The organism is Sulfurimonas sp., assembly GCF_050296975.1.
Taxonomy (GTDB): Bacteria; Campylobacterota; Campylobacteria; order Campylobacterales; family Sulfurimonadaceae; genus Sulfurimonas.
The window spans coordinates 1-57,671 of record NZ_JBNKRX010000003.1 but is presented as its reverse complement, the minus strand read 5'-3'; the positions used below and the strand labels follow the sequence as shown (position 1 = coordinate 57,671).

Here is a 57,671-nt window from a genome sequence, read left to right as displayed (position 1 = left end):
TTGAGAGTTCCAATTTAACCCTTGAGCAGTAGTACCATATTTTTTGATAGCATTTTTGTAAAAGATTTCATTATTAATCTTGGGCATTGTCTCTCACTTTTATTGAAAAATACTTAATTTTTTAAGATAAAAATCGCACAATTTAATTTTAAAAGAAATATCTGCAATAATAGCACAAAAAAGAGGTCTAATTATGAGTAAAGAGAGAATAGTTTTAGGCGGTGGTTGTTTTTGGTGTATAGAGGCTGTGTATAAAAATGTCAAAGGTGTACTCTCAGCAGTGAACGGTTACACGGGAGGGGTAAGGGCAAATCCAAGTTATGAGAACGTTTGTTCAGGTGCTACAGGTCATGCTGAGATCGTAGATATAGCTTATGATAATGATATGATTAAATTAGAGGATATCTTAGATATCTTTTTTGCGATTCACAATCCAACTACACTCAACCAACAAGGTGCTGATAAAGGGACACAGTATCGCTCAGTGATCTACTATGCTCATGATGAGGAAAAAGGGATTATAGAGAGTTCTATTGAAAAACATCAAAAAGAGTGGAATGAAAAGATAGTCACAGAAGTGAGTGAATTAGGTGAGGTTTATCCTGCAGAAGCGTATCACCAAAACTATTATAATCTTAATCCTATGCAAGGGTATTGTCAAGTAGTGATTGCTCCAAAACTACAAAAATTTATGACGAAGTTTCCTCAAATGCTGAGTTAAAATTTGAGTATAGGCTCATCCGTTTGTGAGATGACCCCTTCTGGAGTATCAAGGATGAGTTGCAGATGGCAATGAAGATATTGTGAAGTGGTAATTGGTTTTGAATTTTTATCTTCAAAAGCAGCTTTTTTCGCCGCAATAATGACGTTATCTAACAGGGAATTAGTTCCATCTAATATGCAAGTTCCACAGAGTTCATCCTCTATAAAGATTTTTAGAGTTGTCGGGATATTTTGAGCGAGAAGTGGGTGTTTTTGTAAAAGGGCTTGTTTATCGATAGTGTTGTTTGCTTCTATAACTTCTTGGATAGAATCACGTGCAAGTTGAAGCAAAACAGAACGTTCCATCAAATCTCCTTATTAACTTTATACTCTTTGTAGATATTGATTAGTTTGATAATTATCATAACAGATATAACCTGAAATAAAGCAGCCAAGATAAATGCAAAATAGTGAAGTTTATCGATAGAGTGGGCATTAAAAGCAAGTGTTGCCATCGCGATTAAAAGAGTTAATGGCATAGAGTGTGACAGCCCCATTAAGAGTGAATCTACAAATCCAAGATTTTTAATAAATACCAAAGAAGCAGCAACACGCATAGAGATCATAACTACTGTTATAAGCAGAGCTTTAAGCACTAAACCTTCCATAAAAAGAGCATCAAGATTAAAGATAGTTCCAATATGTATAAAAAAGATAGGAATTAAAAATCCAAATCCATATGAGGAGAGTTTTTCTGGAAGTTCGTGTTTATGTTCAAAAAAACTAGGTATAAAAATTCCAGCTAAAAAAGCACCAAAGGCTAGTTCAAGATTAAGGTAAAGCATTGCTCCAATTAAGATAAAAAAGATTCCCATAGACAGACGTATATCTTGTTCTTTATTATCTTGGTGTGGCATAAGAGCAGTTGAGATTGTTGGAAACCACCAAAATATAAGATGCATCGAGCGAAAAATAAGATACATGATAAATATAAATACCATTAACGCAAAAATAGTTTGAAAAAGTCCAAAACCTATACCAGACTGTAATGTTGCAGAGGTGATAGTTAAAATCACGATAGAAGCAACTTCACCAATCCCTCCCACTGTCATAGAAAGCTCTAACCATGGAGTTTTTCCATACTCTTTAGACAGAGATGCTACAAGTCCAACAGAGATAAGAGGCAGAAGTACCATAAATACTTTTCCAAGTTCAAATTGTAAAGAAAAAGCAATAGAGAAAATATATAAAAAGACAAGGTATAAAGCCGTTTTTTTCAAGATATTTATAGGAGTTTTTAACACATTTTTTAATTTAATTTCAGTCCCTGCTATAAACATAAGATATAAAAATCCAAACTCTGCTACAAGTTCAAAAAGATGTTCATCATGGATAAAACCGATATAGCCAAAGATAGAACCTAAAATAATCTCTATAGGAGTAGTTGGAAGTTTTGCAGCGCGTGCTATAAAAGGGGAAAAGATAATAATTAACGATAAGGTAATGATGAGTACAACATTATCGTTAACTGTATAAGACATCTTATTTTCCTACTTGTGTAGCTATTTCAAGACCTAAAGTTTGTAACATCTCTAAATCTGTATTCATCTCACGACCTGCTGTTGTGAGATAGTTTCCAATAACAATAGAGTTCGCACCATACTTAAAAATTTCATTTTGACGTTCACCAAACATAAGTTCTCGTCCACCTGCAACCATGATACGCTGAGCATTTGGTAATGTATTGCGTGTTAGTTTGATGAGTTCAAGAGCTTCTTCAACTTTAAGAGGATTTGGTTGGAGTTGCAAGGCTGGGTTATGGTGGTAAAAATTTATTGGCACACTTGTTGGATGAAGTTCTTTGAGTGAGTTTAACATACTTACTCTATCATCCTGTGTCTCACCAAGTCCAAAAATACCACCACTTATAAGTACAAGTCCAACTTCATTAACATTTTGACATGTCTCATAACGTTCATTCCAAGAATGAGTTGTACAAATTTGTGGGTAAAAAGCTTCACTTGTTTCTAAGTTATGATTATATGCTTTAATACCTGCTTTTTTAATCTCTTTTAATTGTTCAACTGAGGCTGTTCCATTACAGGCAATAAGTCGAAGTTCAGGAGCTACTTTTTGTAGCTCTTTTGCTGTATGACAAACAAATTCTAAAGTTTTATCATTTAGACCTTTATCGGCAGTAACTAAACAAAAGCCAAGAGCTCCACTATCACGTGCTGCAATCGCTTCACGTTTAATATCTTCAATAGGTTTTTGTTTATAACGCTCGATATCTGCTTTATAGCGAACGCTTTGGGAACAAAATTTACAGTCCTCTTTACATGTACCACTGTTGATATTGCAGATGGAGCATAAAAAGATTTTTTTACTCATTGTTTAGTCTCTTTTAAAAGCGAACTCTTTTTGTAGTTCAAACTCTTCTTTTTTCTTTCGCGTAAAATATTTGACATCAAATTTTTTTGGTGTAATTTTTAAAAGTACACATTCAGAGAGAGGTTTACTTCTAGCACATACTTCTCCAGAATTGAGATATAAAGTTTCCCCTTTATATTCTACACTAAAGTCGTGAGTATGACCAAAAATAACTATATCTGTATCATTAGACATATAAAATGGTAGATGCATTAGTTTAAATGAAGTGTTTGCTAATTTAAAATAGTAAGGCTCTTGTACCAAATTGTATTGGTTATGTACATTTACTAAATGGGCATCATTATTACCATAAACAGCTACATATCTTTTACCAGTTTTTTCTAAGTATTCTAGTGTTTGTTCTTCAACAATATCCCCAGCATGGATAAAAAACTCTGCACCTTGGTCTAAAAGCATATCTATAGCTTTTATTGCATAGTTTGTTTTGGTATGGGAATCAGAAATAATACCTATTTTTACAGAAGATTTTGAAATCTTTGAAGTTTTATTTCTGATTAATCTCTTCACGAGGCGTTTTTGTTTTACATTTAACACACTCATATACCTCTTTGTTTCTAAAAGTACGCTCTGCTAGTACTCCATCACAACCATCTTGCGTACACTTTATAGTTGTTGGCTCAAATTTTGAGATAAACTTACATTTTGGATAGTTTTCACATCCCCAAAATGGTCCGCGTCTTGAATTTTTCAGGCTTAGTTTTCCACCACAATCAGGACAAGGAGTTTCACTCACCTTCTCTTCAACTTGAATAGATTTTGTATTTTTACACTCTGGATAGTTGGCACATGCTAAAAATTGACCGTTACGACCGTTTTTAATAACCATATCACCGCCACATTTGTCACATTTATCTTCTGCAATCTCTTCTTGTTTTTCTACTTTTTCACCATTTTCATCGATCTGTTCAGTGTATTTACATTTAGGAAAACCACTACATGCAACAAACTCTCCAAAACGACCTGAACGAAGTAGAAGTTCACTTCCACATTTAGGACAGTTTCTCCCGAGTGGTTTTGCTGTTTTTAAAGAGGCGATTTTTGTTTTTCCCTCTTCAATTTGTTGCATAAATCTATCGTAAAAATCTATTAAAAGTTTTTCCCAATCAACATCACCATCAGCGATTTCATCAAGTTTTTCTTCCATAGTCGCAGTGAAGTTTATGTCAACAATATTTGCAAAGTGTTTCTCTAAAATCTCTGTAACTGTAAATGCTACCTCTGTTGGAATGATTTGTTTTTTCTCAATACTTACATACGTTCTATTTGTAAGTGTTGCAATCGTTGGTGCGTAAGTTGATGGACGCCCAACACCTTCAGCTTCAAGTTTTTTGATTAAACTTGCTTCAGAGTAACGAGCAGGTGGTTCAGTAAAATGTTGTTCTGGTTTGACTTTTTCAATCTCTGCTTTTTCACCCTCTTTAAGTGATGGTAAAAGTTTGTCTTTATCATCAGTTCCAGAGACTTTGTAAAAACCATCAAAGATAAGTTTTCTACCACTTGCACGGTACTCATTTTCATTGCCACTAAAGATGATAGATTGTTGTTCAAATATTGCGTCTTCCATTTGACAAGCCATAAATCTATCATAAATAAGACGATACAATTTTAACTCATCAGCTTTAAGATATTTACTTGCAACCTCTGGAGTAAACTGCAACATTGTTGGACGGATAGCCTCGTGAGCCTCTTGTGCACCTTTTGCTTTTTTTGTATACACTTTAGGAGATTTTGGAAGATACTGCGCACCATAACGACTTTCAATAATTCCACGAACTGCCCCAACAGCTTCACTTGCTAAGTTAAGTGAGTCTGTTCTCATATATGTGATAACCCCACTTGTACCGTCTGGAGTTTTTACACCCTCATAAAGTGTTTGTGCTAACATCATTGTTTTCTTTGGAGAAAACCCAAGTTTTGAAGATGCTGTTTGTTGCAAAGTTGAAGTCATAAATGGTGGTGGTGTTGCACTTTTTCTTTGTTTTGTCTCGATCTTAGTAATGGTAAAACTATCTAGTTTTACACTCTCTACTATTGCAGTTGCTTGATCTTTATTTGCGATAGAGAGTTTTTCAATTTTCTCATTTTTATGTTTGATAAGATTTGCTTCAATATTTGTTTTAAAAGTTGTATCAATGCTCCAATACTCTTGTGGAATAAATGCTTTGATCTCTTTTTCACGATCAACTACTAGTTTTAAAGTTGAGCTTTGAACACGACCACCACTTAAACCTTTTTGGATTTTCGAGCTTAGAAGTGGAGAGAGTTTATATCCAACAATACGATCGAGTAAACGACGTGCTTGTTGAGCATTTACCATTTTCATATCAATTTTACGTGCAGACTCTAATGCGTGAGTAATTGCACCTTTAGTGATCTCATGAAAAACAATACGTGGCAATTCTTGCGGGTCTTTTTTAATAGCATGAGCTATATGCCATCCTATAGCTTCCCCTTCACGATCCTCATCGGTCGCGATATATATGATATCTGCTTTTTTTGCTTTATCTTTTATCTCTTTTACGGTTGCAGTGTTTTCTTTTGCTACAGAGTATTTTGGAACAATGGTATGTGTATCTTCATCTATCTCAATCCCAAAACGAGATTTTGGAAGATCGCGTATGTGACCTTTTGATGCGATAACATCATAATCTTTTCCTAGAAAGTTTTTAATAGTTCTTGCTTTTGCTGGTGACTCGACGATAATTAAGTTCAATCTCAATCCTATATAATATAGTATAGTGTTTTAAGTGCGAAAGTTTAACACAAAAACTTTAAAAGAAAAAAAAAGTAAAAAAAATGTTAATTTTTCTAAAGTTATTTTTTTGGGTGTCGATTTGGTTTACATCTAAGGCAAGGATGTCTGAAGATACAAACTAAAACGTAAGAGCGAAAGGCTCTTCCCAAAAAGGATTTATTATGGGTTTCAGAATTAACACTAACATTGGTGCGATGTATGCGCACAGAAATTCAACGCTTAACAATGTTGCATTAGACAAAAGTTTAAATGCTCTTTCATCTGGTTTAAGAATCAACAAAGCTGCTGATGATGCTGCTGGTCTTGCTATTGCTGATAAACTATCAGCTCAATCTCAAGGTCTTGGTCAAGCAATCAATAACTCTAACGATATGATTGGTCTTGTTCAAACAGCTGATGGTGCTATCGAAGAGTTAACTACAATAGCGCAACGTGTACGTGTGCTTTCTGTTCAAGGTGCCAATGATACTCAAGATGCTACATCTCGTTCTCATATTACAAAAGAGCTTACTCAGTTATCAGCACAATTTGCTAACATTGTAGCTTCTACAAGTTTTAATGGACAAGTATTATTATCTGGTGGTACTTCTTTTGAAGCACAAATTGGTTTTGGCGCTACTGCGAATGATCACTTTACTGTTTCAATTGATGACCTTTCTGCTGGACTTGGAGCATCAGCAATTACTGATGATACTACTGCTAGAACTAACATTACTACAATGGATACTTTACTTGATACTTTAGATGGAGCGAGAGCTACTCTTGGTTCACAACAAAATAGACTTGAATCTAATATTAGAAACATCTCTACTACTCAAGTAAATGTTGCAGCAGCTGAATCTCAATTACGTGATGTTGACTTCGCTCAAGAATCTGCTAACTTTGCAAAAAGAAATATCTTAGCGCAATCAGGTTCTTATGCATTAAGCCAAGCTAATGCTATTCAACAAAACGTTTTAAGACTATTACAATAGTCTTCGTTTTTTTAGAAAGCTTTTTAAAATACGCAAGTAATTAAAAAACTTTCTTCCTGGGCTAAGGGAGTTCTCTCCTTTAGCTTTTCTTTTTTTCGATATAATCAATCTTACTCAATACAAACCATAGGTGCTAAATGTAAATGGATAATACTACAATAATAAATAGATTTAATGAAAATATCTCTTATTTACAGACCTACCAAAAAAATCTCTTTGATAAATTAGTTGCTTTTGATAATGCAGTTGTAAATGGTCATTATCAGGAAAAATATGAACTTATTTATGAAAATGGATTTGATGTTGTTGAAAAAGCGACAGGAAAAAAGTTGTATGAAAATAAAAGTGAGCAGTATGCACAAGAAGCTTCACAGAGCATTGAGTATAGCCTAGATGATAATGTGTTTATCACAGGATTTAAAAATGATTTCACAAAAGAAGATCTTGAAAGTTGTACTAACTTTAAGCCATTTGAATATAACCTTCAAGGTATGGCACCATTACGCTATTACATGCAAGAACAAGCAAAGGGTAAAACGGGTTTAAACAAGTTATATAAGTTTATTTTTTTTGGTAGTGGACTTGGATTACATATGGAGTCTATTGACAAGAAAATATCTTCAAAAGTTTATCTGATAGTAGAAGATGATCTTGAACTTTTTAGATTATCTTTGTTTGTTGTGGATTATTCTAAATTAGCAAAACATGCAAAACTTTTTTTCTCTGTTTTTGAAGATGAACAAGAGTTTAGTATAACTGCAAATCTTTTTTTACAAACAGAGTATTATTACAATCTTTATATTAAATACTTTCACACTTTAAATCATAGTGTAGATAAATTAAAACAATTTCATTTAGCAATTACGAGCCAATTGCATCTAAACTTTTTTTATAATGATTTGCTTATGCAAAAATTAGCGCCTTTGGAAAACTTGTTTAGTGATGAACAGTTTTTACTTCAGAATATCACTTTTAAAAATACTTCATTGGAAAATAAACCTTTTTTATTACTCGGTGCTGGACCATCACTACAAAAAAATATTGAATGGGTAAAAGAGAAACAAAATAGTTTTGTTATAGTAGCACTTTCTGCTACTCTTTCACTCCTTGAACGTGAGAAGATTAAACCGGATATTATAATTCACTTAGATGTTTTTAAAGCTGCGTATAGACATTTTAATAAAGTGAAAAACTTTGAGTGGTTTAAAGATACAATCTACATATTACCAGCTAAAATAGACCCAGTTATTACTAGTAAATTTAATAGAAAAAATATATTTTTTTACGAGAATGGAACAGAGTATAGAGTCTCTTCATTTAAAACATATGCACCATGTGTAGGTTCTACTGCTTATCAGATACTACTCTCTTTAGAAGTGAAAAATATTTATTTACTGGGACTAGATTTAGCGATTGATGCCAAAACAGGTAAAACTCATTCTGATTCTCATGAGTATGTAAAAACTTTGGATACGAATGCAGCTGATGATGAGAAAATGAGTTTTAAAGAACATCTTATAGAAGTGGCTGGAAATACAGAAGAGATAGTATTTACTACACCTAATTTTAATACCTCTATCCAATCTATCAATACTTCAACCAAACAATTAAAAACTACTGAGCAAAAAATTTATAATCTAAGCAATGGTGCGAAGTTTTTTGATGTAAAAAGTTTTGATAAAGAAGAGTTTCGACATACAGAAACTTTTGAGTGTCAACAAGAGCTTTATGAGATTTTTTTAAAAAATAGTTCTAATAGTTTGAGTGAACAAGAGTATCAAGCATTAGAAAGTCAGGTATCTTACGCTCAAAATATGCAAGAAGATATTAATGGTTTTAGTAAGAAGAAGAAATTTTCTGTTGATGAGCTTAAAGAAAGGTTGATATTGCTAAGTCAGCAGTTGTCCCATAATGATAAAAGTGATTTAAAAGAGGTATATGAAATCTATTGCAGGTATTTACTTCCGTATGTTTTTGACTTCTTAAATAAAAAAGAGATGAAGTATGATAAACAGACTTTATTAGATATCAGGGATATATTTACAAAAGAGTTATTTCATATAGTTGATTATTATACTAATGCACTTGAAAATACTTTGAGTATAGGTTTTCAAAAAGCAAATCAATATAAATTTATTGCATCTTTAGAAAATACAATAAACTTTGAAAAAATAAAACAAGATGAAAATTCGATAGGTTTTCTCTATATGAAAGAAAATCAAGAGGATACTACTTTTATTTCGTATATCAAAGAGCTGTCTCAAACTATTCCAGAGATCACTTTTAAAGTATTTTGTTTTTTCGATATTGATAAAAAAAGAGCAGAATTAGAGTTTGAAAGTGAAATTAAAAAACTCGAAGTGGTACTCATTGATAATATACAAACTATAGAAAAAGAGGTAGAAATTTTTATAGGAAACCAGAAGTCTAGATTGGATTTACAGGTGGCTATGATACTGCGAAAGCTTAAACAGATAATCGCTATACTTTTTAATATAAATGAAAAAGGTTATACAGTTGCAAGTGTTATGGAGCGACATCGCAAGAACAAACATGCAATTTATGAAGACCCAGAGTTTTTTGGATTTTCTAAAGATGAATTAGAAAAATGGGATTATAGTATTTATAAATTATTATATAAAAAATATATAGTAAACTTGAGTGACCAAACAGATGTATATCGAGTAACATATTTTGATGCGCCTAAACTAGCTTTAGAAAATGAGGAGTTTAGAAACTATTTGATCAGTATATTACATAAACAAGCGTTATATGTAAAGAAAAAAGCGGCAACATGAGTTATGGTAAAATTTTGTAAAGAGCGTGTTAGAAAATAATTTAGGGGAATAGATGGAGAATTTTGTACAAGAATATACTAAAAAATTGATAGAACTTTTAGAAAGTTTAGAAGTAAAAGTGCTTAAAGAGATACAGCAGTCTTTAGAAAATACACTGAAAAATAATTCAAAGATTTATATCATTGGTAATGGGGGTAGTGCTGCAACAGCTTCTCATATGGCTAATGATTTGAGTGTAGGTTTAAAATTAAGAGATATAAGAAATTTTAATGTTGAAAGTTTAAGCGATAATAGTGCCGTATGTACAGCAATAGCAAATGATATAGGATACGATAATATATTTTATGCACAACTCAAAAATAAAATTTCTAAAAATGATCTTCTTATAGCAATTTCATGTAGTGGAAATAGTACAAATATTCTCAAAGCTGTTGAGTACGCAAAACAACAAGGAACTACTATAGTTGGAATGACAGGCTTTGATGGCGGTAAGTTAAAAGAACTTGCAGATATAAAATTTCATATAGCGACACAAAAAGGAGAATATGGTTTAGTTGAAGATATGCATATGATTCTTGATCATATTCTTTACAGTTACTATATCTCTTTAAAACCAGAAACAAAATCTACATATACTATGGAATAAAAATGATTAAAGTAGCAATAGCAGGTTTTGGAAAAATTGGACAAGTTCGGGCAAAAGAGATTGCTAAAAATGATTACACAGAACTTGTAGCAGTTTATGACATAAATAAACCTGTTGAACTCGATTCTAAAGTCATCTTTTGTGAAACATATGAAGAACTTTTAGCACAGGATGTTGATGCAGTATTTATATGTGCATTTAATGATGTTTTAGCAAACTACACATCAGATGCACTTGAAGCTGGGAAACATGTTTTTTGTGAAAAACCACCTGCACGAACTACCGTTGAATTAGAACGAGTGATAGCTGCAGAAAAAAAAGCGGGGAAAATTTTAAAGTATGGTTTTAACCATAGATATCATTACTCGGTGATGGAAGCAAAAAAGATCATTGAATCTAAAGAGATGGGCAAATTACTTTGGCTTAGAGGAGTTTATGGTAAGGCAGGAAGTATTGATTATCATAAAAACTGGAGAAACTATCGACATATTTCAGGTGGGGGTATACTCATAGATCAAGGGATACACATGCTTGATCTTATGAGGTATTTTTCAGGTCAAGATTTTGTACATATTAATAGTTTTGTAACAACCTCTTATTGGGATGTTGAAGCAGAAGATAATGCTTTTGCTATTATGCAGTCAGAGGATAAAGTTACGGCTATGTTACACTCTTCTGCAACACAATGGAAACATAAGTTTTTGCTTGAGATGTGTTTTGAAGAGGGGTATATCAATCTTGATGGTATTTTATCTGGAACAAGAAGTTATGCACCTGAAAAACTAGTCATTGGTAGAAGAGAGTTTGAAGATATCACTTTTGCTATGGGAAAACCAAAAGAGACAACTACATGGTTTGAAAATGATGATTCATGGAAATTAGAGGTTGATGAATTTGTAGATGCTGTACGCAATGGTGGTACAATAAAAAATGGAACGAGTAAAGATGCATTTGAGACCTTGCAACTCGTTGAAAGAATATATGAAAACTCAGGATTTTACAGTGATAAGTAGTTTAACTGTTGGTGTTACTACTGTAGCATTTTCAAAAGATGCAGAGCTGATAAATGAACTGAAAAATATAGGTTTTCAAAAAATTTTTATAAATGAACCGCAACGTCGATTTACCAACGAGGAACTTATTGAGTTTTTATCGCAATGTGACGCAGCTATTGTTGGTCTTGATAAGATTACAGATGAAGTACTATCGCAAGTTCCAAAACTAAAAGCTATATCAAAATATGGCGTTGGATTAGACAATATAGATTTTGCAGCATGTAAAAAATATAATGTAGAAGTATTACATACACAAGGGGTCAATAAAAGGTCTGTATCAGAACTTGCACTGGGTTGTATGTTAAGTCTTAGTCGAAATATTTATGTAACATCCAATGAGCTTAAAAGAGGTCAATGGAATAAAAATGGTGGTACACAAATAAGTGGTAAAACTATCGGCATTATTGGTGTTGGGCATATAGGAAAAGATATGGTAGAGCTTTTAAAACCATTTAGATGTAAGATATTGGTAAATGATATTATAGAGCAAGATGAATATTATCAACAACATGATTTACAACTTGTTACAAAAGAAGAGATTTACAAAAATGCAGACATTATAACGATACATACTCCACTAACAGATGAGCTACAACATTTTATAAACAAACAAGCGTTATCTATGATGAAACCTAGTGCTATAGTGATAAATACGGCACGTGGAGGGCTTATAGATCAAGATGATTTGAAGTGGGCGTTACAAAACAATATCATCGCAGCAGCGGCAATAGATGCGTATGAAGTGGAACCTCCACAAGATAATGAACTGATTGCTTTACCAAATTTGATCACTACACCGCATATAGGTGGTAATGCTAATGAGGCTGTCAAAGCTATGGGTAGAAGTGCTATAGAAAATATAGTAAATTTTTTTAATGTAGGTTCGTATGACAATTAATTTCAAAGATCAACGTGTGCTTGTAACGGGTGGAACACGAGGGATTGGTTATGAGATAGCCAAGCAGTTTTTAGATGCAGATGCCCAAGTAGTAGTTACTGGTACTTCAATGCATAAAACAGAAAATATAGATACACGCTTATACTATGAACAACTTGTGATAGACAAAGAGCAAGATTGGCAAGAGAGTGTCAAAAAGATTGTAGATAGCTATGATGGGTTTGACATTTTGATCAATAATGCAGGGATAAATAAGGTCAATAAAATCTTTGAAACAAATGTTCAAGATATAGAGGAGATATTATTGACAAATTTAACTGCCCCAATTTTTATTGTTGCAGAAGTTTCAAAAAAAATGAAAGAACGAAAAAAAGGGTATATTGTAAATATAGGATCGATCTTTGGAGTAGTGAGTAAAACAGGAAGAAATCCTTACACCGCGAGTAAAGCAGGTTTAATAGGCGTTACTAAAACAATGGCAATAGACTTAGGTGAAGATAATGTTTTGGTAAATTGTATATCTCCTGGATTTGTAGATACACAACTAACCAGAGCAGTGCTTGGAGAAAAAGCTATGTCTGAAATCTCTTCGAGTATCCCTATGAAAAGATTGGCAGGTGTATCTGATATCGCTCCAACAGTACTGTTTATGTGCTCTAAGTACAATAGTTATATAACAGGTCAAAACATTATAGTTGATGGAGGATTTACACTTGAATAGATTGGATATATTCTCAGACAAAGATACTTATGAATTGGTTTTAGATGTTGAGACTAATGTAGTAAATGATTTACTAAAAGATACCAAAGCTATAGTGATAGATAAAAATGTTTTAGAGTTATACAAAAATCAATACTGTTTTGAAGATGAAAAGCTCATTCTCATAGATGCTCTTGAGTGGAAAAAAACTCCAGAGGAGGCATTGAGAATATGTGAAGAGATTATGCTCAAAGGTGTAAAAAGAAAAGATAAAATCGTTGCAATTGGTGGTGGAATTACACAAGACTTAGTCACATTTGCAACAAGTGTACTGTACAGAGGTATAAAGTGGGTTTGGCTACCAACTACTTTGTTGGCTCAAGCAGATAGTTGTATAGGTGGAAAAAGCTCACTTAACTATAAGTCATGGAAAAATATTATAGGGAATTTCTATCCACCAGAAAAGATTATAGTGCAGTCTGACTTTTTAAATACATTAAGTGATAAAGATATCCGATCAGGCATAGGTGAAATTTTGAAAGTGCATCTTTTATCTGGTGTAGCAGCGACAGAGTCTATTGTAGAACAGCTAAAAACTTATAAAGACGATCAAAGCATTATGTCAGAAATGATTCTAAACTCTTTGAAATTAAAAAACAAAATATTAGAAATTGATCCACTCGATCAAGGATTAAGACTGAAAATGAATTATGGGCATTCTTTTGGTCATGCACTCGAAGCTGCCACAAATTTTGCAATACCACATGGTATAGCTGTAACAATTGGTTTAGATATAGCAAACTATATAGCTTTTAAATACAATCACCTTACAGAAGCAGAGTTTTTAAAACTACACTCCTTAATAAGTGACAATTTAGAACAAGATGATTTTGTTGTTTTTGAATTTAAGGATTTTCTAGAAGCATTACAAAAAGATAAAAAGAATGATGCTCAAAATTATAATCTGATTATCCCTGTAGCATATGGTGAAGTTGCGTTAACACCATTTAAAATGGATCAAAATACTGAGAGTTTATTTCATGAGTATTTTGAACATTTTTATCAGTAAAAGTAGGTAGAATGAAAAAAGTAATCGCTATGGTACCTGCAAGAATAGGCAGTAAGAGAGTGCCTAAAAAAAATTTGAGACTTATTGATGGGAAACCTTTGATAGCTTACATTTTAGAGACATTAAAGCAAGTAGATATATTTGATAAGATATATCTCAATGCTGATGATCTTGTTTTTGAAAAGATTGCCCAAGAGTACGGCGTGGAGTTTTATTATAGAAAAAAAGAGTTTGCTACAGATAAGTCTACTAATGATGAATTTGCTTTAGATTTTATGAATAATGTAGAAGGGGATGTTTTATTACAAATTCTCCCAACATCTCCCTTGATAACAGCTACAGAGATAGAAGATTTCACTCATTATATGCTTGATAATAATTTAGAGACATTGATAAGTGTTGAGCATAAACAGATCGCTTGTACGTATAATGATAAGCCATTAAATTTCGATAAACTTAAAAAAAATCCGCCATCTCAAGAGATGACACCTATTAAAGCGTATGCAACTGTATTGATGGGTTGGGATTACAACGCTTTTAAAAACAATATGCATCGTTTTGGCAGTGCATATCATGGTGGTGATAGTAAGACTGCGTACTATCAAGTCAAAGGGTTATCAACGATCGATATTGATAATGAAGAAGATTTTGTATTGGCACAAACAATTATCAGTGCTAAGAAAAGTACATTGAATCATAAAGTCGAATATTATTCGTAAAAACAAGGAGTAAAGTTTGATAGTAATTATTGGTGGAACTTCTGGTATAGGGTTACAAACAGCGCAGTATCTAAAAGCACAGAATAAAGATGTACTTGTTGGCGGTCGTCATACTATCAAAGATGATATAGATTATAAATTTCTAGATGTCACAGATGAAGCATCAATAAAAGCATTTTTTGAAGCTATAGCATCTTCACCGATTGAAGCCTTAATTTACTCTGTTGGAATTACAATAGGACAAAAATCTATCAAAGAGTTTGATAAAAATATTTTTGAAAATATTATTGATGTAAATGTAACTGGTGCTTTGTTGTGTTTGAAGTATGCATATGATTCACTTGCAAAAAATAAGGCAAAAGTTGTTATTGTAAACTCTTTAGCAAGTAGAACTTTTAGTGCATTTTCAGGAGTAGAATATACGATGTCAAAAAGTGCGTTAAGTGGTATGGTGAAACAATTAAGTGTAGAGTTTGCCGAAGATAATATTATGATAAACTCCATTTTTCCAAGTATGACTGCTACGCCAATGTTGGTCGAAAATGTCTCAAAAGAGAAGTTAGCACAGATAGAAAAAACTATACCTATGAAAAGGGTTGCTAAGCCATTAGAGGTTGCAAAAGCTATAGAGTTTTTAATAAGTAAAGATAACACCTATATGACAGGATGTGGAATAGATTTAAATGGTGGACAGTTTTTAAATGGATGACTATAGTAAGTATATAATTGGTGCTTACGCTACCTCTCCAACACTCAATGAATGGAAAGAGGAAAAAGAGATAGAGTACTATGAAGAGATTAAAAAGAACCTAAATATCAAAGGTTTAGAACTCCCTTTTTGGGGAACTCTTCATGAGTATAATGAAGAGTTATTTTTAACTCTTTTAGATAAGCGTTGGCAATATGTTGTGACAACTTTGCCAGGGACTATGAAATCTTTAAGTCAAAATCCAAATTTCGGGGTAGCTTCTGATGATGAGGATGGACGAAAAGAGGCTATAAAATTTTTAAAGTCTGCAAATGCAGCTATTAAAAAAATTAACGATTTTTTTGGAGAACAAAAGGTTTTTAATGTTGCTTTAGCAACAGCACCAAGTTTAGCAGCCACAGGGGTTAGCAGTTCCTCAAAGGCACTTATAAAGTCATTGGAAGAGTTGGTTACTTTTGATTGGCAAGGTGCGCAGATAGTGATAGAACATTGTGATAGTGGGAGAGCAGATCATATCGTTAAAGGTTTTTTATCTTTAGAAGAAGAGATTGAAGCTGTGCAATATATCAATAAACATTGTAACCAATCTATCGGATTTACAGTGAACTGGGCAAGATCAGTTTTAGAAAGACGGGATGTGAGTACACCAAAAGAGCATATAAAACTATTAAGTGAGTTAAATTTATTGAAAGGTTTGATGTTTTCAGGTACTAGTGCAAACAGTATAGATTATGGGAGCTGGAGTGATCTTCATTTGCCTATAGCAAAAGAATCAGGGATAAGTTTTTATGAGGAGAGTTCCTTATTAACATCACATGTAATTAAAGATTGTTTACTTCACGCTCATGCTCAAGAGCTTAACTATCTTGGGGTTAAAGTGCTTTCAATGCCAATTGGTGATAGTTCAATGCAAAGAAGAATAGGACTCAATCGCGATACATTAAAAGTTGTAGATAAAATACTAAAGGAGATTCAATGAAATCAAAAGAACAAAACGGCTTAAAAGCTGATGCAGATGTGCCTAATATTTTAAAGCAAGATGGCGTCTCACATTCAGTTTTTGATATGGCAAATCAGGAAATCACACATATACCAGATATAATTGAAAAGTATGGAAGAGAAACATCTTGGTCACATACGCTTGTTGATACAGAATCAAATTCGGCAACACTTATATGTCAACTCCCAGGAGAGGGCAATAGACGACATCATCATCCAGATTGGAATGAGTGGTGGTTTATTATTGAAGGCACTTGGGAATGGGATATTGAGGGTGAAAAGAAGGTCATCAAACAGGGTGATTTAGTGTTCATGCAAAAAAATAGAAAACATAAAATTACAGCTATAGGGGATAAAGTGGCTATTAGAATAGCAGTAAGTAGATACGATGTAGCACATGTGTATGAAAAAGAGGATTATGAAAGTTAACTTGTTTGGACATTTAAATTTATGAGAACAATTTTAATATATGGTAATTGTCAGAGTGGAAATATTTCACGCATACTCAATTCAGTTTGTGAGGATGTGAATATTCACACACTAACGCAAGTTCAAAGAATCGATAAACTTGATTATTTTGAGGAAATCATTCCATATATTGAAGAGGCAGATTATATCATTACTCAAAATATATTAGATGTTGAAAAAACACCTTTTAAACGCATTATTCCATATATGAAAAAAGATGCACAAGTCATTTTTTTTGATTCTTTATATAATATAATGTATCATCCAGAACTAATAACGACTAATGAAATCCAAGGTTTATTGATGGGTAAAGTACATGATATTAATATTATTCAAGCTTTTACAAATCATATATCTTTAAAAGATTTTTTAAAAAATGATCCATTTGAAAGAAGTTCATTTTATTCTAAAGATATATATAAAAAAATGTTTGAAACTTCTGTCAATCAATTACAAAACAGACAAAAAAAGTTATTTCAAAAAATTGATGAACAAACTGCTATAAAAATCTCCCATATCGATATAGTACCCTTTATAAAAAATATATATGAAAGTACTCAAGGTGTATACCACTGGGGAGATCAAAATCATCCAAGATTACCAGTATTTATATATCTTGTTGAAGAGTTAATGAAAATGATGAATTTGCAATGTAGTGATGCTATAGAAAAACAGTTTAATATTGAAACTTTTAGTGGTATACACCGTCCATTATATAAATCAGCAATTGAAACATTTGATATTATGGATGCCAATAGAATGTACATATTTGGACAAGAGAAATTCAGTAGAAAAGAATATGTAGAGTTTGCATATGAAAGTTATGCAAACGAAGACAAAACAAAACTAAAGCTTCTTCTTGAGCAAAAGGGATAATAGTTTTAATGCTGAGTTAAAGGAACATACGTTAGTGTTCTGCAGCCGTATATATTATAAAGGATTTAAATAATGGATACATTAAGATTTCGTATCTTATATTATATTTTTGATTGTTTTGGAATTGTAATTAGTATGCCTAGTAATGCTGAATTATATACATCGTATTTGATGGCAAACAACTTCAAAAGAAAATTAAGAAATTTATTTTCAATAAAAAAAATTCACAAAAATTTTCTATTTAGATTTACGCTCCCAGATGATGAAAATAGTATAAATTTATTCAAACTACAGCTGACAATGGATTTTTATAAAGATATGTATTTTAGTTCATATGATGAATTTTTTGCTCTATACCATTTTATGAAAAACAATATAGCTCGAGAAAATATGACGATAGTTGATTTAGGTGGAGGGATGGGTAGATCATCTGTCTTTTTTAATAATTTGTTTCGTTGGTCGAAAAATAAAATATATTTAGTAGATAAAAGTATTACAGTAAATGAAATTAGTGAATCATTTATAGATGGAGAGAGACAATTAAAAGAAACTAGAACAAATTATCACCATAATATGAATATTCAAGACAGTGCATATACTAACAAAGAAGCAATGCTTAATTTTGTTCAAAAAAATAATACGCATAATCTTGAGTTTATCGATTATGATGATTTTACGGATATGGAGTTTGATTTTGACTTGCTATATTCATTCCATTGTGTCGGTTACCATTTTAGTATTAAAGAGTCTATAGAGAAGCTCAATATACTAAAAAAAGCAAAAAAAGGAGCATATTTGATTTATGGTGTTAGAAGAAGTTGTTCAGATATTGATAACTATGAAATACCTAAAACCATTGGAGATGATTTCCAATTTGTTAAAATTTTCAGAGGAAAACACAGACAAAACTTTCTAGTTTTTCAAAAAATAACGTAAAGATTATTTGCTTTAATGTTTTTGCAATAACTCATCTAGATTAACTCGAGGGAGAATTTCTAGTTTGCCACCACGTGTGGCATTACATATTTTGATGTTATTTTTTTCTCCATATTCTTTTAATTTGAGAAAAGCATTTGTTAAACCTTCCATATTTGGAGCATTCCATTTTTCACCCTCTTTTCTATAATCTTTATGAAAATGATTGCTTTCTCCCTCACAAGTTAATACTCTTGATACTTCCAAATCAGATTTTTCTGGTAGTTGAAAATTGAAATCCATTCCAATAAAATAAAGTTCTTTTATCCCCATATATACTGCCATCTGTGCCATTGCATATACAACAGTATTTCCTTTAGCTATACCAGTAAATGGGTTTGTATTAAAGACTGGTAGAGGAGTTGTACTTGAACCACGTGCAATATTGAAATACAGAGCATTTTCTATTTGAGGGTTTTCATATAACATATCAATAGAAAAAAATTTTATCAAGTTTAATTTTTCTATATGATGATGATTTTGTTTATACACGAGATTATCGATGACAAAATAATATGTGGGTCTCCATTGAGTTTCACTAAAAGCTAGATAAATTTTATTTGCAGCAAATGTAATTTCATTTTTTAAAAGATTTAAGTCATTTACAGTTAAACTTGGACCATTTCCGATAATAAATGCCCGTGTAGTTTGTTGTATATACTTGTTCCGATAACGTCGTAAGTCTAAAAAATTTTTATACCCTAAAAAGAAAAATTGTTGACCATATTTAATATAAAAATTTAGATATATCAGATAGAGTTTATAAAAAAACTTATTGAAAGTTATAAAACTTTTTTGAGATTTTAAGAGATTGATGTGAGTATGTGCAAAGCCTATTTTGGAAGATCTTGTATAGTTTAATAGATTTGTATAAATTTCTAGATAATAATTTGGCGAAAGGATAACAATATAATCAAAATCTAGATTTTTTATCTGGTTGGGTTTGAGACAATTCTCATCATCTTTATAAGCATCTATGTATGTAATTTTGTTACAACCTATCGCTCGAAGGTTTTTTGCAAATTGTTTTGATAGATCATTATAAGGTGTCAATAAAATATTTTTTTCTAGCAACTTTTTGAGAGTCGACATCAGACTTTCCTTTTGTTCGTGATAGAAGTGTTGAATATATCTTCAATATTTTTTAGCTTGAACACATCTAATTTTGTTTTGCGAGATAGATTGATAATTTCAATACTGTTTGTATGTGCTATGGTAGCTAAATTTTGAAAAACCTTTTGTTGAATATGTAGATTTGGAGCATTCCATTTTTCACCTTTAGTCCTATAGTTCGTAACAAAATGATTGTTTTCACCATTATAGATAAAATTTTGTCTTCCATCTTCATTAAGTTCACAAAGATTAGATACATTGAAATTAAAATCTATCCCTAAAAGATAAATTTGTTTTATCCCCATATATATTGCCATTTGAATCATGGAGTATATTACGGTACTTCCCCAGTAAAAATTTTTAGGAGAATTACCAAACTGAGGAAAATTTTTTTTGTAAGGAGAAAAATTAAGACGATAATATATTGCATCTTTAATTGGTGGAGCATATCTTTTTGTATATGTAGGAAAAAACTTTTTTAGTTTAATTTGTGATAGGTGCTCATAATTTTGTTGAAAAACAAGATCGTCTTCAACAAAATAATAAGTAGGTCTCCAAGAAGTTTTTTCAAATGCTAAATAGATTTTATTTGCTGCGAAGGTGATTTCATTTTGAAGTAATTCTAAATCACTGATAGATAAACTAGGACCATTTCCTATGATAAAAGCTCTTTCATGTTTATGTAGATTATGAAGTTTTTGTAATTGTTTTGCATTTCTCCCGAAATAGAGTTCAAAATCTATTTTTTTATTTTGTATAGTTGGTACATTTGTTTTTCGTAAAATTTTATAAAGATATAAATTTTGTGTAAGTAGGTTCTTCTGGGGTATATAAAAATATATTTTATTTTTAGGGATATTTAATGCGATATATTCTTTATATATCTCTTGAAAATATTCTGTAGCACAAATGATTACTTTATCGTACTCTTGTTGTAAAAGTTGTTGAGGGTTGATGATGTTTTCTGCCTGAGCAGATTTGTCAACATATCCAAGAAAAACAAAAGAGTGTTTTTCTTGTAAAGATTTACTAAAAGTAATATTGTTGTCATTATATGGGGCTAGAAAAATTTTTTCATTCATAAACAACTAGCCCTTTTTTATGATTTATTATAGCTATATGTTGTTGGGTCGTTTTTAAATACTGAATGATAGTATCTGTAATATCATTAGCAAAAACTGCACTTGCTACAATCACTACATCATTTTTTTCAAATATTATCTCATTAAGAGATAAAACATCAAAATCTAAAAATTTAAATGAATGAATTTGTGCTTTTGTATCAATGATAGCTTTAATTTGAAGCTCTTGCATAATAGTATGTGTTAGTAACTCTGTAGCAAATTGTCCAGCTCCATAGATATAAATATTATTGTATTTTGGCAGTTCTTCAAATGTTTTTATAATAGAATTAATTGCAACATTATTCACACTTTTTATGTTAAATCCATTAACTTTGGAGATAAATCCTGGTTCTATCAGTGTGATTGTCCCATTGATCCAAGTTATCTCATCTATTTTATATGAAAGATCATTTTTACTATTTAAATAAGATTCGTAAACTCCAAGCTCTTTTATACTTTGTATATCTTGATTTTTGATGATTTTTTGTTTTGAATTTTCATATGATCCCTCGTCATAAAAAAGTTCTCCAAGAAAGTGAGCTTCTTTAGATGTAGGAAAATCGATAATTCTTGCAAGCATTTTCAATAAGCTTTCACGAGTAAAAAGCTTTTGACCTATATTATATTCTTTTGCAATTGTGAAAAAGCTGTTGACACCATTATCAAAACTTTCTATGATATTTGAAAAATCTTTATCTTGCATCTCTATAGTAGTTGTTTGCGGAGATATAGTTCCATCTTCATTTTCTTGATAGCAAAGTGTTGTTTGATGATTTCCATTGAGAAGAATCTCTATAAACTCAGGAGTTCTTCGTATAGTTTCGATCAAGTTTTTTGTAGTAGAGGTATAAGGAAAGAAAGTAAAAACTTTATCATGCAACATAGTTTTAAAACCTGATTCATGCATATATAAAAGTACATTGAGTTGGTTTGGTATCTCCATAGCATTTTTTATGTTTTGTAAGATACTCCCTGTCCCACCAAACTCAACAAGAAGAGATTTTTGTGAAAAATTGAGTGAAGAAAGATATTTTTGAAATAGAAGTTTTTCGGATTTGATGTTTTTTTGTATCTCAGAGATACGTGTATTTAAATCACTTGCAATAATATTGACAAAGGACTCCCCATGAAAAACAATTTTACTAGCATCTTTGATAAGAGTGTTTTGATTAGACGCAATGATTTTATCATGTATAGGGAGTTTCAAAATAGCATACAGGTCTGCAACTTTTAATTTTCTATAAAAAAATAAGTTTATCCCCTCAGTAAATATTTTTTTTTGATCAAGTGAAGGAAGAAGTGTAGATTTTCTAGATGCATAAATAAGATTAAGTTCTTTATCTCGTGTTATTTGTTGCAGTGCATTATAAAAGGTCCTTCCCTCTCTCATAATTGTATTGATTTGAGTAACATCATGTTTTTTGGCAAGTTCATTAATCCAATGACTAAACTCCCATAATAAAGGACCAAAAATGGAAGCACCTAAATTAAAAAAGAATTTTTGTTTTTTATCTTCATAAGGATTGACAATAGAGCTTAAAATTCTTACATTATGCATAGGTGTTAAACTATTTTGCATGTAATTTGATTCAAAGAGTAAACTTTGTTTTAATTGTTCATCAATACAGTAGTGCAAAGTATGGATACCATATTGTTTTGCTTTGGCAACATCATTAGATGGATTGTCTCCAATGTGCAATAGTTGTACATAAGTGATATTTTCATTTTTTACTATATGTTCATACATAGAGCCATTTGCTTTTGTTGCATTACATTCACAAGATATATAAAATTTATCCATAAAAGTTTGTGTATCAAGATTAGAAGGGATAATTTTTTGTAGTTGAGGTTTTGAGAGATACATATCTGAGGTAAAAATTATATTTTTATTATGTAATGTAGCAAGTTCAATCCAGTGAAGAATTTGTTGATTAAAAAAGATATTTTCAGATTCATACAATAATTCAATGTCAATAATGGCAGATATTTGTTCTTTTAGAAGTGGCAATTGTTCATAAATTTCATAAATTGTGACCTCTTCTTTAAAAGAGTATTTTTGTCGTGCACTCTGTTCAGCTTCAATGCGTAATTGTGTAAATGTCTCAGAAGACTCAAAAATATCAAGGACATATTGAGAGTTGCCTACAAGTTTAAAAATATCAGTTGCAAGAGCAACTTTTCTAAATAATAAAGTTTCAAAAAGATCAAAAGAAATTGTTGTAATGGTTGGATCTTTTAGAAAAAGTAAGTATTGTTTTTCAAGAAGACTTGAGCTATAGAGTTGTTTAATTACAGACATATAAAACCTATCTGTTGTATTGTCTTATCAAAGCTTTCATCCACTGATGATTATTTCTATAGTGTGGTGCCGAGATGAAATGTCCATCAACCACTACATCTTCATCAACGTAATTACATCCTGCATTGATAAGATCATCTTTCATCCCTTTATAGCATGTTGCAGTTTTACCTTGCATGATTTTTGCAGAGATTGTTGTCCATGAACCATGACATGTTGTAGCGATAAGTTTTTTTGCATTATCCATATCTTTGATAAATGTTAAAACATCTTCTACTTGACGGACACGATCAGGTCCCTCATGCCCACCTGGAAGTACTACTATGTCAAAATTTTCAGCTTTGAGTTCACTACAAAGAATAGTTGGCTGTACAGTTTGTCCAAGTTTTCCCTGAACTGGTTTATCTCCAGCAACAGCAACTTCTACCTTAATATTTTCCTCTTGTAGTCTATAGTAAGGATAGGTAAACTCACTATCTTCAAAACCTTGACCAACAATGATAACTGCTTTAGACATTAGGCATCTCCTTTTGTGATAGAATGATTATAACCATCTTCATCTTTTGAGATAATTAGAACTATAGAACTCTGTTCACAGTCCTGCGGTGAAATTTCATTTAATTTTTGTATCTTTCCTATAAAAAGTGACTTGGAAAGGAAGGCTATTAAGCTATTTGATGGGTATTGTTTGAGATCTTCAATAGTGGATATCGTTACAATCTCTAACTGAATGTCATTGATCTTTTTATTATTATTTTTTTGAAGTGCTAGTGTTAAATTATTCACTTGATTATAGTGGTGCTTATCTTCATACTCTAGTCCTTGTCGCCCATAAGTATCATCTATACGAGCAAGATCAAATTTATTGACAGGTGTCTCTATCTCTAGGAGTGTTGCACCCTCTTGAGTAGTTGCGACACTTTGATGAAAAACTTTTTTATGAAGAAAAATGCTCTCAAGTGGTTGTAGTATATGTTTGGTGTTAAGTGTATTACATGCAATTTCACCCTCTAAACATACCAATGAGGTGTCTTTATTGATATGGCAATGCATAGAGGTATTGTGTTTATAACTGATGTTTAAAATCCAGATGGCGCACAGATCACTTTCATACAAGAGGTACTCACTCCCCCATGGTTTATTGACTATTAAATCAGTAAAATCTATATCGCATAACTTATCACTGTATTGAATGTTGTCTAAAGCATTTTGATCTTGTGCTGAGAGTTTTACAGAGTGTTTAGTTTGAGACATTTTCTATCTTTATTTGAATTGTATCTTGTGCTTGTTTCAAAATCTCCTGTGCTTTTTGGAGTGTATTTGCAGTAGTGATTATGAAAAGAACTCTTGCAGCGCAGTCAGTATAGTTGCGTACATACTCACCTACATTTTTTGCAACTATAATCTCTTCAACACCCTCGATATTTTTTGCATCTTCAAGACCATTGATTGCTGTAATTTTTCCACTTTTTGGCCATAGAGAACCTGTTGTACCAAATTTATGAAGTGTGTCTTGTAAGAGTGTTTTTTCAAATGGTTTTTGAATAGCTGTTAAAATAGCAGCTTTGAGTATATTTTTTCCTGTACTTCTAGGGACAAGGTATTGACAATCAAAGCCACCAGAGTGTCTGACAGTCAGTTCTATCACTCTTGGACCATCAGCTGTATAGATAGTATCGAGTTTAACAGCTCCTGCTTCTATATTTAAATCTTTTGCTAAATTTTCTGCCAATATATATAGCTCTTCTTGTTGTGTTCGTGAAAGTTGTGTTGGGTGTTGTAAACCAAGTTCAATTGGATAGTCATTTTCAAAGGTAAAAAGACGATCAGTTATAAAACCTCTATGGAAGTTTGAATCTATATCTACTAAACACTCTACAGTTTGCTCTACACCTTGCCACATCTGCTCAACAAGAACAATTTTATATTTTTGAAGATTTTGTTTGATGAATGTTATAAGTTCATCAGAGTAGTTTGAAAATATTTTCATATCACGACTACCACAATTGTTTGTAGGTTTCACGATCACTGGAAAATGGAGTGTTTGCAGTTTTTCTTCAATTTTATCTAAATCTTGAATGATGAGAAATTGAGGTGTTGGATAACCAAGCTCTTGTAATTTTAAACGAAATTGATCCTTATTTTTTACAAGTAATGCAGTCCTTAGGTTTACCCCTTTTAGACCTAACTCTTGATTCATAGCGGCCATAGTTTCTGGTGCATCTATACCAGCTGCAAGTACACCTGAGATATTGAGTTTACAATCACGAAGGTAGTTTAGATGCGCTTCTATATCAAAAACATCAAGTTCAAGAAAAATATCTGAGAGCTCTTTTGCAGGGCAGTTTGGATTATAGTCGCTGACAATGGTTTTAAGACCAATTTTTTGCGCTTCTCTAATGAGTGGAATTTGTAAAAAACCACCACCAATTACCCATAAATATTTTTCATTCATTTTAACTCTTCTAGTATTTTTTTTGCTAAAAAGTATTTGCTAAATTTCAATTTTAAGCGTTCATATATTGCATGTGTTTGTACATATTTGATCTTTTGAGTAAGGCTTGTTTTATCAATATCATTTTGATGTAAAGAGGTAAAAATTTTGTTTTTTTCTAAATAATCAACAATAGATTGTTGATTGTCAGCTACTTGAATGTTGATAAACATTTTTTTCAAAGCCATCACTTCAAAAAGAGTCCCACCACTTGCACAAATAATCAAATTTTGTTTTGCTAAAACTTTGGCAACACTCTTTAAATCGACAAGAAGAGTTATATCTTTACTCGATTCTAAGCTTTTAATATGTGGGTTTACTGAGGTTGTGAGAATACTTATCTGATATTTTGCATTAATCTTTTTAAGAATTTTTGCAATCTTTAGTGAAAGGTTTTTAGTATCATTACCACCTAACATAATAGCGATATTGTTGTGTGCTTTCGTAGCTTTGTATTTTCTAAAAAATTCATCTCTGAGTATTGTGTATTTAGCACCGCAAAAAAGCTTTGTAGTTTTTGGTAGTAGATTGTTATAAAAGGATTTATCTATGTGAAAACCATGATTTAAAACAATGTTTGCATGGTGTTGATTAAATGTATCATCAAATGCTAAAACTTTAGCTTTGGTATGGTGTAGCAGTTTTTTTTCAAATAGAGCATCAATTTTATAGGAGTCTAAAATGACAAGGTCAAAGTTTTTTTTATTGGTTAATTTGATGAGTTCGGTTACTTTATTTGAAGAAAGAGGGTGAATGCTAAAACCCTCTTTGAGTATCTTTTTATTGATATTTCCTTTTAAGTTCCGTACAGCAAATACAAGCTCAATGCTCCCATTTAATTCATGAAATCGTTTTGCGAGGGTGAGAGAACGCATAACATGCCCAAGACCAATTTTTGCAGAAGAATCGGTGCGAAATAATATTTTTAAAGGTTTATTTTTCAAAACGCTCGCCAAATTTATAATTTTTTTGTGCAACGCTACCTAAAATATCTTTGAGAAATTTTGGGTGCATACCATACCCAGGGCGTACACTTCTAAGGTTTTGCTCTGTAAAGCGTTCCCCTTTTTTTATATCTTTTGCCACATATATACTTCTGGCATAGTTACGACTGTTTTGTTTTGAAGGCGTCATACTATAATCAACTTTTCCAAGTAATTGCTCAGTTTGACGTACTTTTTCTACCATATCTTTAAACTCAATTGCATTCATAGAAAACTCACTATCAGCTCCGCCAATACTCTTATCTATTATGAAATGTTTTTCAATTACTTTTGCACCTAGTGCAACAGCGGTGATAGGTGCTACACTTCCAAGAGTATGATCTGAAAACCCAGCAATAACATCAAAACGGGAGTTGAGGTCTGGAATTGTTAGAAGATTGGCATCTTTGAGTGGTGCTGGGTACTCACTTGTACATTTGAGCAAAATGATTTGTTCATTGCCTACTTTCTTACATATCTCTACTACTTCTGATATCTCATTCTCTAGAGCTATTCCAGTTGAGATTATGATAGGTTTGCCTTGTTTTGCAGTGTATTCAATCAAGTCATAATCTGTAATCTCATAAGACGCTATTTTGTATGCAGGGGGGTCAAACTGTTTTAAAAAATCTACAGCAGATTTATCAAAGGGTGTTGAAAAAATATCTATACCAATCTCTTTTGCATAGGCAAATAAATCTTTATGCCATTGCCAAGGGGTATATGCTTTTTTATAGAGATCGTAAAGGTTTTCTCCATCCCAGAGATTACTCCCTTTGACGATAAAATCATCCTCGTGGCAATCAAGTGTTAAGGTGTCTGCTGTATATGTTTGCAATTTAACTGCATTCACTCCAGCATCTTTTGCTGCTTTTATAGTGTCAATAGCTGTTTGCAAGGAGCCGTTATGATTGGCAGACATTTCAGCAATGATATAAACGCCATCTTTTTCAAGATCAAAACTGCCTATTTTCAAGACTCTCCCTTCTTAAGTTTTCTCTGCACTACCTCATACATAATCTCAGCCATCTCCCAATCTTCAAGGGTATCAATATCTTGAACCATATATCTTGGCAATATTATAGGGATACTATCGGACCCAAAGGCTATATCTTTAGCTTTGTTTGTGAGGTTCTCAAAGTAAAAAGCACCAGCATCTTGATACGCAACTTCGAGGTCCTGACTTCTGCTTGTAAAAAACTCAGGGGTAAACATTTCACATCTGTTTTCTGGTGTAATTTTAAATGTTCTTTGGATTGGAAAAGGTATAGATGTAACGCTAAATGCCATATGTGCATCAGAATTTTGTAGTGTTTTTAAGCCCTCTTGAAGATACGCTGGTGTCAATAAAGGTGCAGTTGCATAGAGTGTACAGCAATACTCAAAAGTGATACCTTGATTTTTGTAAAACTCTAAAGCATGTTCTACAACAGCACCAGTTGCTGTAAAGTCATCACTTAACTCTTTTGGACGGATAAAGGGGACTTGGGCACCATATTCTCTAGCAGTTTTGGCAATCTCTTCATCATCTGTAGAAACTATGATTTTATCAAAAAGATTACTGTTTTTAGCAGTTTCGATACTATAGGCAATGAGTGGTTTTCCAAAAAAGTCTTTTATATTTTTTCTTGGTACTCTTTTACTTCCACCCCTTGCAGGTATAATCGCTATAACAGACATTAGAATGTGCATCCTCGGTAAGAAAATTTTTCTAACACTTCTAAAACAGTATCTGCAACATATTTTGCATCCTCCATATTCATGGAATGATTACATGGTATGGAGATTTCACTTTTATAAAAATCGTTTGCTACATCTAAGACAAACTCACCAAACTTTTCTTTATAAAAACTATTTTGATAAATTGGTTTATAATGCACTTGTACACCGAGCCCCTTAGTTTGTAACTCTTGAAAAATTTCTTCTTTAACGCAGTGAAGTTCTGGATTTAAAATAAGTGGGTAAAGATGTCTAGAACTTTTTTGATATGGTTCTATTTTTTGTGTCAAAAAAAGTTTACAATCTTGAAATCTTTGGTCGTAATAGGAAGCTATTTCATTTCTTGTCTTTACAAAGCGATCAAGTTTTTTTAGCTGTGAGATACCAAGTGCAGCAGCAACTTCTGTAAGGCGAAAATTATAACCCATCGCTACCATATCAGAGTTCCATAATTGTTTTTTTACAACTCCATGTGATCGAAAAAGTTTTAGTTTTTCAGCGATGATTGGATCGTTTGTAACAACAGCACCCCCTTCACTTGTTGTAATAGGTTTGATCGCATGAAAACTAAAAATGGTTGCATCTGCAAAAGAGCCTACTTTTTCTTCACTTATACTTGAACCAAGTGCATGTGAAGCATCTTGAAGAACTAAAAGATTGTGTTTTTTCGCAATCTCTTTAATTTTTTCAATCTCTACAGGCTTTCCCCCAAAATCTACAGGAACTATCGCTTTTGTTTTGGGTGTAATAAGTGCTTCAATCTTGTTTTCATCGATGTTGCCATCAAGTTTCACATCACACCAGATCGGTTTTGCACCAAGTGTAACAAACATATTGGATGTAGCGACAAAACTTATAGGGGTTGTTATGATCTCGTCATTATCTTGAATTTCATAGACACTGTAAAGGGCTTGTAGTGCAGAAGTGGCAGAGTTAAATGTTATCGCATATTGTGAGTTTGTATAGTTGCATAGAGCTTGTTCAAACTCTGCTACTTTAGGTCCTTGTGCTAAAAAATCACTTTTGAGTGTTTGAACTACAGCTTCAATATCATCATCTTCAATCAATTGTGAAGAGTAACTTAGCATCAATCTTCCCCTTTTTTAGAGAGGAAAATTTTTTCTAGAAGTTCAGAGGCACTGAGCCAGATAGTATTGTTTTTTGAATTGTATTCAAAACCAGTTGGAACATTTTTTCCTTTTTCTTGAAGATTATTTGTAAAGTAGTCTATCTTTTCACTAAAAGTGATACTTGGTTGAATAACATAATGATCGTCAAACTCTAAAGTGAGATGGGAATCATCTTGTGGACACATCACCTCATGCAGTTTTTCCCCTGGACGTATCCCTATTATCTTTTGTGGAAGTTTAGGTGCTAAAGCTTTTGCCATATCAGTCATTTTCATTGAAGGGATTTTTGGTACAAATATCTCTCCCCCTTGCATTCGTTCGAGACTTTTTAAAACAAAAGCAGCAGCTTCTGGCAATGTAATCCAAAAACGCGTCATATTTGGTTCTGTAATCGGCAGCTCCGTAGCACCTTCATGAAGTAGTTTTTGAAAAAATGGGATTACTGAGCCACGAGAAGCAAGAACATTTCCATAACGCACTACAGAAAATTTGATGGCATGATCCCCTCTGATGTTGTTTGCAGCTACAAATAATTTATCGGAAACTAATTTTGAAGCACCATAAAGATTAGCAGGTGAAGCAGCTTTATCTGTTGAGAGTGCTATTGTAGAAGGTACACCATTATCTATACAAGCATCTATAACGTTTTGTGCCCCCATAACATTTGTTTTGATACACTCCATTGGATTATATTCTGCTATTGGAACATGCTTTAAAGCAGCTGCATGGATTACGATATCTACATCTTTCATAGCTTTTTGAAGTCTTTGTAGATCACGTACATCACCTATAAAATAACGCATACAAGATTCATTAAAAGTTTGTGCCATTTCAAACTGTTTTAATTCATCTCTGGAAAAGATAATAATTTTTTTTGGTTTGTAGTTTGCTAAAACAGTTTGAACAAATTGTTTGCCAAAACTACCAGTACCACCAGTGATAAGGATATTTTTTCCATTAAGCATCTGCAACCTTTATTTCAAAACTATATTATAGTAGCAAAAACAATATCATAGAATACTAAAAAAATAATATAAATTGTCGATTTGGAGTTAAGAAACTATAATTATGAAAGATAATTACCTAAAAAGGATTTATTATGGGTATTAGTTCATTAGGAGCTGGATCAAGCATATTGACACAAGATGTTTTAGATCAGTTAAGAGCTGCTGACGAGGCAACAAAAATTACACCTTTAACTACGAAAATTGCAACAGAGACTGCGAAACAAAACGAGTTAGAAATTATAGATGCCAATATGACAAACTTGGTTGATAGCATCACTGATATTACATCTGTAGATCTTTTTGATGAGCGTAGTGTAACAACAAGTGGAACATCGGTTGAAGTAAGTGCTTCAGCTAACAGTGATATACAAGATTTTGTTATGAATGTTTCTGTTCTAGCAACAAAACAGATTGAAGAGTCAGGTTCGTTTTCTTCAGAGGATGACCTAGTTGGTGGTGGTTCTTCAGGTCAAATCAACTTAAATATAGATGGTCAAGACTATACTATAGATTATACAGATACAACTACATTAAAAGAGTTAAAAAATCTGATAAATGATGTAGCAGGTGATAGTGTTGATGCGACACTTTTAAATGTTGGGACTGGTGATGTAAGACTTGTAATCTCATCTGCAAACACTGGGAGTACTCAAGACATTACAATTACAGATGTAAGTGGAACAATTGATTCAAATATTACTTCTGGATTACAAGCACTCCAAACTGGAGTTGATGCTGAATTCACATTCAATAATGGTTCAACAATTACTCGTTCAAGTAATGAAATAGATGACCTTATCACTGGATATACAATTACACTTACAGAAACTGGTGAAACAAGTGTATCTGTAGCACAAAATACAGATACGATTGTTGAAAAATTAAATAACTTTGTAGATAAATATAATGCAATAATGACAGAGTTAATGAGTGTAACACAATCAAGTACAGAAGAAGCTGATAGAGGGTTATTTTCAAGTGAAAGTATCATTAAAGGGTTGCAAAGCACTCTAAGAAATATGATGGAAAGTGTTGGTGAAGGTGTAGATAGTCTGATGAATTATGGATTTGATATTGATAAAGATGGTGTTATGACATTTGATGAAGATACCTTTTTGACAGCACTGAATGATAATCCAGATAATGTTCAAGCATTTTTTAATGGTGGTGACTTTACAAATTCAGATTCAAGTGTTACAACTCTAACTGGTGCGTTCAATGAGATATCTACAATTGTGGAAGGATATACAGAGTATAATGCAATATTGGACACATTTACAGAAAGTATTACTGATAAAATCTCTTCTTTAGAAGAGAGAAAAGCTACAGAAATTGAACGACTAGACAGTAAATATGAAATTATGGCCAAAAAGTTTGCAGCATACGATTTGATAATTAGTCAGTTCAATACTATCTCAACAATGTTCTCAGATATGGTTGCAGCACAAAGTAGTTCTAGTTAACTAAAGAATAAACCTTAGTTGCCGATTTAGGTACTATAAATAAATGAAAAAAGATAGGAACAAAAGAAAAGGATTTCAAATGAACACAGCAGCTCATAATATTTATGCACAGAACAACGTAGCAGTAGAATCTCCTGCTAAATTGATAGAGATGTTATACGAGGGGGTATTACGTTTCAATGCACAAGCAAAACGTTCTATGGAAGATGGAAATATTGAGAAAAAAGTTTATTGGATTAATCGTTCAATAGCAGTAATTTCTGAACTTATAACAATTTTAGATATGAAAGCTGGAGCGATTTCAGCATATTTAAGTGGATTGTACAATCATGAGTTACAACTTTTAGCTCAAGCAAATATTGAAAACAGTACTGAAAAAATAGATGAGTGTAGTAAAGTGTTCAAAACTCTTCTTGAAGCTTGGAGAGAGACTACATATGTGGCTTAAGCAATTTAAAATTGCAATTATAGAAAAAAATGTCGAAAAGCTCGAAAAACTGATGGGTGAAGTCCCATCTTTACAGTCTAAAGAGGAGTTAGAAGAAGCAATAGCACTTCTTAAGGAAGCCACAGACTTAGTACAAGGGTTAAAAGATTCTACAGCAGAATCGATGGCTCAAATTAAAAAAAATATTAACTTCTTGAAATCTACACAAGAGGGAAGGGCACATAAGTTAGACATTAAGTCGTAATTTATTTCTTTTTTATCCCAAAATTTAAACTTCTAATGGTGTAATCAGTTACAACGGCACCTTTTCTCATAGTTAAAATATGCTGTAGGGCATCGGCTATATCAGTAGCTAAAAGTTTTTCACTATCATTTTGGGTTACATCAAAATGGAGTTCATCATAAAAACTACTTTGCGTCATATCTGGGTTGATGTTAGTGATACTTAGATCAGATTTTCGAGTCTCTTCAAAAAGTGAATCGCTAAATGCTTTAAGCCCCGCTTTTGTAGCAGTATAAACCCCTGCAAATTTACTAGCTCGTAAAGCCTCAATCGAGTTAATATTGATGAGGTAACCCCCATTTTTTTTGAGGCTTCGCAGAGTTGCATTTGTAAGTAACATAGGGGCAGTGAGATTTAAAAAAGTCATCTGTGAGATAGTTTTTGCACTAAGCTCCTCATGTGGAGCAAACTTCCCAAAACCAGCACAATTAATGAGTATAAAAACCTCCTCTTTTTTGAGTTGTTCGGCAAGTTGAAGGGTTTGTTTTTCATCGCTGAGATCACATTGCAAGGCTTTAAAATTAACTTGATTAAATAAAGCTTCATCAATGTTGCGGCTAACGCCTGTAACATTAAAACCAAGTGCTAAGAGACGTTTTGTTAGCGCTTGTCCTATCCCGCTACTTGCACCCGTAACTATTGCGTTTTTCATCAAAAACTCCTATACTACTACCATGAAAAATATTTATATAACCGATCTCGATCATACATTTTTACGAAGCGATTTATCTGTAAGTGATTATACTAAAAAAATATGGAACTCTTATGAAAATCACTCCATCCTCTCCATTGCAACTGCTAGAACATATAAAAAAACGATGCAGTTTATGCAAGGAGTAAGTATAAACGCTCCAATGATTTTACTTGATGGGGCTTTGATTGCAACAACAAACAGAAAAATAATAGATACAAAATTTATCTCTAAAAAGATGGCAGATGAGATCATAAATGAGGGTGCTAAACTTGGGATTTATCCATTTTTACTCTCTTTACTCGATCAAGAGTTAAATGAAGCATTTAGTTATTCACATACACTCAACAACTACCAAACAGAGATACTTAAGCGTTATGCAAATGATGACCATACACAAGGGTTTAAAAATCTTCGTGCTATGGAAGATAATTTCAAAGTGGTGTATATGGCTGATGAAGATATTTTAGTTGAGTTAAAACAAAGAGTTGAGGCAATATTTGGCAATGAACTCAAATACATCCTAGCACCAGAAGCATATATGGGGTGTTACTTCTTAACTATACTGCATAAAGATGCAGACAAGGCACATGGGATTCAAAGTATAAGTGAAGCAACGGGGTTTGATCTAGGTCGTCTGAGTGTTTTTGGGGATAATCTCAACGATATAGGGATGTTTAACTTGGCAAATATCTCTGTTGCCGTTGCAAATGCCCATGCAGATGTAAAACAGATGGCAAATGTTGTACTGCCACATACAAATGATGAAGATGGTGTTGCAAAATATCTACAAGGACTTAAGAGATGAGTAAAGAATCAAACTTTATCCCAATGGTTATCATCGCCATTTTATTTTTTATTTTTGGATTTGTAACATGGCTCAATGGCTCACTTATCCCTTTTTTAAAAGTGTTGTGTGATCTTAATGAGTTTGAAGCACTCTTTGTCACTTTTGCTTTTTATATCTCATATACGGTTATGGCATACCCAATGTCATACCTACTAGAGCTCACAGGATACAAAAAGGGAATGACTTTGGGCTTACTTGTGATGGCAGTTGGAAGTTTGCTCTTTATCCCAGCAGCACTAACACGTGAGTTTGGAATTTTTTTACTTGCTCTTTTTGTTTTGGGAACTGGGCTTACAATACTGCAAAGTGCATCAAATCCTTACATAGTTTTACTAGGTCCCATAGAGAGTGCGGCAAGGCGTATAAGCATAATGGGGCTTATTAACAAGTCTGCTGGTGTGTTGGCCCCTATCGTTTTTACAGCGCTTATCCTCTCAAATATGCCACTTTTAGAGAATCTACAAACAGCAAATTTAGATACCCTTTCGCACAAGCTGATTACCCCTTATGTTGTGATGGCAATCATCCTTTTAATGCTTATTGTATTTGTTCATTTCTCCCCTTTAAAAGATGTTGAGTATGAAGAGGATGACAGTTACGATCATGTAAGTGTACTAAGATTTCCACACGTGATCCTTGGAGCAATAGCACTATTTTTTTATGTAGGTATAGAGGTAATTGCAGGAGATACGATTGGACTTTATGCACAATCTTTAGGGGTTAAAGATGCAACAATCTTAACCTCTTACACGATGATATGTATGGTAATTGCGTATCTTGTTGGGGTAGTAGCAATCCCAAAATATATCAGTCAAAAAAATGCTTTAGCTCTCTCTTCTATAGTTGGGATAATCCTTGTGATGTCTATAGCTTGTACCCCTAAAGAGAGTTATTTTTATATGCAAAGTATTCCAGATACTGTACTTTATGTAGCATTACTTGGGCTTTCAAACGCACTTGTATGGCCGACAATTTGGCCTTTAGTTTTAGATGGATTAGGTCGTCACACTCCAAAAGCAAGTGCACTGCTTATTATGTCTATAGCTGGGGGAGCACTTTTACCTTTAGCTTTTGGAAAAATATCTTTATTTACAGGAGATATGCAGCAGAGTTATCTTATAGGGATTTTTTGTTACCTAGTTATATTATTTTATGCACTTAAAGGGCATAAAATAGGACGGACTTAGAGTAAAATTACACTCACAAATGTACCAGCAAGAAGGTCACGATCATCTTCCCCTGTTATCATAAGTCCGCTGTTGCCGAGCATGTTTGTAAGGATTGCAGAACTTCCAAGTTTTTTATCTTGAAAATTTACGAAAAATTCTCCATCTTCAACAACTACATTACATGTTGTAAATTCTGTAAATGATGAGCGTTTATTAAAATCTTCTTGCAGTTTAGCTGCAATTATCTCATATGGTTTTGCTTGTCCTAACATTTTTGAGATGAGTGGCAGAGCGTAGAGTATAGCTGTTACAGTAGACGAATACGGAAATCCTGGAAGTGCTAAGATAAACTTCTCATCACGCTGTGCTACCATCACATGACGACCTGGCTTCATTGCTACACCTTTAAAGACAACCGAAGCACCAAGACTTGGAACTATATCTTTTACAAAGTCATAATCACCAACGCTCACTCCACCGGTACTTACAACAATATCAGCAGAGTTGATTGCATTCTCAAACGCTAAAAGCAAACTTTTTTTATCATCTGGTGCAGTGCCAAGTTGTATAACTTCTGCTCCGGCTTGTTTGAAAAGTGCTTCGAGTGTGTAGTTGTTTGAACTTCTGATTTGTGCTGGATTATCAGAGTGCTCTCCAAGATCTACGATCTCGCTTCCAGTTGCTATCACAGCTACACGAGGGCGAAGCGAAACTTTTACCATCACTTGGTTTAATCCTGCCAAAACACCGATCTCAGCAAAGCCAAGTTTTGTACCTTTTTTGATCAGCACATCTCCCGCTCTATAACTCTCCCCAACAGGGCGAACAGACGAGCCAAAGTTTACACTCTCATTGATCGTGATTTTTCCATCTTCATAAGTAACATTTTCGATCTGGATCAGAGTGTCAGCACCCTCTGGCATTTTTGATCCCGTAAATGTTTTTATACACTCACCCTCATTTACAATGCGTTGCTCATTATTTCCTGCTGGATTGTCCCCTAAAACAATAAGCTCACCAAGTTCAAGATCGGCATGTTTTACAGCATAACCATCCATAGAAGCAGTAGGAAATTGTGGATCGTTGTACTTTGCAACTATATCTTCAGCCAAGATGCGATCAAGCGCATCACTTAAAGGAACTCTTTCAAACTTAGAGCTATTGACTTGAAGCAGTTCAAGCATGTTTTGACTAGTTTCATACGATATAAAGTTCAAGTTTTTTCCTCTCTTACGCTAAAAGTCCACTGCCGTTAATTGCAGTTGATCTGTCTTTTGCATAGACACGTTTTCCATCAAGTAAGTCGTATTTCCAGATCGGAGCTGAAGCTTTAAAATCTTCTACAAACGCATCTATAAACTCTAAAGCCACACGGCGTTTTGGAGAAAAAACCGCTGCAATGTAAGAAGACTGATGTAAAAGTACATCTCCCTTAGAGTGTGCCATTTTTATGATCGCACCCTGCGTGGCAGCTTTTTCTTCCCAAGCTTTGTACCAAGACTCTAGTATTGGCTCATACACATCAAAGCTAAGCCCCGCGATCCCGTTCTCATCACGAACAGTTCCGACAAATGGAATATACGCACCGTAATTACTTGCAGACTCCTCTTTGTACCATCGCTCTAAGATCTCAGGAACATTCAATGCACCATCATGTAACTCTAGCAAATCAGCCTCCGCACACTGGTGGTAATAAAGAGATTTTATCTCCATCTTTTAACGGATGTTCTAGTGAAGCTACAAGTGCATCATTTACAGCAACTGCCGAGTTGCTTAACCACTCTTTTAACTCTTGATCTTGTTGCAAAATGGGTGCTAGTTCACTTAAGTTTGTGATCTCAAACTCCATTGCATCTTTTTGTATTGGTCCTAAAAATTCTACGCGTACCATCGTTCGTTTCCAGCCTTTTATTTCAGGAGTGTTAGGTTGTGAATGTACAAAAGTGAGGCTCAGACCAAAGGGAGGATTCGTCCTCAATTTTGTATATTCATAACCGAATTATGGATGAAATTATAACGAAGATAAGTTAAGTGGGGTATAATTTCATAAATTAGTTTTGGAGCTTATGTGCTTTTTGGAAAGATAGAATACTTGAACCTTTTGCCATTTCATATATTTATGAAACGATTTGCCCCATCTTCACAGATCAAGATGAGTATGGAGTATAAAAAAGGTGTCCCTGCAAAGATCAATAATGACTTTAAAAACAGACGAGTTGACGCTGCTTTCATCTCAAGTATAACTGCAAAAAAACATAAAAAAGTTGCCCTTGGAATCATCGCAAAAAAAGAGGTAAAAAGTGTCCTCGTTATCCCACAAGCAAATGCAAAAAAAGATAAAGAATCCGCAACCTCAAATGTCTTGGCAAACGTACTAAATATCCAAGGCGAAGTACTTATAGGCGATAAAGCCCTGCGATACGCTCTTAAAAACGACAACTACATCGATCTGGCACTCGAGTGGAATAACCACTACAACCTCCCATTCGTCTTCGCAGTTTTAGCCTACCATAAAGACAAAAAAATCTATAAAAAGATCGAGAGAAACTTTGGAAATACTAAAGTAAAAATCCCGCAATACCTTTTAGAAAAAGCAGCAAAACGCACTGAAGTTTCAAAGCAAGAGGCACTAGAGTACCTCAAACTTATCTCATACAAGCTTGATCGAAAAGCACAAAGAGGACTTGCTAAGTTTTATAGAGAAGTTAAAATTAAAAATCTGTCCTAAAACTCCTAAGAGTTTAAGGGAATACAAGCTTTTTATTTATTGAACACTTTGTGGAACATGGAAAGCGTATAAATGCCAACTATGTTTCAAAAAGAAGGGATTGTTGAGTTCATAAGTGTTTAGTTGATAGGGGACATTTCAATCTATACCCTTTAATAAATTATTGTGAATTACAATACACATCAATATTTTTATAAACTTCTATATTTATTTTTCAAAGACTAATACAAATTTATTTGTTCCACTAATATCACCAACATATTTCCAGCCTTTTTTATATAAGTCTTGCATTGTAACCTTTCCGTTAATTCCTACACAATCTAATTCAGCTTTAGCACCTACTAAGTATGAAGTACATGTTGTCACTTGTTTTGCTTGTAATGAAACTGTAATACTAAGTAATGACAGTAATATGAACATTTTTTTCATGTTAATCCTTATTGTTGAAATATCTTTAATCTTATCAGACAGTAAGTTTTATTTATATTTTTTTTCATAAAACAACTAAATATATTATTTAATGTTTCAATATGTAACCATAATAAACAATATTAATTATTTTATTGTTTATTTTTTGATATATAACTTTAGAAATTCTATGAATTAGTTCAGTATTAGGCTTAATCAAAAAATATTAGATTGTAACATCCCAAATAAAGTACATTTTAGCGCATAATTTTATATTGTAGTGGCAGTATTTAGACCTTATGATATAATATTGCCTATGAAAAAAGAATCTATCCTCAACTATCTTAGCACTGTTAAAAGTAAGTACCAAAATGAAGGTTTCTTAATAAAAGCACTTTTTGGTTCTTATTCTCGAGATGAAGCAGATGATAATAGTGATGTTGATATTCTTGTAGAAGCAACTCCTGAATTCGCAAACAGATATGGATTTGGTGCGATTGAACGTATTCAAGAAATTCAATCTGAAATTTCAAGTGCTTTAGGATTACCAGTAGATTTAGCTGATAGTACTGGTATGGGCAAAACTGGTAAAAAGTTTATTATAGATAGAGCTATATATGTCTAAAGAATCAATTAGCAAAGTTTATTTGATTCTTGAAAAGATAGAATATATAGAACAAATTGTTGAAAATAATGGTGGCATTGTAAAATCTCTTGAAGATAGTGTTACATTAAGACCTGCAATACTTATGCATCTGACAGCCATAGCTGAACAGTTTAACAAATTAAAAAAAGATCATGCCAATGATATTTTAAGTGCTTTTGACGATAAAGATGTTAAAGGTATGTATGATGTTAGAACTTATATAGCTCATGAATATGAAGGTGTAAATCTCTCCATAGTTGAATGGATAGTTAGAAATGGACTTCCAAAATTTAAAAAGCAATGTCAAGAGATTATAAATAATGCTACAAAAGAATATAAATGAGAAAGTTAGCTGATTCTCGCAGCCAACTCTTTTTTATATTTCTCTATATCAAAATCTTTCATGTGTGACGATCCACTCTCAATAGCAGCCTTTGCAACCGCTGCAGAAACCTCTATTACTAAACGCTTATCAAAAGGTGAGGGGATGATGTACTCTTTTCCATATTCTAGTTTTCGCCCATGAATCTCGTGTAAATACTCAGGAATTTCTTGTTTTGCTAACTCTGCTAGTGCTTTTGAAGCGGCGAGTTTCATCTCTGTATTTATTTTACGTGCGCGTACATCCATCGCCCCTCTAAAGATAAACGGAAAACCTAAAACGTTGTTTACTTGGTTAGGGTAGTCACTTCTCCCCGTTGCTACGATTGCATCTGGACGTGTAGCTCGTGTATCTTCGGGAAATATCTCAGGAGTAGGGTTAGCAAGTGTAAAGATGATCGGGTTTGGGCACATCTTCTCGACATCTTCTATATGAAATGTCCCTGGGCGTGAAAGTCCGACGATTACATCTGCGTTAGCAAAAACTTCATCGTGTGTCAGGTATTTATGTGCTGCAAACTCACGTTTAAAATCATTAAGATCACTTCTTCCTTGGTGTACGAGCCCTTTTGAATCCATCATATAGATATGTTTCACTCCAACTTCGCGGTAAAGTCTTGCACATGAGATGGCAGCAGCACCTGCACCTACAACTATGATCTTGATTTTTGTAATGTCTTTATTGGCAATTTCACACGCATTCATAATGGCTGCCGTAGAGATAACTGCCGTTCCATGTTGATCGTCATGCATCACAGGGATGTCTAGCTCATCAACTAAACGACGCTCGATCTCAAAACACTCTGGAGCTTTTATATCTTCAAGGTTGATCCCGCCAAAGGTTGGTGCGATTGCACTTACGACTGAGCAGAAACGATCAATGCTTTTTGTATCTACCTCGATGTCGTACGCATCAAGCCCAGAAAACTTTTTAAAAAGTACCCCTTTACCTTCCATGACAGGTTTAGAAGCGAGTGCACCTATGTCACCAAGACCAAGAACTGCCGTACCGTTTGAGATCACACCCACAAGGTTGTTTTTTGCAGTGTATTTGTACGCATCATCAGGATTTTTTTCTATTGCCAAACAAGGAACTGCTACTCCTGGGGTATATGCCAAAGAGAGGTCTTTTTGTGTTGCAACACTTTTAGTGATCTGCGTTGCTAGTTTTCCTGGTTGTGGAAATTGATGATAGTCAAGTGCTTCTTTATCTGTAAATTTTTTTGCCATGAAAAAATCCTTAAAAGTGTTTCTTTTATTATACACCTTTTGTGATTGCTTCGAGCCACTCTTTCATTTTTTTCTCATAACCTATATCTTTGAGCTGGACAAATTGTTGTGGATGTTGCAGGTATTGTTGCTCTACATAACTGCCAAAATCGTGTGGGTAAAGATAGTTTGCATTGTTATGTTGGATCGTTTTTGGTATCTCCATAATATTGCCGTTTTTTAGACTATTTAGCGCCTCATTTATTGCCATATATGCAGAGTTTGATTTTGGAGAGGCACACAAGTAGATCACCGCTTGGGCTAAGATGATCCTCGCCTCAGGGTAGCCGATTTTTGAAACAGAAGTAAGACATGACGTTGTGAGTGTAAGTGCTTGTGGATTTGCATTGCCCACATCTTCACTAGCAAGTATTACAAGTCTTCTTGCTATAAAGTCGGCACTCTCCCCACCATCGATCAAACGTGCTAGATAATAGATCGCAGCATCGCAATCACTTCCGCGGATTGACTTTATGAGTGCTGAAGCTAAGTCATAATGCACCCCGGCTTCACTACTGCCAGCTTGCAAAGCATTTGGGCGAAGTGATTTGAGTGTTTCAAGAGTGATCTCATTTGAGAGATTGCTTGCAAACTCCAATAGTTTTAACATCGCTCTCGCATCCCCGCCAGAACTTGCGATAAGATACTCCTGTGCATCTTGAACGAGTGAAAGTTGATATTTTTTGATTACTTGATTAAGCAAATTTTTCAGTGCTTCGTTATTGATAGCTTTTATCTCAAAAAGCATCGAACGAGAGCGAATTGCAGAAGTGAGTGAATAGAACGGATTTTCTGTTGAAGCACCAATAATGAGTGCTTCGTTTCGCTCCATAATTGGAAGTAAAACCTCTTGTTGATTTTTAGAAAGGCGATGCACTTCATCTATAAATATAAGCGGTTTTTGCAGAGTATTTTGATGTTGTTTAAAAACTTTTCGCAAGTCTTCAATTTTGAGTGAAGTCGCATTAAACTCATAAAACGGAAGCTTCATCAAGTTTGCAATGACGCGAGAGATTGATGTTTTTCCACATCCAGCAGGTCCATAAAAAAAGCTATGACCCAAAGCACCTTTTTCACAAAGAGTTCGTAGAGGTGCACCACTAGAGCTTAAGTGCTCTTGCCCAATAATTTCATCAAAAGTTTTCGGACGTAAAAGTGTTGCAAAGTCCAAGGCTATGCTCTCTCTTTTTGTTTTTTAGATTCCTCTTTTATAAACTTATGCAGTGCAGAGTACTCACTACGTGTTAAGAATCTAGTTTTTCCCGTTGGAAGATTATTGAGTTCGATCTCAGCAAAACTGAGACGTTTTAGATCAGCTACTTCACTTCCAAAGTGTGCAAAAAATCTACGAAGCTCACGGTTTTTCCCCTCAGCGATCGCCACTTTTAAGATAGAGTAAGTTGGTTGATTTTTTTGAATCTTATAACCGATAAACGGCTTAAATTCCATCTCTTTTATTTTTGAGTGTGAATGTGCTCCAGCACTTGCATCTGCGAGATAAAGTCCATCGATCATTGCTGCTTCCATCTCTGGAGTTACTGCACCTTGAATCTTGATCTTATAGATACGTTGTAAATTGGACTCCATTAAAGCTGTTGCAATGTGCGAAGCATCTGTTAAAAGGAGTAATCCCTCACTTGCAAAGTCAAGACGTCCAACTGGAATGTAGTGTTTAAACTCTTTAGGGAGTGTATCATAGATCGTACGACGCCCTTTTGGATCGCTTTTAGTAACTAACTCCCCTTTAGGTTTATTATATACAATCACAGTATATTTACTCTTTGGGCTTACTTGTTTTCCGCTTACGTAAACAATGTCTAAACCCTCTTGCACTTGTGTAGCTGGATTCATCTCGATTTCGCCGTTTATGCGAACATACCCATCTTGAATTGCTTTATCTGCCTCACGGCGTGAATAAGTTGAATAGTGTGCTATATATTTGTTAAGTCTCATTGACATTTTAGGAGATACCTTTTTCGATAAGTGAGTGGATGTGTAATACACCTTGTATATGTTTTTCGTTGTCTGTAACAACTAAAAGTTGAATCTTTTTCTCTTCTATAAGTACTAAAGCATCACTAGCTAAAAGCTCTGCATCATCTATACTCATTGGATTGAGTGTTGCATGTTTCATCACATTATCTTCAAGAGAAAAATTTTCACTTAATAGTGCACGACGAACATCCCCATCACTCATAAGTGCTAAAAGATGGTTCTCATCATCAGCGATAAGTGCTGTACCTAAACGCCCTTCACTAATACTCAAAATAGCATCTTTAATTGTAGCACTTTGATGTAAAACAGGAAGGTTTTGTGTACGCATCAAATTTTTTACTTTTATAAATAGTTTTTTGCCTAAAGCACCACCTGGATGAAATGACGCAAAGTCACTTGTTTTAAAATCTCTAGCCTTCATTAAACAAACCGCAAGTGCATCACCAAGTGCTAAAGTTAGAGTAGTTGAGCTTGTTGGGGCAGTATTGAGTGGACAAGCCTCTTTTTCAACTAGTACTTTAATTACTAGATCACTGTAGTTTCCAAGTGTAGAGTTTTCATCTCTTGTCATCCCAATGAGTGGGACATCAAAACGTTTTATATGTGGCAAGATAGAACTTAGCTCTTCACTCTCTCCACTATAACTAATCGCTAAAACTACATCGTTTGATGAGATCATCCCAAGGTCACCATGTAATGCTTCTGTTGGATGGAGAAAAAAACTAGGTGTTCCAGTTGAAGCAAAAGTAGCGGCCATTTTAGCACCTATAAGTCCACTTTTTCCAACACCAGTGACAATCAATTTTCCCTTACATGCAAGGATCATTTCCACAGCTTTATCAAAAATACCATTGATATTTTTTGCAGCTTCTATAAGTGCATTAGCTTCGATTTGTAGTGTTTCTTGTGCAATAGTTTTGTAATTCATAAATGCAATTATACTCTTTTTATCTTCATAAGTTATAATACGATTAGACTTATAAGTTTTAAGATAAAAAAGGGGCTTTTATGAGAGCTGTAATTGGAAAATATTTAGATAGTATAGATAGTTTAAAACTTGAAGAAAGAATACTTTGCTATAACACATTGATCTTAGGGGAACAAGGTTCAGGTAAAACAAATTTAGCATGTAAAATTAGAAACTTTGTGATCGATCAGGGTGTGCCTACACTTTACTTAGATTTTGATGATTCACATGAAGACAATATTGAACTTAGATATAAAGATGAATATTTTAACTATATCCAATTTGAAGAGAGTGAAGCATTTGAACAAGCATTTTCAGATTTGGTTGCGCAAAAAAAACATATCTATATGGCAGTGAATCCGAAATATTTTTCAAATAAAAGAGATATAAAATCAAAACTTACGCAAACAATTTCAGGGAAAGAGTTACTAGATAATTACTACTATTTTTTCCATGACATCCAAAATTTAAACGGTTTTTACACAAAATTTGAAGACTTTTTACTTTATATGTTAAGTTTTACAAATGTACAAAAATATGGTTTCACATTTTTAGCACAACCCCATTCGACATTTGAAAACCCACATCTAAAACTTCTATTTACATTTTTATATTTGGGTCGTTGTTCTAATGCAAACTATTTTAATACTGCAAGTTTAAAAAATCTAAAGAAAAATAAGTTTTTTTATCAGTATAGAACAGCATATCCAACACTACTTTTTAATGAGATTAAGAACTCTGTTGTAGAGATTGATGAGTATCAACCAGAAGAGTAAGAGGCTCTAAAATGCAAAATATTTTTGATGAAATTAGCTCTCTCGATCGAAGATGTTATGATGAATTTGCACTCAGCGAAGATATCCTAATGGAACATGCCGCAGATGGCATGGCTAACTTTATCAAAAACAAATTTCCCCAGCAAAATGAAGTACTCATCATTTGTGGAAGCGGAAATAATGGTGGTGATGGCTTAGCACTCTCCCGTCTGCTTCACAAAGATTACAACGTCAAGGTTTACCTTGTAAAAGAACCAAAAAGCGAGATGGCAAAACTACAACTCAAAAGATGCCAAAAGCTTGGTGTAACATTTACAGATACAATCTATGAAGCAGATATTGTAGTTGATGCTATTTTAGGAACTGGATTTCAAGGAGAGCTTGATAAAACTTTAGCAAACACTCTGGAAGTGATGAATAGTTTTGAGTCTAAGCGTATAGCTTGTGATGTACCAAGTGCGTATAAATTTAAAGCCGATTTTACTTTGACAATGGGAGCGCTTAAAAAGTCACTGTTTGAAGATTTTGCTAAAGATTATGTAGGTGAGATTCATGTGATCGATCTTGGTGTTTCACGCAAGATTTATGAGCTAAATTCTAATGTACAACTACTTGATGAGAATGATCTAAAACTCCCACATAGAAGTGAACAAAATACTCATAAAGGTTCGTATGGACATCTTGCAGTAGTGAGTGGAGAAAAAACTGGTGCGAGTGTTTTAAGTGCTAAAGCTGCGTTTCGTTTTGGAACTGCTTTAGTGACACTTTTAAGTAATGAAAATATCGGTGCCCCTTTTGAGATCATGCAATCGCATCAACTCCCCGCAACTGTTTCAGCAATTGCACTTGGAATGGGGCTAGGTGTTGAGTTTTCACAAAGTGAGTTAGAGCGATTTGTAAATAATAAGTTGCCACTACTTTTAGATGCGGATATCTTTTACCATCCGCTTCTTGGTACACTTTTACAAAGAAAAGATGTTGTAATTACACCTCACCCTAAAGAGTTTTGCAAGATTTTAGAGTGTTGTGAGATAGCTGAAATAGGTGTAGAGGAGTTACAAAAAGATAGATTTACCTATGCGCAAAAATTCAGCCAAAAATTTCTAGAAGTTACCTTAGTGTTAAAAGGGGCAAATGTGATCATCTCGCAAGGCGAAGAGGTTTTTGTAAATCCGCATGGGAGCAATGTTTTAGCAAAAGGTGGTAGTGGGGATGTTTTAGCGGGGCTTATTGCTGGGCTTTTAGCGCAGGGGTATAGCTCACTTGAAGCGGCTATAAATGGTTCGTTAGCTCATACGAAACTTGCAAAAAGTTACAATGGTGCTGATTTTTCACTTACGCCAACTGATTTAATCAATGGTATAGGTAAACTGTAAGAATTGTTTTGTTATAACGTCACACTTGATTGTGACAAACGATTATTTGGTTTATTTTTAGAGACCAGACCGTAGGGAGGATTCGCGCTCTAAAAATAAGCCAAATAATCTGAAAGATATTAACAAAACAAAGAGATAAGGATAATGAATATGAATGATACTCTAAAAATCGGAAAATATGAATTGGGATCTAGATTAATCGTAGGAAGCGGAAAATACGATTCTTTTGAGATGACAAAAGAGGCAACTTTAGCATCTGGGAGTGAGCTTATTACCGTTGCGGTTCGTCGTTTAAATATTACAGATCCAAGTAAAGAAAACCTGCGTGATACTTTTGCAGGGACTAATGTTAAATTTTTACCAAACTCTGCTGGGTGTGTAACTGCTGAGGAGGCGATCACAACTTTTAGACTCACTCGTGAAGCGACAGGGATCGATCTGATTAAGTTAGAGGTTATCGGCGATACGCAAAAAACACTTTATCCAGATGTTTTAGAGACGATTAAAGCGTGTGAGGTTTTACACAAAGAGGGCTTTACTATTATGGCGTATACTTCAGATGATCCAATCATAGCTAAGCGTCTTGAAGATGCTGGTGCTGATGCTATTATGCCTTTAGCCGCTCCAATTGGTAGTGGACTTGGTGTGCAAAATCCTTACAATGTTGTATTTGTTCGTGAAGCGGTAAGTGTGCCTGTAATTGTTGATGCTGGGATCGGGTGTGCAAGTGATGCGGCGTATGCGATGGAGCTTGGTGCTGAAGCAGTACTTACAAATACTGCAATTGCACAAGCATCTAATCCAATTGCTATGGCCGAGGCGATGAAACATGCTGTAATTGCAGGGCGTATGAGTTATAAAGCAGGAAGAATACCAAAAAAACCTTACGCAACTGCATCTAGCCCGATTGATGGACTTATTCAGTTCTAATTTGATTTTGCCAGTTCGGAAAAGTTGATAGAGTCTTCTTTTTTGGACTCTTCTCTCTCTTTATCTTTTTCAAAATCTCCGCTAGAGAAAAAGTATTCACTTTTACCTTTATTTAAAATGCACCCTTTAATTCCAGGGGAACAATTGAGATTAAGAAGTTTACAAAAACCTTTATGATCGTGTTGACAAGTCCAGCCCATTTTATACCTTATTTATCTATGGAGCGGATGTTTGTAGTCTGAAGGATTGAGTGCCTTGTAGACTGCACCACCAATCGCTAGTAATATAAAAATCCAATAATGATTTTTTTGAGCATTTGTAATTTCCTTATTAACTTTCAAATTTTTCTGAGAGATGAGACATTAAAAGTAATTGCCCCATCCCTTCAAAGAATTTTTCTATTCCAATAGTATTTGCTTCTAAAGATTTTTTCATAGCTGTTAAAAATACGAGTTGTGATTCTTCTGATGCTAACATGTAGGTATCTATAATGTACTCCAGAGTGAGTGAAGTTTCTTCACCATTGATCTCATAATCAACTGTAGAAGCGGGGTTGATCCCCTCTTGTTTTAAAATCTCCATACACTCTTGCTGCGGTGTCATTACACTACCCCCATTAGGTTTAACATCACTATAAACATCGCAATTGGCGTAATGTAGCGAAGTGAGAAATACCAAGGCTCAAATGCCCATTTTAAAAATGGTTTCATTACAGCTTTTACACGGCTTTTCTCTAGTATAAAACCTACAAATATTGCCATTATAAGTCCACCAACTGGGAGCATAATAGCTGCTGTAAAAAAGTCAACCCAATCAAAAAAGTTTCTACCTCCCCATGTTAAGTACTCTTTTGCTCCATCGATATTTGAAAGTATTGCAAAGATCCCAAAAAACCAAAAAAATCCACTTACTAGTATGGAGGCTTTTACTCTGCTCCAAGAAAATCTATCTATATAGTACTGAACCATTGGCTCAACTAAAGACACAGCAGATGTAAGTCCCGCAAACGCAAGGGCAGTAAAAAAGAGTTCTGCAAAGATATTTCCTAGTACTCCCATCTCATAAAAAACAGCAGGAAGTGAGATAAATACAAGTCCTGGACCTTTTGCTGGACCAGAACCATACTCGTAAAGAAAAGTAAATAGCATTAAACCAGCGACAAGTGCAATAGAGGTGTCTAAAAATACAACCCAAAAAGCAGATTTTACAATGTTTGCACCTTTGTCCATAGATGCTGCGTAAGTCATAATAGCACCCATACCAAGACTAAGTGTAAAAAATGCATGTCCAACAGCAGTTACAAATGCTTCAGAGTTGAGCTTAGACCAATCCGCTGCAAACATAAAATGTACTGCTTTTGGAAAAGCATCCAATGAAAGTGAATAAAGAAACATAACAGATAAGATGATCATAAGGGCGGGCATAAGTACCAAATTGATCTTCTCAATCCCACTTTTAATCCCTTTAGTTAATGTGTATGTGATTACAAGAAAAGCAATAGTATGATAAAAAAGCTGTGTAAAAAAACCTGAATTAAGCATTGCACTAAAAGTTACTTCAGCCTCTTTTACATTAGCTGGTAGAGAAGTTAGAGAAGTTACAATGTAGTTAAGTATCCAGCCGATCACTACAGAGTAAAAGATCATTATAAAAAGCCCAGCTAAACCTTGAAAACCTCCAAATTTCCATATATTTTTATGTTTAGGAGCTAAAGTTTCAAAAGAGCTTACTGTATCTTTTCTCCCAAGATACCCTATAAGCATCTCTGCTATCATAATTGAAAACCCTATAAGCAAAACTGTGAGAAGATATACTAAAACAAAGGCACCTCCACCGTATTCACCAGTAATATATGGAAATTTCCATATATTTCCTAATCCTACAGCACTTCCTGCCGCTGCTAAAATAAATCCTACTCTACTAAATCTTGCTATTTTCATCTGTTTTACAATTGCCTTTTGCTTTGTTTGTATAATTGTAACAAATGAAACTTAACTCACTTTTGTACGAGAAAATAAGAAAATGAAAAAACTTTGAAAAATACTATTGACATTTCAAAGTTTTTTAACTATAATTTCGCCTCATTAATCAGCATATACTGCTTTTTAATGTATAGGTCGGGGTGTAGCTCAGTATGGTTAGAGTACTTGGTTTGGGACCAAGGGGCCGAAGGTTCGAGTCCTTTCACCCCGACCATTCTTTTTTTAATATGGTGGGATTAGCTCAGTTGGTTAGAGCACTAGTTTGTGGCACTGGGGGCCGTGGGTTCGAATCCCATATTCCACCCCATTATTAACATTGTAACTTATAAGCCAAACACTGGTTGTTGCCTGCGTCTGTGGCTCAACTGGATAGAGTATCGGACTTCGGATCCGACGGTTATAGGTTCGAATCCTATCAGGCGCACCAATCATTTTGTATGCGTCCTTAGCTCAGCTGGATAGAGCAATGCCCTTCTAAGGCATCGGTCACACGTTCGAATCGTGTAGGGCGTACCACTTTTTAGAAGTTGTCTGAAGAGACATAAAAAACTTATCTACTCGCGGATGTGGTGAAATTGGTAGACACGCCAGACTTAGGATCTGGTGCCTCACGGTGTGAAGGTTCAAGTCCTTTCATCCGCACCATCCCTTCATAAAATCTTTTTTCTAAAACGCCCATTCAACAATCAAGTGCGACAATCTGATTTTTATAATGTAGTTTTGAGTCATCAATCCACTCAGCAATTTTACCAAAGAAAACTTCATATGGTGTTTTATAGCCTAACACTTTTCTAGGTCTATGATTTAGTTTGTCTTGAATAGCTATAATTTGGTTATGGGAGTAATCAATAAACTTACTTTTCTTAGGTATATATTCCCGTATTAAACCATTAGTGTGTTCGTTAAGTCCTCGCTGCCAAGATTTATATGGTTCAGCAAAGTAAAAATCTATATCAAGTTTTCTTTCTATCTCTTGATGATATGTAAACTCTTTGCCGTTATCACTGGTAATAGTCTTTACGATATTTTTGAGTGGCTTTAATAGTTGCAGTATTGCACGGCTTACATCAAATGCTTCTTTTGAACCTACCTTTTGCATTAAGGTAAATTTAGAATGCCGATCAACCAGAGTAACAATAGCTTCTTTATGATTCTTCCCTATGATTGTATCAGCTTCAAAGTCACCAATTCTTTCTTTTTTTTCAACTGCTAATGAACGCAAATGTATAGATTTGGCTTTTGGTATCTTTCCTCTGTATTCATAGATGCCTTTTCTACTTTTATATTTACGGTGTTTGTGTCTGAGATATTGATGAAGTTTATCTCCATTTCTTATACGCTTGTATATAAATCTGTAAATAGTTTCATGAGATAAGCAAAGTAATCCATCCAGTTTCATTCTTCCACTTATCTGTTCTGGTGACCATCCTTGTTTTAGATGCTTGAGTATATATTTTTTATGCTGACTAGTAAGACGAAGATTTTTCACTTTTTTCTGATATCTCAACCTTGTTTGGATCTGTGCATACTCTGCTTTATATAATCCATCTATACTATTTCGATTGATCTCTCTGTATATGCTGGAACGATGTACACCTGAATTAATTGCTGTACAATCTTTACTCAATCCCTCTTTTATTAAAGCTTCTATCTGGTCCATGGTTATTTGGCTGTAGCTCATGTAAAGTCCTTTATCTTTGGTCGGATATTTAGACTCTTATTTTACTACATCCTCTTAACCTACTGTCGCACTTTAAATTTGAATTGGCGAAATCTAAAAATAACATTCAAATTTTAAATTTAGGTTGTGGTTTTAACAACGAAGAAATAAAATACAATTTTACGTATTATCTAGAAAATAATCCTTATAATTTTACTATATAACTTATACTAAAACTTCGTTCAGGAACATCTACAGATGAACCTATAACACGACCATCATTATCAAAAATATTATTCAAATCAACAGAGATAACTTGTTTTTTTGTAATTTCTTTTTTTAGCCCTACACTAAAGATATTATATCCCTTATTGTTATATTGATTATATCTATCGTCAACAATACGAACATCAGCTTGATCACTTTGAGATAAGGTGTGACTTTTAGGTGCATATTCCCATTTAAAATAAAAATCATCATAAACAGTTTTATAAAAAAGCTTTAGAGGAGTTAATTTGGAAATATAGTCTTGTTCTGTTTTTCCATACACATATTGAAGTGTAAAAATATTATCAAATTGAGCTATTGAAAAATTAGTTGAAAGATTCGCCCCAAACATATACCCAGTATCTATATTTACACTTTGGTAAACATCTTCATCATTGATTTGATAACTAAGTTTTTCTCTATCTATTAAATTATTCATATATAAATAAAAAATTGACGCATCATATGTAAGCTTTTCCCCCTTATTGTCTTTAATACCTAGTGTAAAAGTATGACTTGTTTCTTGTTTTAAATTATTATTTGGAAGATCATAACCTTTACCAGTTGTTTGTGCATAGGCTAAGTTTTCTAGTGTAGGAAATTTATAACCATAATCATATCTTCCATACCATGAATCATCGAAAATTTCTAATGTAATTGCATTATTGAAAAAGTTTTTCTTTTCATTATCCCATTTAACATAAGCATCTGAAACATTATATCTTGCGTAAAATGAAAAGAGATTATAATTCTGAGTATATTCAACTCCTGCACTTACAGTATTATAGAGATAATTGTCATCCTTATGTTGTATATCTTCATAATAATTAGAGATATATACATTAATTTCATTGGTTATGAGACTTTGATATTTCAATCCATACATATGATCACGGGTTGAATAGATTGTTCCATTGTCATTAACTTCTTCAAAAAAACGTTGAAAACTTCCCACTATACTATTCTCTTTATTAAATGCATAAGTGTGTTGTAAAAGTAGATATTGTTGTTTATCCCATGTATACGGTTTGTTTTTTAAAAATTTATCTGGGCGATCTATATCTTTACTTTCACTGAAGAGTATTCTGCTTGTTCCTATGGTGCTATCTTGTTCCAAATAAAAAGCATTTTGATTATAAGAAGTATGATTTACATCATTATAATTATCTGTAGTGTAATATTTTACACCTGCTTTCACTGAATCACAATCGATGGTTCCTAGAACTTTATTTCCTGTATTATACTGATCAAATTTGTATGAAAGTATATTGCCATTTATCCCTAAGTCTGTATTTAAAGTAGAGCCTATAGCATCTGAAGTAGGTAGAACATCATTATTTAATACAAACTCTTGTGGAATCCATGAAAAGTATTGATTAGGACCTGAACGCCATATTGCATTACTAAAACGTAATCCATCAACTGTAATACTAATTTTATCTCCCTGAAGACCATTAATAACAGGATTGTAAAGCCCTGGTGCTGTTTCTTGAATTTGTACTTGACTATGTAATTCTTCTTGTGTATCTTCAAAATATGAAAGAGTAGTATCTGTTACACTAATTGGTTCTAATGTATATGTTTGTGCTAGTAGTACAGGTACCATACTTAAATAACTAATTATACTGAGTCTAGTAAATATTTTTTTCATTTTAATTTAAATCCCATTTTTACTGAAAATACACGGATACTAACAAAAATAAAATTATATTAAAATTAAAATACATTAATTTAAGTTATTATTGATATTCATAAAGTTTTTAATTTTAAAGTGTTAATTAATGTAACATAAGTATAAAAAATTATGATATAACATAAAAGAATATTCTTTTTAAAATACAAATTTAGTTAATATTTGTTTATTTTTTATTTAAAAAATGTGTTTTAAAAGGGGGAGGGGAAATTATATGAAAAGACTATTATTTTTGGTCATTACATACATAGGTTTCTTATTTAGTTCAACATACGCTAATCAAATGGCAGAAAATTTTTTAATTCAAAGTAATGATATTAATAGTTCTATGTATACGGAGAATAATCTTGTAACACCATTTCAAGGTATAGCAACAGTGTTAATTAATGCAAAAAAACTTAGTATCACTCTTGATAGTACTTTTGAGCAAAATGCGATGTTAATGATGCATAACTCAGAATTAAATAATACGTACATACTTGCTTCCAAAATAATATTAAATACATTTTATGATGAAACAAACACATCTTTAGTTTCTTTTTTATTAGAACGACAAAATCAAGATGGTGGATTCGGAGAGTTTTTAGGGTTTAATAGTACAGTTATAGACACGTCTATAGCTCTTGAAGCTATGAGTAGTCTAAATACAATGGATGATAGAGCAAAAGATAGTATTAGTTATCTTCTCAATGAGCAACAGACCAACGGAAGTTGGGGAGAAGGTAGTAATGAAAATTCTATTTATTTGACAGCATGTGCTATGCATGCACTTTGGTTATATAGATATCAATATGATATTGCTTCTCAATTAGAACAAGCTAAAACTTTTCTTGAATCTCAAAAGAATGAACAATTATGGGGAGAGTTACATCAAAGTGCACAAGTATTAATTGCAATTGCTCCAATGTATAGTAGTATTGATGATGTTCAAGAAAGCATTAATGCAATTAATTTATTACAAAAAGCAAATGGCAGTTGGGAAAATAATCCTTATACAACTGCATTATTACTTCGCGCAACAACCATAGCAACAGTAGCGGTTCCTAATCCTGATTTAGGAAGCATTAAAGGTATAGTTATTGATGCTGATAGTACAGAACCTATACCAGATGTTGATATCACTTTGAAAAAAGAAAAAAAATCTTACTACTTGACTGATAATAATGGATTATTTGAAATTGTAGACTTAGAAGCAGGTGAATATGAACTTATAATTGGTAAAAATGGGTATAGTATGATTGTTGATGAAATTACTCTTCAACAAGGCCAACAACTTGATTTTGGAACTCTACGTCTTTCTAAATATGTTGCACCAACTTCAGGAGCGATACAAGGTCGTATTGTTGATGGATTAACAAAAGAGCCACTTATACAAGTACAAATAAAAGTAGGAGAATTAAGTACATATACGAATGCAGACGGAACATTCTCGTTAAATACAATTCCTGTTGGACCAATTTCAATAAGTTTTGAAAAAGATGGTTATGCAAATGCTATAGCTGAAGGTGAAAGTATAGCTGGTATTACTTCACTTTATTCTATTGAAATGGTGCCAATAAACCAAGTCTCTAGTGGTTTTAATTTAACAGTAATTGATGCCATGAATAGTCAAGTAATATCAGATGTTAATCTGACATTAAGTGGTGCAATGAATCAAGAGTTTCATAATATAGGGGAGGGAATATTTAATATATCTCCTGTTATTGATGGAGATACAACCTTTACAATTAGTGCATTGGGCTATGCAACGCAAACATTAGTAGCTACACTTCGCTCAGGAACGAGCTATCAACATACAGTTAAAATGCAACCAATTAATAAATCAATTACACTTTTTGGAAAAGTACAGTCAAACAATGCCAATGCTATTGCAAATGTTAAGGTATCAATCCCAAAATTAGGACTAAGTACAAAAACAGATACACAAGGAAACTTTAATTTTACCAATCTTGAAAGTGGGAACTATACAATAGAATTTTCTCATGCGTCTTATTTTGACATTAGTGGAGAAATTACACTAAAAGAAGGTCTGAACTATCAACTTCCTATTACTCTTTATCCTATTACGCAGAAAGAACCAATTATTGAAGGTCATTTAGTTGATATACAAACAGGGGAATCTATTAGTGGTGAGGTTTCTATTTCAGGGGATTTTAGTGCTACTGTTACAACCAATAGCGAAGGATACTATAGTTATACAGCACCTAATGATGGGAATGTAACACTAAGTATTGTTTCAGCAGGATATGTGCAGAAAGAAGAACATATCTTAGTACCAACAACAGGTATTGTTTCTTTACGACATGAATTATACGCAACATCACTCAATCCATCAAAATTTCGCTTACATCTTATTGAAGCCATTTCCCAAAATGTAATGCAAGATGTTAATGTCAATTTTTTCCATAGTGGATATAAAGGTCAAGTGACTACAGATGCTGAAGGTAATATAGAAATCAATCAGATTATAGGTTCTTCTTTAGTGGTTGATATTGAATATCCAGGTTATGAGGAAAAGCATCTTGAACTTGAACTTTTTGAGGGGGAAGAACGTGATTATGGAACTATATCATTGTTCAAACAAGGGATTACAAAGCTTCAACCAGATTTAATTATCAAAGAAGCTAGTTATCAAGAAGAAAATATTTCTGTTGGTATTGAAAATCAAGGGAGTGCCATAGCAGTGCCATCAACACTTATAGCATTTTATGATAATAATGGTAATTCACAATATGATAATCAAGCTGATACGCTTATAGCAAAAAAAGTACTACCTGTAAGTTTACAAGCATATGATCAATATAATTTAATTTTAGAGAAAAATATTTTGAATAGTCATGAAGATATGCCTATCTCTTTACAAATTGATTCAGAAAATGTAGTTTTAGAAAATAACGAAAGTAATAATTTTGCATTATTATGTCATGGAGTATGTCAATCTATCGCTACAACATATACTGCAAATGATGATTTTGCATTAGGGGAAAGTATTAATGTAAAAGCATTAGCATCACATCAATTGCAACTTGATGAAGCAGTGCAAACTTTTGATGTGATTTGGGTTTCTTCATCGGGAACAGGAACAATTGTTAAAATCGATACTAAAACAGGAAAAATATTAGGAGAATATCGCTCTGCGCCTTCTGGAAGACAAACAAATCCTTCTCGTACAACTGTAGATAAAGATGGAAACGTTTGGGCAGGTAATCGTAATGAGACATCGGGCAAAGGATCAGTTGTTAAAATTGGTTTAGTTGAAAATGGACAATGTATAGATCGAAATGGTAATGGGATTATTGATACATCAACAGGGCTAAATGATATTAAACCATGGAGTAATACAGGAGGTGTTGATAACAATGGTGGTGTAAGTACAGCAGAAGATGAATGTATTCTACATTACGTTCGTGTTGGAGGAACAGGTGTAAGACATGTTAGCGTTGATGCTGAAAATAATGTTTGGGTAGGCGGACATTTAAATCGCGTATTTAATGTTATTGATGGTGAAAGTGGAAAAATCTTACAAAGTGTAACGCCAAGTTGTGGAGGTTATGGTGGACTAATGGATCGAAATGGTGTCCTATGGTCAGCAACTCGACAAGGAGGTTTTAACTTACTTCGCTATGATACAAAAAATACACTTACTGATTTGAGTGATGATACATATACTTGTCAATATGTTTATGGTTCGTATGGTTTAGGGCTTGATAGTCAAGGAAATATTTGGCATAGTTCCTATTCTGGTAATAAAGTCTATAAATTTGCAGCTGATGGGACGTCAATAGGGAACTATTCTACACATAATTCTTATCCTTCAGGGTTAACAATTGGCTTAGATGATGATATTTGGACAGCAAATCGTGGACCAGGAACAATGGCGAGACTTGATAACAATGGAACATATAAGGCAAGTGTATATGTTGGCAGTTCTCCTACTGGTGCTGCTACAGACTCGCAAGGTAAAATTTGGGTCTCAGTTAATGGAAATAATAAATTTGTAAGAATTGATCCTACAACTAATAAAATTGATTTAGACGTTAAACTACGAAATGGATCTGCTCCTTATAATTATAGTGACATGACTGGAAGTTTACTCTCTGGAAAACCAGATTCTGGAACATGGAGTATTATTCAAGATAGTAAACATATAAGCTCTTCTTGGGGAAGAATAATTTGGAATGGATATACACCTGAAGATGCTGTACTTAAAGTATCAGTTGCAACAAGTGATGATAATATATCTTTTGGTTCTGCACAACTTCTTAGTAACGGTGACCTTGTAAATTTACAAGGGCGTTATTTAAAAGTTATGGTGAATTTTGAGCGTTCTACAAATGGTACAAGTCCAGTTCTATATGATCTTTCTGTAGAACCACAGGCAAAAGATTATAGTTTGTCAGGTCTTAAAATTTTAGATAATTCAGAGAACTACAGTATAAATGTAAATGTTCATAATCTTGGTTCTATTGCACTAGAAGCAACACGAGTACATTTTTTTAATGGTGATCCTAAAAATGGAGGGATACTTTTAGGTGTTGCTGATGTACCAACATTAGCAGTTAATGGTTCAAGCAATATTACACTCACAGGTATAGAAAATATTGGTGAAAATAATATTTTTGCTATTGTTGATTACACCATGGAAATAAATGAGTGTGATGAAGATAACAACATAGTTTCCATACCATTTGGGAGTTCAAATGTATTAGGAAAAATAGACCCACACACAGACAAACTAACATATGGCGTAGATGAGAATGTTTCACTGTATGCAAATATCACTAACCCTGGAAGACTCAGTTATGAGCTGAATGCACAACTTATACTTGAAGATGTAGATGGTAATGTGGTGCATACTTTTGAAGCAAAAAACCTTGGTGTTGTAGCTTCACAAGAGATAAAAACTATTTCCGAATCTTGGAATACAGAAAAAACACTTACAGGAACATATAAGTTAAAAGGTGTACTCTACGACACCGAAGGCAACATAGTAGATGAGGCATATAGCACATTTACAATTGCATCA

At 33.4% G+C, this 57,671-nt stretch carries 57 protein-coding genes and 5 tRNA genes (1 of these 62 running past the window's edge); 31 read left to right on the top strand and 31 right to left on the bottom strand.

Features of this window, described 5'->3' with window-relative positions; genetic code table 11:
* Nucleotides 1-87, bottom strand: partial view of a class I SAM-dependent methyltransferase gene (locus tag ACQY56_RS01505; protein ID WP_428738536.1) — the start only. 486 nt of this gene lie to the left of the window's left edge; 87 of the gene's 573 nt are visible here — the first part of the coding sequence; its start codon is at nt 85-87; its stop codon lies beyond the left edge, outside the window.
* Between the two features lie 106 nt (nt 88-193).
* Here ACQY56_RS01505 and msrA point away from each other — a divergent pair, with 106 nt between their 5' ends.
* The gene (gene msrA / locus ACQY56_RS01500; RefSeq protein WP_428738535.1) at nt 194-721 is read left to right on the top strand and encodes a peptide-methionine (S)-S-oxide reductase MsrA; all 528 of its coding nucleotides are present in this window, start codon (nt 194-196) and stop codon (nt 719-721) included.
* Here the strand turns inward: msrA and ACQY56_RS01495 are convergent.
* The 5 genes from ACQY56_RS01495 to topA are packed head-to-tail and all read right to left on the bottom strand — an operon-like array spanning nt 718 to nt 5,866.
* On the bottom strand, nt 718-1,068 hold the full coding sequence (locus ACQY56_RS01495) for an AMMECR1 domain-containing protein (protein WP_428738534.1): 351 nt from the start codon (nt 1,066-1,068) through the stop codon (nt 718-720). The two genes, msrA and ACQY56_RS01495, sit on opposite strands and share 4 nt — an antisense overlap.
* Nucleotides 1,068-2,243: a cation:proton antiporter gene (locus ACQY56_RS01490; protein ID WP_428738533.1), complete on the bottom strand. Its 1,176-nt coding sequence runs from the start codon at nt 2,241-2,243 to the stop codon at nt 1,068-1,070. Before ACQY56_RS01490 ends, ACQY56_RS01495 begins: the two co-directional genes overlap by 1 nt.
* A 1-nt stretch (nt 2,244) precedes the next feature.
* Nucleotides 2,245-3,093, bottom strand: a complete 849-nt coding sequence (locus ACQY56_RS01485; protein ID WP_428738532.1) for a biotin synthase — start codon at nt 3,091-3,093, stop codon at nt 2,245-2,247.
* 3 nt (nt 3,094-3,096) lie between these two features.
* Nucleotides 3,097-3,660 (bottom strand): YfcE family phosphodiesterase, encoded by a 564-nt coding sequence (locus ACQY56_RS01480; protein ID WP_428738531.1) that lies wholly within the window; start codon nt 3,658-3,660, stop codon nt 3,097-3,099.
* Nucleotides 3,638-5,866, bottom strand: coding sequence for a type I DNA topoisomerase (gene topA / locus ACQY56_RS01475; RefSeq protein ID WP_428738530.1), 2,229 nt, complete (start codon nt 5,864-5,866; stop codon nt 3,638-3,640). Before topA ends, ACQY56_RS01480 begins: the two co-directional genes overlap by 23 nt.
* Before the next feature lie 203 nt (nt 5,867-6,069).
* On the opposite strand from topA, the gene ACQY56_RS01470 reads away from it, so the two are divergent.
* The 13 genes from ACQY56_RS01470 to ACQY56_RS01410 all read left to right on the top strand — a co-directional run bounded on the left by ACQY56_RS01470 (nt 6,070) and on the right by ACQY56_RS01410 (nt 18,755).
* A complete protein-coding gene (locus ACQY56_RS01470; RefSeq protein WP_428738529.1) occupies nt 6,070-6,882 on the top strand; it encodes a flagellin in 813 nt (270 codons plus the stop codon).
* Between the two features lie 143 nt (nt 6,883-7,025).
* On the top strand, nt 7,026-9,680 hold the full coding sequence (locus ACQY56_RS01465) for a motility associated factor glycosyltransferase family protein (RefSeq protein ID WP_428738528.1): 2,655 nt from the start codon (nt 7,026-7,028) through the stop codon (nt 9,678-9,680).
* A 52-nt stretch (nt 9,681-9,732) separates the two neighbouring features.
* Nucleotides 9,733-10,326: a D-sedoheptulose-7-phosphate isomerase gene (locus ACQY56_RS01460; protein WP_428738527.1), complete on the top strand. Its 594-nt coding sequence runs from the start codon at nt 9,733-9,735 to the stop codon at nt 10,324-10,326.
* Between the two features lie 2 nt (nt 10,327-10,328).
* Entirely contained in the window at nt 10,329-11,339 is a 1,011-nt protein-coding gene (locus ACQY56_RS01455) for a Gfo/Idh/MocA family protein (RefSeq protein WP_428738526.1), read from the top strand.
* Nucleotides 11,329-12,279: a phosphoglycerate dehydrogenase gene (locus ACQY56_RS01450; RefSeq protein WP_428738525.1), complete on the top strand. Its 951-nt coding sequence runs from the start codon at nt 11,329-11,331 to the stop codon at nt 12,277-12,279. The genes ACQY56_RS01455 and ACQY56_RS01450 overlap by 11 nt, the downstream gene beginning before the upstream one ends.
* Nucleotides 12,269-13,000: an SDR family NAD(P)-dependent oxidoreductase gene (locus ACQY56_RS01445; protein ID WP_428738524.1), complete on the top strand. Its 732-nt coding sequence runs from the start codon at nt 12,269-12,271 to the stop codon at nt 12,998-13,000. Before ACQY56_RS01450 ends, ACQY56_RS01445 begins: the two co-directional genes overlap by 11 nt.
* Entirely contained in the window at nt 12,993-14,048 is a 1,056-nt protein-coding gene (locus ACQY56_RS01440; protein WP_428738523.1) for a 3-dehydroquinate synthase family protein, read from the top strand. Before ACQY56_RS01445 ends, ACQY56_RS01440 begins: the two co-directional genes overlap by 8 nt.
* A gap of 11 nt (nt 14,049-14,059) precedes the next feature.
* Nucleotides 14,060-14,767, top strand: a complete 708-nt coding sequence (locus tag ACQY56_RS01435) for a cytidylyltransferase domain-containing protein (protein WP_428738522.1) — start codon at nt 14,060-14,062, stop codon at nt 14,765-14,767.
* A gap of 16 nt (nt 14,768-14,783) precedes the next feature.
* Nucleotides 14,784-15,476 carry an SDR family NAD(P)-dependent oxidoreductase gene (locus ACQY56_RS01430; RefSeq protein ID WP_428738521.1) on the top strand — a complete coding sequence of 231 codons (693 nt, stop codon included), beginning with the start codon at nt 14,784-14,786 and terminating at the stop codon, nt 15,474-15,476.
* Nucleotides 15,469-16,455 (top strand): DUF4862 family protein, encoded by a 987-nt coding sequence (locus ACQY56_RS01425; RefSeq protein ID WP_428738520.1) that lies wholly within the window; start codon nt 15,469-15,471, stop codon nt 16,453-16,455. Before ACQY56_RS01430 ends, ACQY56_RS01425 begins: the two co-directional genes overlap by 8 nt.
* On the top strand, nt 16,452-16,904 hold the full coding sequence (locus ACQY56_RS01420; protein ID WP_428738519.1) for a cupin domain-containing protein: 453 nt from the start codon (nt 16,452-16,454) through the stop codon (nt 16,902-16,904). The genes ACQY56_RS01425 and ACQY56_RS01420 overlap by 4 nt, the downstream gene beginning before the upstream one ends.
* Nucleotides 16,905-16,925: 21 nt before the next feature.
* A complete protein-coding gene (locus tag ACQY56_RS01415; RefSeq protein ID WP_428738518.1) occupies nt 16,926-17,819 on the top strand; it encodes a WcbI family polysaccharide biosynthesis putative acetyltransferase in 894 nt (297 codons plus the stop codon).
* 72 nt (nt 17,820-17,891) lie between these two features.
* The gene (locus tag ACQY56_RS01410; RefSeq protein WP_428738517.1) at nt 17,892-18,755 is read left to right on the top strand and encodes a hypothetical protein; all 864 of its coding nucleotides are present in this window, start codon (nt 17,892-17,894) and stop codon (nt 18,753-18,755) included.
* Nucleotides 18,756-18,767: 12 nt separating this feature from the next.
* On the opposite strand, the gene ACQY56_RS01405 is transcribed toward ACQY56_RS01410, so the two are convergent.
* From ACQY56_RS01405 to pseB, 11 genes are read right to left on the bottom strand one after another with little or no spacing between them, the layout of a single operon-like run.
* A complete protein-coding gene (locus ACQY56_RS01405; RefSeq protein ID WP_428738516.1) occupies nt 18,768-19,886 on the bottom strand; it encodes a 6-hydroxymethylpterin diphosphokinase MptE-like protein in 1,119 nt (372 codons plus the stop codon).
* On the bottom strand, nt 19,886-20,989 hold the full coding sequence (locus ACQY56_RS01400; protein ID WP_428738515.1) for a 6-hydroxymethylpterin diphosphokinase MptE-like protein: 1,104 nt from the start codon (nt 20,987-20,989) through the stop codon (nt 19,886-19,888). The genes ACQY56_RS01405 and ACQY56_RS01400 overlap by 1 nt, the downstream gene beginning before the upstream one ends.
* Nucleotides 20,982-23,330, bottom strand: a complete 2,349-nt coding sequence (locus ACQY56_RS01395) for a hypothetical protein (RefSeq protein ID WP_428738514.1) — start codon at nt 23,328-23,330, stop codon at nt 20,982-20,984. The genes ACQY56_RS01400 and ACQY56_RS01395 overlap by 8 nt, the downstream gene beginning before the upstream one ends.
* 7 nt (nt 23,331-23,337) lie before the next feature.
* Entirely contained in the window at nt 23,338-23,847 is a 510-nt protein-coding gene (locus ACQY56_RS01390) for a type 1 glutamine amidotransferase domain-containing protein (RefSeq protein ID WP_428738513.1), read from the bottom strand.
* Nucleotides 23,847-24,584 (bottom strand): hypothetical protein, encoded by a 738-nt coding sequence (locus ACQY56_RS01385; RefSeq protein WP_428738512.1) that lies wholly within the window; start codon nt 24,582-24,584, stop codon nt 23,847-23,849. Before ACQY56_RS01385 ends, ACQY56_RS01390 begins: the two co-directional genes overlap by 1 nt.
* Nucleotides 24,571-25,785: an ATP-grasp domain-containing protein gene (locus ACQY56_RS01380; protein WP_428738511.1), complete on the bottom strand. Its 1,215-nt coding sequence runs from the start codon at nt 25,783-25,785 to the stop codon at nt 24,571-24,573. The genes ACQY56_RS01385 and ACQY56_RS01380 overlap by 14 nt, the downstream gene beginning before the upstream one ends.
* Entirely contained in the window at nt 25,782-26,768 is a 987-nt protein-coding gene (pseG, locus tag ACQY56_RS01375; protein WP_428738510.1) for a UDP-2,4-diacetamido-2,4,6-trideoxy-beta-L-altropyranose hydrolase, read from the bottom strand. Before pseG ends, ACQY56_RS01380 begins: the two co-directional genes overlap by 4 nt.
* A complete protein-coding gene (gene pseI / locus ACQY56_RS01370; RefSeq protein ID WP_428738509.1) occupies nt 26,758-27,783 on the bottom strand; it encodes a pseudaminic acid synthase in 1,026 nt (341 codons plus the stop codon). Before pseI ends, pseG begins: the two co-directional genes overlap by 11 nt.
* Complete coding sequence (gene pseF, locus ACQY56_RS01365) at nt 27,780-28,487, bottom strand: pseudaminic acid cytidylyltransferase (protein ID WP_428738508.1); 708 nt, start codon at nt 28,485-28,487, stop codon at nt 27,780-27,782. Before pseF ends, pseI begins: the two co-directional genes overlap by 4 nt.
* Nucleotides 28,487-29,614 (bottom strand): UDP-4-amino-4,6-dideoxy-N-acetyl-beta-L-altrosamine transaminase, encoded by a 1,128-nt coding sequence (pseC, locus tag ACQY56_RS01360; protein WP_428738507.1) that lies wholly within the window; start codon nt 29,612-29,614, stop codon nt 28,487-28,489. Before pseC ends, pseF begins: the two co-directional genes overlap by 1 nt.
* The gene (gene pseB / locus ACQY56_RS01355) at nt 29,614-30,621 is read right to left on the bottom strand and encodes a UDP-N-acetylglucosamine 4,6-dehydratase (inverting) (RefSeq protein WP_428738506.1); all 1,008 of its coding nucleotides are present in this window, start codon (nt 30,619-30,621) and stop codon (nt 29,614-29,616) included. The genes pseC and pseB overlap by 1 nt, the downstream gene beginning before the upstream one ends.
* Nucleotides 30,622-30,755: 134 nt before the next feature.
* Here pseB and fliD point away from each other — a divergent pair, with 134 nt between their 5' ends.
* The 3 genes from fliD to ACQY56_RS01340 all read left to right on the top strand — a co-directional run bounded on the left by fliD (nt 30,756) and on the right by ACQY56_RS01340 (nt 32,818).
* Nucleotides 30,756-32,126, top strand: coding sequence for a flagellar filament capping protein FliD (fliD, locus tag ACQY56_RS01350; RefSeq protein WP_428738505.1), 1,371 nt, complete (start codon nt 30,756-30,758; stop codon nt 32,124-32,126).
* A 79-nt stretch (nt 32,127-32,205) separates the two neighbouring features.
* Nucleotides 32,206-32,574 (top strand): flagellar export chaperone FliS, encoded by a 369-nt coding sequence (gene fliS / locus ACQY56_RS01345; protein ID WP_428738504.1) that lies wholly within the window; start codon nt 32,206-32,208, stop codon nt 32,572-32,574.
* A complete protein-coding gene (locus ACQY56_RS01340) occupies nt 32,564-32,818 on the top strand; it encodes a hypothetical protein (protein WP_428738503.1) in 255 nt (84 codons plus the stop codon). The genes fliS and ACQY56_RS01340 overlap by 11 nt, the downstream gene beginning before the upstream one ends.
* Before the next feature lies 1 nt (nt 32,819).
* Here ACQY56_RS01340 and ACQY56_RS01335 read toward each other — a convergent pair whose 3' ends face one another.
* Nucleotides 32,820-33,509 carry an SDR family oxidoreductase gene (locus tag ACQY56_RS01335; protein ID WP_428738502.1) on the bottom strand — a complete coding sequence of 230 codons (690 nt, stop codon included), beginning with the start codon at nt 33,507-33,509 and terminating at the stop codon, nt 32,820-32,822.
* A gap of 22 nt (nt 33,510-33,531) precedes the next feature.
* On the opposite strand from ACQY56_RS01335, the gene ACQY56_RS01330 reads away from it, so the two are divergent.
* Entirely contained in the window at nt 33,532-34,356 is an 825-nt protein-coding gene (locus ACQY56_RS01330) for an HAD-IIB family hydrolase (protein ID WP_428738501.1), read from the top strand.
* The gene (locus ACQY56_RS01325; protein ID WP_428738500.1) at nt 34,353-35,585 is read left to right on the top strand and encodes a sugar MFS transporter; all 1,233 of its coding nucleotides are present in this window, start codon (nt 34,353-34,355) and stop codon (nt 35,583-35,585) included. Before ACQY56_RS01330 ends, ACQY56_RS01325 begins: the two co-directional genes overlap by 4 nt.
* Here ACQY56_RS01325 and ACQY56_RS01320 read toward each other — a convergent pair.
* Genes ACQY56_RS01320 through ACQY56_RS01310 form a run of 3 tightly spaced genes read right to left on the bottom strand, consistent with a single transcriptional unit; the run spans nt 35,582 to nt 37,458 of the window.
* Nucleotides 35,582-36,784 carry a molybdopterin molybdotransferase MoeA gene (locus tag ACQY56_RS01320; RefSeq protein WP_428738499.1) on the bottom strand — a complete coding sequence of 401 codons (1,203 nt, stop codon included), beginning with the start codon at nt 36,782-36,784 and terminating at the stop codon, nt 35,582-35,584. The genes ACQY56_RS01325 and ACQY56_RS01320 overlap by 4 nt on opposite strands.
* 13 nt (nt 36,785-36,797) lie before the next feature.
* Nucleotides 36,798-37,235, bottom strand: a complete 438-nt coding sequence (locus tag ACQY56_RS01315) for a molybdopterin synthase catalytic subunit (protein WP_428738498.1) — start codon at nt 37,233-37,235, stop codon at nt 36,798-36,800.
* Nucleotide 37,236: 1 nt separating this feature from the next.
* Nucleotides 37,237-37,458, bottom strand: coding sequence for a MoaD/ThiS family protein (locus tag ACQY56_RS01310; RefSeq protein WP_428738497.1), 222 nt, complete (start codon nt 37,456-37,458; stop codon nt 37,237-37,239).
* A 177-nt stretch (nt 37,459-37,635) separates the two neighbouring features.
* On the opposite strand from ACQY56_RS01310, the gene ACQY56_RS01305 reads away from it, so the two are divergent.
* The gene (locus ACQY56_RS01305) at nt 37,636-38,295 is read left to right on the top strand and encodes an MqnA/MqnD/SBP family protein (protein ID WP_428738496.1); all 660 of its coding nucleotides are present in this window, start codon (nt 37,636-37,638) and stop codon (nt 38,293-38,295) included.
* Nucleotides 38,296-38,502: 207 nt separating this feature from the next.
* Here ACQY56_RS01305 and ACQY56_RS01300 read toward each other — a convergent pair whose 3' ends face one another.
* Nucleotides 38,503-38,715, bottom strand: coding sequence for a hypothetical protein (locus tag ACQY56_RS01300; RefSeq protein WP_428738495.1), 213 nt, complete (start codon nt 38,713-38,715; stop codon nt 38,503-38,505).
* A 304-nt stretch (nt 38,716-39,019) separates the two neighbouring features.
* On the opposite strand from ACQY56_RS01300, the gene ACQY56_RS01295 reads away from it, so the two are divergent.
* Together ACQY56_RS01295 and ACQY56_RS01290 are read left to right on the top strand one after the other, a co-directional pair.
* The gene (locus ACQY56_RS01295) at nt 39,020-39,328 is read left to right on the top strand and encodes a nucleotidyltransferase family protein (RefSeq protein WP_428738494.1); all 309 of its coding nucleotides are present in this window, start codon (nt 39,020-39,022) and stop codon (nt 39,326-39,328) included.
* Nucleotides 39,321-39,692 carry a HepT-like ribonuclease domain-containing protein gene (locus ACQY56_RS01290; RefSeq protein WP_428738493.1) on the top strand — a complete coding sequence of 124 codons (372 nt, stop codon included), beginning with the start codon at nt 39,321-39,323 and terminating at the stop codon, nt 39,690-39,692. Before ACQY56_RS01295 ends, ACQY56_RS01290 begins: the two co-directional genes overlap by 8 nt.
* A gap of 5 nt (nt 39,693-39,697) precedes the next feature.
* Here the strand turns inward: ACQY56_RS01290 and ACQY56_RS01285 are convergent, their stop codons facing one another.
* From ACQY56_RS01285 to ACQY56_RS01270, 4 genes are read right to left on the bottom strand one after another with little or no spacing between them, the layout of a single operon-like run.
* On the bottom strand, nt 39,698-40,960 hold the full coding sequence (locus ACQY56_RS01285; protein ID WP_428738492.1) for a malic enzyme-like NAD(P)-binding protein: 1,263 nt from the start codon (nt 40,958-40,960) through the stop codon (nt 39,698-39,700).
* Between the two features lie 28 nt (nt 40,961-40,988).
* Nucleotides 40,989-42,170: a replication-associated recombination protein A gene (locus ACQY56_RS01280; protein ID WP_428738491.1), complete on the bottom strand. Its 1,182-nt coding sequence runs from the start codon at nt 42,168-42,170 to the stop codon at nt 40,989-40,991.
* A gap of 2 nt (nt 42,171-42,172) precedes the next feature.
* Nucleotides 42,173-42,958 (bottom strand): pseudouridine synthase, encoded by a 786-nt coding sequence (locus ACQY56_RS01275; RefSeq protein WP_428739853.1) that lies wholly within the window; start codon nt 42,956-42,958, stop codon nt 42,173-42,175.
* A 1-nt stretch (nt 42,959) separates the two neighbouring features.
* Nucleotides 42,960-43,922 (bottom strand): KpsF/GutQ family sugar-phosphate isomerase, encoded by a 963-nt coding sequence (locus tag ACQY56_RS01270; RefSeq protein ID WP_428738489.1) that lies wholly within the window; start codon nt 43,920-43,922, stop codon nt 42,960-42,962.
* Nucleotides 43,923-44,002: 80 nt separating this feature from the next.
* Here ACQY56_RS01270 and ACQY56_RS01265 point away from each other — a divergent pair, with 80 nt between their 5' ends.
* The 3 genes from ACQY56_RS01265 to ACQY56_RS01255 all read left to right on the top strand — a co-directional run bounded on the left by ACQY56_RS01265 (nt 44,003) and on the right by ACQY56_RS01255 (nt 47,043).
* Nucleotides 44,003-44,737, top strand: a complete 735-nt coding sequence (locus ACQY56_RS01265) for an ATP-binding protein (protein WP_428738488.1) — start codon at nt 44,003-44,005, stop codon at nt 44,735-44,737.
* An 11-nt stretch (nt 44,738-44,748) separates the two neighbouring features.
* Nucleotides 44,749-46,113: an NAD(P)H-hydrate dehydratase gene (locus ACQY56_RS01260; RefSeq protein ID WP_428738487.1), complete on the top strand. Its 1,365-nt coding sequence runs from the start codon at nt 44,749-44,751 to the stop codon at nt 46,111-46,113.
* Nucleotides 46,114-46,263: 150 nt separating this feature from the next.
* On the top strand, nt 46,264-47,043 hold the full coding sequence (locus ACQY56_RS01255; RefSeq protein WP_428738486.1) for a thiazole synthase: 780 nt from the start codon (nt 46,264-46,266) through the stop codon (nt 47,041-47,043).
* Here the strand turns inward: ACQY56_RS01255 and ACQY56_RS01250 are convergent.
* The 3 genes from ACQY56_RS01250 to ACQY56_RS01240 all read right to left on the bottom strand — a co-directional run bounded on the left by ACQY56_RS01250 (nt 47,040) and on the right by ACQY56_RS01240 (nt 48,983).
* A complete protein-coding gene (locus ACQY56_RS01250; RefSeq protein ID WP_428738485.1) occupies nt 47,040-47,243 on the bottom strand; it encodes a hypothetical protein in 204 nt (67 codons plus the stop codon). The genes ACQY56_RS01255 and ACQY56_RS01250 overlap by 4 nt on opposite strands.
* A 130-nt stretch (nt 47,244-47,373) precedes the next feature.
* A complete protein-coding gene (locus ACQY56_RS01245; RefSeq protein ID WP_428738484.1) occupies nt 47,374-47,646 on the bottom strand; it encodes a hypothetical protein in 273 nt (90 codons plus the stop codon).
* Nucleotides 47,646-48,983: a sodium-dependent transporter gene (locus ACQY56_RS01240; RefSeq protein WP_428738483.1), complete on the bottom strand. Its 1,338-nt coding sequence runs from the start codon at nt 48,981-48,983 to the stop codon at nt 47,646-47,648. The genes ACQY56_RS01245 and ACQY56_RS01240 overlap by 1 nt, the downstream gene beginning before the upstream one ends.
* Before the next feature lie 178 nt (nt 48,984-49,161).
* Between ACQY56_RS01240 and ACQY56_RS01235 the strand changes: the two genes are divergently transcribed.
* The 5 genes from ACQY56_RS01235 to ACQY56_RS01215 all read left to right on the top strand — a co-directional run bounded on the left by ACQY56_RS01235 (nt 49,162) and on the right by ACQY56_RS01215 (nt 49,670).
* Nucleotides 49,162-49,239 (top strand) — tRNA-Pro (locus ACQY56_RS01235).
* 16 nt (nt 49,240-49,255) lie between these two features.
* A tRNA-His gene (locus ACQY56_RS01230) sits at nt 49,256-49,332 on the top strand.
* Between the two features lie 43 nt (nt 49,333-49,375).
* Nucleotides 49,376-49,452, top strand: a tRNA-Arg gene (locus tag ACQY56_RS01225).
* Nucleotides 49,453-49,464: 12 nt separating this feature from the next.
* Nucleotides 49,465-49,541: transfer RNA gene (locus tag ACQY56_RS01220), tRNA-Arg, on the top strand.
* Nucleotides 49,542-49,585: 44 nt separating this feature from the next.
* A tRNA-Leu gene (locus tag ACQY56_RS01215) sits at nt 49,586-49,670 on the top strand.
* Between the two features lie 34 nt (nt 49,671-49,704).
* Here ACQY56_RS01215 and ACQY56_RS01210 read toward each other — a convergent pair.
* Both ACQY56_RS01210 and ACQY56_RS01205 read right to left on the bottom strand, forming a co-directional pair.
* Entirely contained in the window at nt 49,705-50,706 is a 1,002-nt protein-coding gene (locus tag ACQY56_RS01210; protein WP_428738482.1) for an IS30 family transposase, read from the bottom strand.
* A 184-nt stretch (nt 50,707-50,890) separates the two neighbouring features.
* The gene (locus ACQY56_RS01205) at nt 50,891-52,603 is read right to left on the bottom strand and encodes a hypothetical protein (protein ID WP_428738481.1); all 1,713 of its coding nucleotides are present in this window, start codon (nt 52,601-52,603) and stop codon (nt 50,891-50,893) included.
* Nucleotides 52,604-52,859: 256 nt separating this feature from the next.
* On the opposite strand from ACQY56_RS01205, the gene ACQY56_RS01200 reads away from it, so the two are divergent.
* On the top strand, nt 52,860-57,671 hold a 4,812-nt coding region (locus ACQY56_RS01200; RefSeq protein WP_428743700.1), incomplete at its 3' end, for a carboxypeptidase regulatory-like domain-containing protein.

Coding starts and splice junctions, on each gene's coding strand:
- ACQY56_RS01275 (WP_428739853.1), bottom strand. CDS start 42,958: ATGTCAATGAGACTTAACAAATATATAGCACACTATTCAACTTATTCA.
- ACQY56_RS01270 (WP_428738489.1), bottom strand. CDS start 43,922: ATGAATTACAAAACTATTGCACAAGAAACACTACAAATCGAAGCTAAT.
- ACQY56_RS01385 (WP_428738512.1), bottom strand. CDS start 24,584: ATGTCTCAAACTAAACACTCTGTAAAACTCTCAGCACAAGATCAAAAT.
- ACQY56_RS01380 (WP_428738511.1), bottom strand. CDS start 25,785: ATGAATGAAAAATATTTATGGGTAATTGGTGGTGGTTTTTTACAAATT.
- ACQY56_RS01460 (WP_428738527.1), top strand. CDS start 9,733: ATGGAGAATTTTGTACAAGAATATACTAAAAAATTGATAGAACTTTTA.
- ACQY56_RS01260 (WP_428738487.1), top strand. CDS start 44,749: ATGCAAAATATTTTTGATGAAATTAGCTCTCTCGATCGAAGATGTTAT.
- fliS (WP_428738504.1), top strand. CDS start 32,206: ATGAACACAGCAGCTCATAATATTTATGCACAGAACAACGTAGCAGTA.
- ACQY56_RS01435 (WP_428738522.1), top strand. CDS start 14,060: ATGAAAAAAGTAATCGCTATGGTACCTGCAAGAATAGGCAGTAAGAGA.
- fliD (WP_428738505.1), top strand. CDS start 30,756: ATGGGTATTAGTTCATTAGGAGCTGGATCAAGCATATTGACACAAGAT.
- ACQY56_RS01330 (WP_428738501.1), top strand. CDS start 33,532: ATGAAAAATATTTATATAACCGATCTCGATCATACATTTTTACGAAGC.
- ACQY56_RS01490 (WP_428738533.1), bottom strand. CDS start 2,243: ATGTCTTATACAGTTAACGATAATGTTGTACTCATCATTACCTTATCG.
- ACQY56_RS01420 (WP_428738519.1), top strand. CDS start 16,452: ATGAAATCAAAAGAACAAAACGGCTTAAAAGCTGATGCAGATGTGCCT.
- msrA (WP_428738535.1), top strand. CDS start 194: ATGAGTAAAGAGAGAATAGTTTTAGGCGGTGGTTGTTTTTGGTGTATA.
- ACQY56_RS01295 (WP_428738494.1), top strand. CDS start 39,020: ATGAAAAAAGAATCTATCCTCAACTATCTTAGCACTGTTAAAAGTAAG.
- ACQY56_RS01325 (WP_428738500.1), top strand. CDS start 34,353: ATGAGTAAAGAATCAAACTTTATCCCAATGGTTATCATCGCCATTTTA.
- ACQY56_RS01245 (WP_428738484.1), bottom strand. CDS start 47,646: ATGACACCGCAGCAAGAGTGTATGGAGATTTTAAAACAAGAGGGGATC.
- ACQY56_RS01455 (WP_428738526.1), top strand. CDS start 10,329: ATGATTAAAGTAGCAATAGCAGGTTTTGGAAAAATTGGACAAGTTCGG.
- ACQY56_RS01405 (WP_428738516.1), bottom strand. CDS start 19,886: ATGTCGACTCTCAAAAAGTTGCTAGAAAAAAATATTTTATTGACACCT.
- ACQY56_RS01335 (WP_428738502.1), bottom strand. CDS start 33,509: ATGAAAAACGCAATAGTTACGGGTGCAAGTAGCGGGATAGGACAAGCG.
- ACQY56_RS01250 (WP_428738485.1), bottom strand. CDS start 47,243: ATGGGCTGGACTTGTCAACACGATCATAAAGGTTTTTGTAAACTTCTT.
- pseF (WP_428738508.1), bottom strand. CDS start 28,487: ATGTCTGTTATAGCGATTATACCTGCAAGGGGTGGAAGTAAAAGAGTA.
- ACQY56_RS01465 (WP_428738528.1), top strand. CDS start 7,026: ATGGATAATACTACAATAATAAATAGATTTAATGAAAATATCTCTTAT.
- ACQY56_RS01485 (WP_428738532.1), bottom strand. CDS start 3,093: ATGAGTAAAAAAATCTTTTTATGCTCCATCTGCAATATCAACAGTGGT.
- ACQY56_RS01400 (WP_428738515.1), bottom strand. CDS start 20,989: ATGAATGAAAAAATTTTTCTAGCCCCATATAATGACAACAATATTACT.
- ACQY56_RS01470 (WP_428738529.1), top strand. CDS start 6,070: ATGGGTTTCAGAATTAACACTAACATTGGTGCGATGTATGCGCACAGA.
- ACQY56_RS01445 (WP_428738524.1), top strand. CDS start 12,269: ATGACAATTAATTTCAAAGATCAACGTGTGCTTGTAACGGGTGGAACA.
- ACQY56_RS01495 (WP_428738534.1), bottom strand. CDS start 1,068: ATGGAACGTTCTGTTTTGCTTCAACTTGCACGTGATTCTATCCAAGAA.
- pseB (WP_428738506.1), bottom strand. CDS start 30,621: ATGCTTAATGGAAAAAATATCCTTATCACTGGTGGTACTGGTAGTTTT.
- ACQY56_RS01290 (WP_428738493.1), top strand. CDS start 39,321: ATGTCTAAAGAATCAATTAGCAAAGTTTATTTGATTCTTGAAAAGATA.
- ACQY56_RS01415 (WP_428738518.1), top strand. CDS start 16,926: ATGAGAACAATTTTAATATATGGTAATTGTCAGAGTGGAAATATTTCA.
- ACQY56_RS01255 (WP_428738486.1), top strand. CDS start 46,264: ATGAATGATACTCTAAAAATCGGAAAATATGAATTGGGATCTAGATTA.
- ACQY56_RS01310 (WP_428738497.1), bottom strand. CDS start 37,458: ATGGTACGCGTAGAATTTTTAGGACCAATACAAAAAGATGCAATGGAG.
- ACQY56_RS01340 (WP_428738503.1), top strand. CDS start 32,564: ATGTGGCTTAAGCAATTTAAAATTGCAATTATAGAAAAAAATGTCGAA.
- ACQY56_RS01205 (WP_428738481.1), bottom strand. CDS start 52,603: ATGAAAAAAATATTTACTAGACTCAGTATAATTAGTTATTTAAGTATG.
- ACQY56_RS01425 (WP_428738520.1), top strand. CDS start 15,469: ATGGATGACTATAGTAAGTATATAATTGGTGCTTACGCTACCTCTCCA.
- ACQY56_RS01395 (WP_428738514.1), bottom strand. CDS start 23,330: ATGTCTGTAATTAAACAACTCTATAGCTCAAGTCTTCTTGAAAAACAA.
- ACQY56_RS01390 (WP_428738513.1), bottom strand. CDS start 23,847: ATGTCTAAAGCAGTTATCATTGTTGGTCAAGGTTTTGAAGATAGTGAG.
- pseC (WP_428738507.1), bottom strand. CDS start 29,614: ATGCTAAGTTACTCTTCACAATTGATTGAAGATGATGATATTGAAGCT.
- ACQY56_RS01210 (WP_428738482.1), bottom strand. CDS start 50,706: ATGAGCTACAGCCAAATAACCATGGACCAGATAGAAGCTTTAATAAAA.
- ACQY56_RS01265 (WP_428738488.1), top strand. CDS start 44,003: ATGAGAGCTGTAATTGGAAAATATTTAGATAGTATAGATAGTTTAAAA.
- ACQY56_RS01285 (WP_428738492.1), bottom strand. CDS start 40,960: ATGGCAAAAAAATTTACAGATAAAGAAGCACTTGACTATCATCAATTT.
- ACQY56_RS01300 (WP_428738495.1), bottom strand. CDS start 38,715: ATGTTCATATTACTGTCATTACTTAGTATTACAGTTTCATTACAAGCA.
- ACQY56_RS01410 (WP_428738517.1), top strand. CDS start 17,892: ATGGATACATTAAGATTTCGTATCTTATATTATATTTTTGATTGTTTT.
- ACQY56_RS01240 (WP_428738483.1), bottom strand. CDS start 48,983: ATGAAAATAGCAAGATTTAGTAGAGTAGGATTTATTTTAGCAGCGGCA.